General features: G+C 61.8%; 35 protein-coding genes and 2 pseudogenes (2 of these 37 cut by a window edge). 20 read left to right on the top strand and 17 right to left on the bottom strand.

From position 1 onward, the window contains the following. Positions 1-569, bottom strand: partial view of an NADP-dependent isocitrate dehydrogenase gene (locus ACFSNN_RS05160; protein WP_134460437.1) — the 5' end (the start) only. The gene continues 1,660 nt to the left of window position 1, outside the view; 569 of the gene's 2,229 nt are visible here — the first part of the coding sequence; the start codon lies at positions 567-569; the stop codon falls past the left edge of the window. A gap of 414 nt (positions 570-983) precedes the next feature. Here ACFSNN_RS05160 and ACFSNN_RS05155 point away from each other — a divergent pair, with 414 nt between their 5' ends. Further along, on the top strand, positions 984-3,167 hold the full coding sequence (locus ACFSNN_RS05155; RefSeq protein WP_134460440.1) for a TonB-dependent siderophore receptor: 2,184 nt from the start codon (positions 984-986) through the stop codon (positions 3,165-3,167). Here the strand turns inward: ACFSNN_RS05155 and ACFSNN_RS05150 are convergent. Next, positions 3,164-4,102: a LysR family transcriptional regulator gene (locus ACFSNN_RS05150; protein WP_134460443.1), complete on the bottom strand. Its 939-nt coding sequence runs from the start codon at positions 4,100-4,102 to the stop codon at positions 3,164-3,166. The two genes, ACFSNN_RS05155 and ACFSNN_RS05150, sit on opposite strands and share 4 nt — an antisense overlap. Positions 4,103-4,229: 127 nt before the next feature. Between ACFSNN_RS05150 and ACFSNN_RS05145 the strand changes: the two genes are divergently transcribed. Beyond that, complete coding sequence (locus ACFSNN_RS05145; RefSeq protein WP_377688949.1) at positions 4,230-5,948, top strand: MFS transporter; 1,719 nt, start codon at positions 4,230-4,232, stop codon at positions 5,946-5,948. A gap of 71 nt (positions 5,949-6,019) precedes the next feature. Here ACFSNN_RS05145 and ACFSNN_RS05140 read toward each other — a convergent pair whose 3' ends face one another. From ACFSNN_RS05140 to ACFSNN_RS05115, 6 genes and pseudogenes are all read right to left on the bottom strand, one after another. Beyond that, the gene (locus tag ACFSNN_RS05140; protein WP_134460446.1) at positions 6,020-6,862 is read right to left on the bottom strand and encodes a N(5)-hydroxyornithine transformylase PvdF; all 843 of its coding nucleotides are present in this window, start codon (positions 6,860-6,862) and stop codon (positions 6,020-6,022) included. A 34-nt stretch (positions 6,863-6,896) separates the two neighbouring features. Next, on the bottom strand, positions 6,897-9,134 hold the full coding sequence (locus ACFSNN_RS05135) for a TonB-dependent siderophore receptor (protein WP_134460449.1): 2,238 nt from the start codon (positions 9,132-9,134) through the stop codon (positions 6,897-6,899). A gap of 47 nt (positions 9,135-9,181) precedes the next feature. Then, entirely contained in the window at positions 9,182-10,552 is a 1,371-nt protein-coding gene (locus tag ACFSNN_RS05130; RefSeq protein WP_134460452.1) for a lysine N(6)-hydroxylase/L-ornithine N(5)-oxygenase family protein, read from the bottom strand. Between the two features lie 129 nt (positions 10,553-10,681). Further along, positions 10,682-15,706 carry a non-ribosomal peptide synthetase gene (locus tag ACFSNN_RS05125; protein ID WP_134460454.1) on the bottom strand — a complete coding sequence of 1,675 codons (5,025 nt, stop codon included), beginning with the start codon at positions 15,704-15,706 and terminating at the stop codon, positions 10,682-10,684. Between the two features lie 34 nt (positions 15,707-15,740). After that, a pseudogene (locus ACFSNN_RS05120) lies at positions 15,741-23,600 on the bottom strand (amino acid adenylation domain-containing protein); the annotation flags it as partial. Between the two features lie 66 nt (positions 23,601-23,666). Continuing rightward, positions 23,667-25,466, bottom strand: a pseudogene (locus ACFSNN_RS05115) (non-ribosomal peptide synthetase); the annotation flags it as partial. A gap of 290 nt (positions 25,467-25,756) precedes the next feature. Between ACFSNN_RS05115 and ACFSNN_RS05110 the strand changes: the two are divergent. Then, positions 25,757-27,523 (top strand): cyclic peptide export ABC transporter, encoded by a 1,767-nt coding sequence (locus tag ACFSNN_RS05110; protein ID WP_134460460.1) that lies wholly within the window; start codon positions 25,757-25,759, stop codon positions 27,521-27,523. 236 nt (positions 27,524-27,759) lie between these two features. Next, positions 27,760-28,200, top strand: coding sequence for a YciI family protein (locus ACFSNN_RS05105; protein ID WP_134460463.1), 441 nt, complete (start codon positions 27,760-27,762; stop codon positions 28,198-28,200). Positions 28,201-28,292: 92 nt separating this feature from the next. Here ACFSNN_RS05105 and ACFSNN_RS05100 read toward each other — a convergent pair whose 3' ends face one another. The 7 genes from ACFSNN_RS05100 to ACFSNN_RS05070 all read right to left on the bottom strand — a co-directional run bounded on the left by ACFSNN_RS05100 (position 28,293) and on the right by ACFSNN_RS05070 (position 35,349). Continuing rightward, complete coding sequence (locus tag ACFSNN_RS05100) at positions 28,293-29,327, bottom strand: ABC transporter substrate-binding protein (protein ID WP_134460466.1); 1,035 nt, start codon at positions 29,325-29,327, stop codon at positions 28,293-28,295. A gap of 77 nt (positions 29,328-29,404) precedes the next feature. Beyond that, entirely contained in the window at positions 29,405-30,220 is an 816-nt protein-coding gene (gene fhuF, locus ACFSNN_RS05095) for a siderophore-iron reductase FhuF (RefSeq protein WP_134460469.1), read from the bottom strand. Then, positions 30,220-32,328, bottom strand: coding sequence for a Fe(3+)-hydroxamate ABC transporter permease FhuB (gene fhuB / locus ACFSNN_RS05090; RefSeq protein ID WP_134460472.1), 2,109 nt, complete (start codon positions 32,326-32,328; stop codon positions 30,220-30,222). The genes fhuF and fhuB overlap by 1 nt, the downstream gene beginning before the upstream one ends. Continuing rightward, on the bottom strand, positions 32,325-33,191 hold the full coding sequence (locus ACFSNN_RS05085) for an ABC transporter ATP-binding protein (protein WP_134460475.1): 867 nt from the start codon (positions 33,189-33,191) through the stop codon (positions 32,325-32,327). Before ACFSNN_RS05085 ends, fhuB begins: the two co-directional genes overlap by 4 nt. Then, positions 33,188-34,222 carry a TauD/TfdA family dioxygenase gene (locus tag ACFSNN_RS05080; RefSeq protein WP_134460477.1) on the bottom strand — a complete coding sequence of 345 codons (1,035 nt, stop codon included), beginning with the start codon at positions 34,220-34,222 and terminating at the stop codon, positions 33,188-33,190. The genes ACFSNN_RS05085 and ACFSNN_RS05080 overlap by 4 nt, the downstream gene beginning before the upstream one ends. A gap of 87 nt (positions 34,223-34,309) precedes the next feature. Then, positions 34,310-34,549 carry an MbtH family protein gene (locus ACFSNN_RS05075; RefSeq protein WP_134460480.1) on the bottom strand — a complete coding sequence of 80 codons (240 nt, stop codon included), beginning with the start codon at positions 34,547-34,549 and terminating at the stop codon, positions 34,310-34,312. A 128-nt stretch (positions 34,550-34,677) separates the two neighbouring features. Continuing rightward, entirely contained in the window at positions 34,678-35,349 is a 672-nt protein-coding gene (locus tag ACFSNN_RS05070) for an RNA polymerase factor sigma-70 (protein WP_134460483.1), read from the bottom strand. 493 nt (positions 35,350-35,842) lie between these two features. Between ACFSNN_RS05070 and ACFSNN_RS05065 the strand changes: the two genes are divergently transcribed. The 15 genes from ACFSNN_RS05065 (at position 35,843) to ACFSNN_RS04995 (ending at position 55,876) form a co-directional block, all read left to right on the top strand. Continuing rightward, a complete protein-coding gene (locus ACFSNN_RS05065; RefSeq protein WP_134460486.1) occupies positions 35,843-36,151 on the top strand; it encodes a putative quinol monooxygenase in 309 nt (102 codons plus the stop codon). After that, positions 36,151-37,311, top strand: a complete 1,161-nt coding sequence (locus ACFSNN_RS05060; RefSeq protein ID WP_134465498.1) for an iron-containing alcohol dehydrogenase — start codon at positions 36,151-36,153, stop codon at positions 37,309-37,311. Before ACFSNN_RS05065 ends, ACFSNN_RS05060 begins: the two co-directional genes overlap by 1 nt. Positions 37,312-37,590: 279 nt before the next feature. Beyond that, the gene (locus tag ACFSNN_RS05055; RefSeq protein ID WP_134460488.1) at positions 37,591-39,264 is read left to right on the top strand and encodes a collagen-like triple helix repeat-containing protein; all 1,674 of its coding nucleotides are present in this window, start codon (positions 37,591-37,593) and stop codon (positions 39,262-39,264) included. An 80-nt stretch (positions 39,265-39,344) separates the two neighbouring features. Beyond that, a complete protein-coding gene (locus ACFSNN_RS05050) occupies positions 39,345-40,613 on the top strand; it encodes an isoprenylcysteine carboxylmethyltransferase family protein (RefSeq protein ID WP_134460491.1) in 1,269 nt (422 codons plus the stop codon). Between the two features lie 1,980 nt (positions 40,614-42,593). Next, positions 42,594-44,009: an undecaprenyl-phosphate glucose phosphotransferase gene (locus tag ACFSNN_RS05045; protein WP_134460496.1), complete on the top strand. Its 1,416-nt coding sequence runs from the start codon at positions 42,594-42,596 to the stop codon at positions 44,007-44,009. A 131-nt stretch (positions 44,010-44,140) separates the two neighbouring features. Beyond that, the gene (locus ACFSNN_RS05040; RefSeq protein ID WP_244322887.1) at positions 44,141-45,313 is read left to right on the top strand and encodes a polysaccharide biosynthesis/export family protein; all 1,173 of its coding nucleotides are present in this window, start codon (positions 44,141-44,143) and stop codon (positions 45,311-45,313) included. Further along, entirely contained in the window at positions 45,310-45,762 is a 453-nt protein-coding gene (locus ACFSNN_RS05035) for a low molecular weight protein-tyrosine-phosphatase (protein WP_134460499.1), read from the top strand. The genes ACFSNN_RS05040 and ACFSNN_RS05035 overlap by 4 nt, the downstream gene beginning before the upstream one ends. Before the next feature lie 57 nt (positions 45,763-45,819). Then, positions 45,820-48,042 carry a polysaccharide biosynthesis tyrosine autokinase gene (locus tag ACFSNN_RS05030; protein WP_134465500.1) on the top strand — a complete coding sequence of 741 codons (2,223 nt, stop codon included), beginning with the start codon at positions 45,820-45,822 and terminating at the stop codon, positions 48,040-48,042. Between the two features lie 168 nt (positions 48,043-48,210). After that, positions 48,211-49,449, top strand: coding sequence for a UDP-N-acetyl-D-mannosamine dehydrogenase (wecC, locus tag ACFSNN_RS05025; RefSeq protein ID WP_134460501.1), 1,239 nt, complete (start codon positions 48,211-48,213; stop codon positions 49,447-49,449). Beyond that, entirely contained in the window at positions 49,449-50,780 is a 1,332-nt protein-coding gene (locus ACFSNN_RS05020; RefSeq protein WP_134460504.1) for a hypothetical protein, read from the top strand. Before wecC ends, ACFSNN_RS05020 begins: the two co-directional genes overlap by 1 nt. Continuing rightward, on the top strand, positions 50,777-52,036 hold the full coding sequence (locus tag ACFSNN_RS05015; RefSeq protein ID WP_134460507.1) for a hypothetical protein: 1,260 nt from the start codon (positions 50,777-50,779) through the stop codon (positions 52,034-52,036). Before ACFSNN_RS05020 ends, ACFSNN_RS05015 begins: the two co-directional genes overlap by 4 nt. Beyond that, entirely contained in the window at positions 52,033-53,124 is a 1,092-nt protein-coding gene (locus ACFSNN_RS05010; protein WP_134460509.1) for a glycosyltransferase family 4 protein, read from the top strand. The genes ACFSNN_RS05015 and ACFSNN_RS05010 overlap by 4 nt, the downstream gene beginning before the upstream one ends. Next, the gene (locus tag ACFSNN_RS05005) at positions 53,121-53,918 is read left to right on the top strand and encodes a polysaccharide lyase (protein ID WP_134460512.1); all 798 of its coding nucleotides are present in this window, start codon (positions 53,121-53,123) and stop codon (positions 53,916-53,918) included. Before ACFSNN_RS05010 ends, ACFSNN_RS05005 begins: the two co-directional genes overlap by 4 nt. Further along, positions 53,915-55,081: a glycoside hydrolase family protein gene (locus ACFSNN_RS05000; protein ID WP_134460515.1), complete on the top strand. Its 1,167-nt coding sequence runs from the start codon at positions 53,915-53,917 to the stop codon at positions 55,079-55,081. The genes ACFSNN_RS05005 and ACFSNN_RS05000 overlap by 4 nt, the downstream gene beginning before the upstream one ends. A 66-nt stretch (positions 55,082-55,147) precedes the next feature. Next, the gene (locus ACFSNN_RS04995) at positions 55,148-55,876 is read left to right on the top strand and encodes a WecB/TagA/CpsF family glycosyltransferase (protein WP_134460518.1); all 729 of its coding nucleotides are present in this window, start codon (positions 55,148-55,150) and stop codon (positions 55,874-55,876) included. 195 nt (positions 55,877-56,071) lie between these two features. On the opposite strand, the gene ACFSNN_RS04990 is transcribed toward ACFSNN_RS04995, so the two are convergent. Next, the gene (locus ACFSNN_RS04990; RefSeq protein WP_134460521.1) at positions 56,072-56,950 is read right to left on the bottom strand and encodes an EAL domain-containing protein; all 879 of its coding nucleotides are present in this window, start codon (positions 56,948-56,950) and stop codon (positions 56,072-56,074) included. A 346-nt stretch (positions 56,951-57,296) separates the two neighbouring features. Between ACFSNN_RS04990 and ACFSNN_RS04985 the strand changes: the two genes are divergently transcribed. After that, complete coding sequence (locus tag ACFSNN_RS04985; protein ID WP_134460524.1) at positions 57,297-57,575, top strand: transposase; 279 nt, start codon at positions 57,297-57,299, stop codon at positions 57,573-57,575. A gap of 92 nt (positions 57,576-57,667) precedes the next feature. Here ACFSNN_RS04985 and ACFSNN_RS04980 read toward each other — a convergent pair whose 3' ends face one another. Further along, positions 57,668-57,671: the end of a histidine kinase gene (locus ACFSNN_RS04980; RefSeq protein ID WP_134460527.1), read on the bottom strand. Its footprint extends 416 nt past the window's final position; 4 of the gene's 420 nt are visible here — the last part of the coding sequence; its start codon lies beyond the right edge, outside the window — the gene reads right to left on this strand; its stop codon occupies positions 57,668-57,670.

Below are 57,671 nucleotides of genomic sequence, written 5' to 3'. Positions count from 1 at the left end.
AGCGCCGACTTTTCGCTGCCGTAGAAATCGCCGCCGCTCATGTGCGCGACGTGCGACTTCGAGTCCGCGCTCCACGCGCCCATCTTGTGCGGATGCTTGCGTGCGTAGTTCTTGACCGACAGCGGCGCGCGGCGGTCCGAATTGCCTTCGCGCAGCACCGGGTTGACCGCGCTGCCCTTGATCTTGTCGTAGCGCGCCTTGACGTCTTTTTCGGCGTCGGTGTTAGCAACGTCCGGATACGCCGGCAGCTTGTAGCCCTGATCGCGCAGTTCGGTGATCGCGGCCTTCAGTTGCGGCACCGACGCGCTGATGTTCGGCAGCTTGATGACATTCGCTTCCGGACGCGTGCTGAGTCCACCCAGTTCCGCCAGATCGTCGGGACCCTTCTGTTCCGCGCTCAGGTAATCGGGGAATGCAGCGATGATCCGGCCGGCAAGCGAAATATCGCGCGTTTCGACGATCACGTCGGACGAGCGCGTGAACGCCTTCACGATCGGCAGCAGCGAGTAAGTCGCCAGAGCAGGCGCTTCGTCGGTCAGGGTGTAGATGATCTTCGGCGGTGTGGACATGTTCGGTGCTTTGCTAGGTGAAGTGTTAGACAGAGCGTTGGGCGGTGCCGACCGGCGCGTTGCGGCAAAACAACATTGCGGCGCGACGCACGGCACTACTTTCTACGGCCAAGCCGTGAGTATATGCGTGTTTTCCTCTACTCGCTGCTAAACAAACATATCGCGGAAACGTCGCTCACAGGGTCGAGCCCCGCCAGATAAGGCTTTCAGCAGATTTAGCTGCGTCTTATGACAGATGTCTTATAGATGACTAACGACCCGCGACAAATATATTGTTAATGCGAATCAGATGCATTACCATTTGCACGCAGCCGCGTTCTTACGTTTCGATTACTCCAACCACTCGCTTCCGATGAAGCCTCTCCGCGCCGTTCCAGGTGCGCGACCGGCGTCATCCTGTCCAATTCGAACAACATGCAGAAATTCTTTGTCGCCGGCCGACCGGCGTTTGTGCGCGGCCAACGCCGCACTCCCTCGCTGCTGAGCGCGGGGCTTCTAGCCAGCGTCGGTTTGACGATTTCCACGCTGTCGACTTCGGGCTGGGCGCAGGTCGCGGCCAGCGACGCCGGCGCGACGCTGCCGGCCGTGAGCGTCTCGGCGGCAAAAGACACCACTGTGGCCCAGGCCGACACGGTCAGCGCGGGCGCGCTGGGTTCGCGCAAGCAGGTGGACACGCCGTTCTCGACCCACGTCGTGACGAGCGACGAGGCGCAGGACCTGTTCGCGACAACCGCCAACGATCTGTACAAGTACGATCCGGCGGTCTCGGTAATCAGCGATAACGGTGTCAGCGAAAATTCGATGTTCACCGTGCGCGGCATGCCGATCGACACGCTGAACAGCATCAAGGTGGACGGTCAGACTTTCCCGTCGTGGGATACCGACCTCTCGCTCGAACCGTTCGAGCAGGTCGAATTGCTCAAGGGCCTGTCGGGCTTCATGTACGGCTTCGGCTCGCCGGGCGGCATCGTGAACTACGTGTTGAAGCGCCCCACCGACACGCCGTACCGCAGCATCTCGGTCGGCTACAAGTCGGCCGGCGTGTTCAGCGAGGCGGTGGATCTGGGCGGCCGCTTCGGCAATGACGACCGTTTCGGCTATCGCCTGAACCTCGCCAACGAAAACGGCAACACCGCCGAAGATCACGGCCACGTGCGCCGCCAGGTCGCGTCGCTCGCGTTCGACTTCCGCATCACGCCGGACCTGACGTGGAGCGCCGACGCCTTCTATCAGAAGCGCAGAACCAACGGCACGCTGTTCGGCCTGATGTTCGGCGCCGACGCCGGCGGCATTCCCGACGCGAGCAAAGTCACCCACGCGCTCACGCAACCGCAGAACTACTACGAGACCGAGATGGCCTCGTTCGGCACGGGCCTGGATTACCGCATCTCCGAAAACTGGCATGCGAGCATCAAGTACCGCTTCGCCAAGGAGAACCGCACCAATTCGGATAGTTTCCTGTTCGTCTCCGACGCCGCGGGCAACTACTCGAACACGCTCTATGCGGCCATGACGCGCTACTTCTATCAGAACGTCGACGGCATGGTGCAAGGCCATTTCAACACGGGCAGCATCAAGCACGACGTGGTGGTAGGCGCGGGCTTTCTGACGCAAACCAGTGAGTACAGCAACAGCACGGGTTGGAACGAAGGCTATTTCCTCGGCAACGGCAATCTGTACGCCAGCACCTTGCTGACCAACGACGAAGTCAGCATCGGCTCGGACCTGTACCGTCAGCAGCGCACCACGCAAGCCTCCGTGTACGCGAGCGATACCGTGCAACTCACGTCGCGTCTGTCGGCGCTGGTCGGCGTGCGCTATACGCAATATCAGCAGCACGTGTACGACCCGAGCGGCGCGGTGTCGTCGCAATACCAGGCGGACCCGGTCACACCGACCTTCGCGCTGATGTTCAAGACCGATCCGTACTCCACGCTGTACGCGAGCTACGTGGAGTCGCTGGAACAGGGCGGCGCGGCGTCGAACACTAACCTCAACTACCCGGACACGTTCGGCCCGCTGCGCAGCAAGCAGTACGAAGTCGGCTTCAAAACCGATCACGCCAAGTGGGGCGCCAACCTCGCGCTGTTCCGCGTCGATCAGGGCTACAACTACACGAACGTCGACAACATCTTCGTGCAGGACGGCACCAAGCGTTATCAAGGCCTCGACGCGAGCGGCTGGCTCGCGCTCACGAGCGAGTGGCGCATGCTGGGCGGCGTGATGTGGCTCGACACGAAGGCCATGGACGTGAACGATCCGACCGTGGAAGGCAAGCGCATCTACGGCGCGCCGCGCTTCACCGTGACGGGCCGGATCGAATACAACCCGTCGTATCTGCGTCCGCTGACGCTGGCGTTCGGCGGCAAGTACGTCGGCAACCAGGCGGTCGACGCACAGAACACGCAGTTCGTGCCGGCTTACACCACGTTCGATTTGAGCGGCCGTTACGAGACGAAGATCGCCGGCAAGGACGTGACGTTCCGCGCGGGCATCAACAACCTGTTCAATCGCCGTTACTGGACGACGGCGTGGGGCTACTACGTGGCGCCGTCGGCGACGCGCACTGCAGTGGCCAGCGCAACGCTGCAGTTCTAAGCATCGCGTGAACGTGGGGCGCCCGCGACGGGCGTCCCGATCATGGCGGGAATCTCCGCGACCAGCGCATCGATCGCACAGCGCGTTTTCAGCGCCAGATAGCGACTCTTCGGCCACACCAGGTGAATCTCCTGAGCGGGCCGGAAACAATCCTCCATTACCGTCACCAGCTCGCCTGTTTTCTCATAACGGGCCAGTAGCCAACTCGGCAGCCACGCGAGGCCAAAGCCGGCGAGAGCGGCATCCACGATCCCCTTCATGTCGTCGAAACCGAGCTGCGGCTGAACCTGCGCGCGGCGGATTTGCCCGTCGACATCGACCACATCCCACGGCTGCGCCGACCCTGCTCGCAAGTAGGCGATCACAGCGTGGCCGCGTAACTCCTCCACGTTGCGTGGCGTGCCATGACGCGCCAGATACGCCGGCGCGGCGCCGATACTCGCGTGCTGCATGCCGAGCTTGCGCGCGGCGAGACTCACGCTGTCGGCGAGCGGGCCCACGCGCACCACGAGATCGAAACCCTCTTCGATCACGTCGACGAAACGGTCGGTAATCGAAATATCGATCTTCAATTGCGGATGCTTGCGCGCAAGTCCGAGCAGCACCGGCGCCACGCAGTAGTGACCGAATGCCTGCGGCACGCTCACGCGCAAACGGCCTTGGGGCTCGCGACGGCCGGAGTCGAGATCAGCCTCCGCGGCTTCGAGCTCGGCCAGTGCGCGCACACAGCGGTCGTAATAAGCCTGCCCGTCTTCGGTAAGGCTTTGGCTGCGCGTCGTCCGATTGAGCAGGCGAACGCCGAGGCGCTTCTCCAGCCGCACGATCACTTTGCCGACCGCCGAGCGCGTCAGGTTCATCCGCTCCGCCGCAAGCGCAAAACTGCCTGTTTCCACCACGCGCACGAACGTCGTCACACCATCGAGGATGTCGCTCATCTGTTTACCCTGTTGGTTCCCCTGGAGACGCATTTCCGGGATTCTTACGCGTCAATAGGGACCTGAATTCCCCCTATATTACACAGTCCATGGTGGGCGAGCCCATCGACTAACGAGGTGAAATTCCATGTCCCATGACCCGATCGCGCCGCCACGGCGTGAAGAACAGCCCAGCACAAACGCAGCAGTCGGGCGTCAACTGACTTCGCGCGAAGCGCATCGCGCACGAACGGTTACGAGCGACAAGACCCCGCAACCCGCCACTTTTCTCTCGCTCCGCAAAAACACTTTGGCGTTGGGCGCTGTGTGCCTCGCCTCGCTGATGTTCGGCCTCGAAATCTCCAGCGTGCCGGTGATCCTCCCGACGCTCGAACGCGTACTGCACGGCGACTTCAAAGGCATGCAGTGGATCATGAACGCCTACACGCTCGCAGTGACCACCGTATTGATGGCGACCGGCACGCTGGCGGACCGCTTCGGCCGCCGGCGCATCTTCGTTATCGGCATCGCGCTGTTCGGCATCACCTCGCTGATCTGCGGACTCGCGCAAAGCGTGCCGACGCTGATCGTCGCGCGCCTGTTGCAAGGCGCGAGCGGCGGCGCCATGCTGATCTGCCAGGTGGCCGTGCTATCGCATCAGTTCAACGAAGGCCCCGAACGCGCTCGCGCATTCAGCGCGTGGGGCATCATCTTCGGTATCGGACTCGGGTTTGGGCCGATCATCGGGGGGACCATCGTGGCATTGTCGAGTTGGCACTGGGTCTTCTGGGTGCACGCGCTGCTCGCTGTCGTCACCTTGACGCTCGTTTTCAGCGGCGTGCAGGAATCGCGCGACCCGCACGCGCATACGCTCGACGTTGCCGGCATCGTCACGTTGTCGTTGGCGGTGTTCGGGCTCGTGTATTTCATCACACAGGTTCCGGCGCTTGGATTCAGCAGTCCGCGTGCGCTCTTCATTATCGCGGCGACGTTGGTCGCCTTCATGGCTTTTCTGTCTGCCGAAAAACTCAATACGCGGCCGATGTTCGACTTTTCCGTGTTCAGGATTCCGCAGTTTTCCGGCGCACTCATGGGCTCAGCGGGCATGAACTTCAGCTTCTGGCCGTTCATGATCTATCTGCCGATCTATTTCCAGATCGGCCTCGGCTACGACAGCGTGAGCGCCGGACTGGCATTGCTCGCTTATACGCTGCCGACGCTGCTGTTTCCGCCGCTCGGCGAACGTCTCGCACTGCGTTACGGCTCGGGAATCGCCATACCTGCCGGCCTGTTTACGATCGGCCTCGGCTTCATGCTGATGCGTTACGGCAGCGGAGCCGCGCATGCCGACCTATGGACCCTGTTGCCGGGTTGCATGATCGCGGGCGCGGGCCTCGGCCTCACCAATACGCCCGTCACTAATACGACGACCGCCGCGGTTCCCGCGGAACGGGCGGGCATGGCGTCGGGCATCGATATGAGTGCGCGGATGATTACGCTCGCGATCAATATCGCGTTGATGGGTGCGATCCTGGTCGGCGGAATTCTTGCCAGTCTGAAGACGCGCTTGCCGACGACGCTCGACACCGCGCCGCTCGGCAGACTCGCGGAGAAGATTGCAGCGGGCGATGTCGAAGCGGTCAGAACGGGGATGCCCGCGCTGGCGCAAATAGACCCATCAGGAAGCGTCGTGCATGCCGCGTTGATGCAAGGGTTCGGCTGGGTGATGGTCTATGGCGGAGTCGGCGTGTGGGTGCTTGCCGCGCTCAGTTTCTTGATATCCGGCAATGCGTCGAGAAGGCTGAGCAGCGAGAAACGCGCGCCGACGCCACAGCAGCAACAATCAGCCCGATGCGACGCATGTTAAGTAGCGCTTCTCCGACGGCGCCGTGCACAAGCGGATAATTTCATAGCGGCGCCTGCGCGCCGCTCCACCGCTTACGCCTCGACTTGCACCTTTTGCCCCGCCATTATCGCGAGCCCTTCGTTCAACGCCGGGAAAAGACTGCGGTTGAAATTGTTCCAGCGCAGTTCAAGGATCGTATCGTCCTTATCGATTTCGGTATTCAGCACGTCGTGAATCACCTCGCCCGAATCGATTCCGTTGTCGACATAGTGAAACGATGCGCCCGTCAAATAAAGCGGTTCGACCGCCACGGTTTCCATCGTCTTCCAGTTGACCACCTTCTTGCCGCGCGCGCCGTAGAGCGCATCGAGCGTCGCATACGCGCCGCGCCGCTCGTACGGCGACTCGGCGCGCGTCACGCCCGGGTGAATGTTCACGATCTTGCGATAGAACGGCGCACCCGGCCGAACCAGTTCGTCGAGAATGATCAGCAAACCATCAAGCACGACGATATCGGCCTTCAACGCCACCAGCGTATCGAGCAGATGCTTTTCGAAAGCACTCTTGCCTGCCGGTCGTCCCGGCGCATCGAGCGGCTCACGCCGGTATGTCGATGGAATTGCGAGCAGCAGATCGTTGACTGGCTTGCCCTGCACACGCAGATTCGGCGGATAGAACCAGCGCTTGCCCGGCTCGTAAGCGAAGCCGTATTCCTTCAGTTTCTCGCGATCGACGCTGGAGCCGGCGTCATCGTCGTAGATGACTTTTTCGAGCGAGTACTGATCGCCCAGTTCGGTGTCGTTGAGCGCCTCGACGAGCGACTCCAGCACCGACTTCATGTAGCGCGTGCCGCTCTTGTATGCGACGTCCTGGCCGGCTTTGTCGGCGGCCGCGTTTCTCAGCGACCAGATATAAACGAGTTTTTTCTTCGACATGGTGGGTTCCTGTGTGTGTGTCATTGCCACATGCTTACCAGTCGTATCTGGCAGTCGCTATCACCGTGCGTGGATTCCCGTAAAAACAGGTATTCACGGACTGGCAACCGCTCACGAACCGGCGATTGAAAATATTCTGGCCGTTCACCGCGAAGCGCCAGTTGCGCGTTTCGTAGTGAACCGCCGCGTCGTACACGGTGTAGCTCGGCACGTATAGCGAGTTGTCGGCGGCGCCCGCCGCGCCGCTCTGGTAACGAATGCCCGCGCCAAACCCGAGACCTGCCAGCGGGCCGGCGTGCCATGTCCAGTCGCCCCACAGCGACGCCATCTGGCGCGGCCGCGGAATATCCACCGGCCACTTGCCCAACGTATCGTCGCCGGCCTTGATGTTCTTCACGTCCTGATACACATACGCGGCGATCACCGAAAAGTTGCGCGTGACATTGCCCACGCCGCTCAACTCGATTCCGCGCGAACGTACCTCGCCGGTCTGCACGCTCGTGCCGCCGGTCGGGTCGATGGCGAAATCCGGCGTGACGACGTTGGTCTGATTGATCTGATAAACCGCGGCGTTCAGCATCAGGTTCTTGCCGGCCGGCTGCCAGCGCAAACCGGCTTCGATCTGCTTGCCTTTGGTCGGCTCGGCAATGCCGCCGCCGGCGATCTTCACGCCGACCAGCGGGTTGAACGACGTCGAGTAGCTGATGTACGGCGACAATCCGTAGTCGCCGAGATACACGAGACCCACGCGCCCGGAGAATGCATGATCGTTCTGTTCGAGACGGCTGCCACCGGCGATATCGTTCTGCGTGGTGTTGCTCCAGTCCTGGCGTGCGCCGAGCGTCAGCACCCAGCGCTGCCACTTGATCTGGTCCTGCGCATACACGCCGAACGCATTCATGGTCGACTTCGTGTCGGTGCGCGGGAACGCGTCCGGTCCGCTGAAGATCGCGTTGGTGATCGGCGTATACACCGGGTTATACATGTTCAGACTCGGACCGGTCGCCATCGATTCGCTATCGGTGGTCGACTGCCGGTTGTATTCGAAGCCGAGCAGCACCGTATGATCGAGCGGACCGGTGCCGAAGCGAGCCAGCGCCTGATTGTCGACATCGAAGCGGCTGTAGTTCAACTGATACAAACCGACATAGCGCAGCAGCGACGCCTCGGTCGGATCGGCCGGATCGAGACCGCCGCCGAACACCTGCCCCTGATCGAGCGAGAGGTGCATCAAGCGCGTATTCTGCCGGAACGTCCACACCGGATCGAACTTGTATTCGAACTGATAACCCACCGACCATTGCTTCTTGCGATAGTGCGAGAACTCGGGGTCGCCCGTATACAGGTCCGGCGAAATCTTGCCGTTCGGATTCGGCAAGACCGTGCCCTGCGCGGGCAGGAAGTTATTCGACGCGTCGCCCCAATCCTGCAGATAGCTCGCCTCCACCGTCAGCGAAGTCTTTGCGTTCGGCTGCCATTTCACCGACGGCGCCAATGCCACGCGCTGCTCCGGATTGGGTCCGGTCTGCGAATTGCCATCGCGTCCCACGCCGAGGAAACGATAGGACAGCGTGCCGGCCTGATCGACCTTGTCGCCCACATCGAATGCGATCTGCTTGCGCGCGTAGTCGCCCAGCTGCATTTCCACTTCGCGAATACGCTCGCCGTTGGCAAGCTTGCTTTGCACGTCGATGATCGCACCCGGATCGCCCTGCCCGTACAGCACCGAGGTCGGGCCGCGCAGCACGGTGATGCTGTCGATCATGAACGGATCGACACGCCAGCTCGCGAGATTGAGTGTATTGGGCACCTGCAGGCCGTCGACGAACACCGTCGGCGTGAAGCCGCGCAATACGGAATACCAGTCGGAGCGCACGTCCGCGCCATAGGTCGAGAAGCCCGGAATGTAGCGCAGCGCCTCGTTGATGCTGGTTGCGCCGGTCTCTTCGATCTGCTGCGCCGTGACGACATTGATGGTCTGCGGAATTTCCTTCAGCGCGGTATCGGTCTTGGTGCCGGTGCTGCTACGGCGGGCAACCAGGCCCACCGTGCCGTCGTTGCCGGCCGAGCCGTTGACGCTGATCGATGGCAGCGTAGCGGCCTGCGTCGCAGCCGGCTGGCCGCTACGGGCTCCTTGCTGCGCATTGCCATCGGATTGCCCCGGCTGTTGCGCCGACTGTTGCGCCTGCGCGCTGGCGGCTGCCGCCGCATAAAACGCCACGCTCGCCGTAACGGCGGTCGCGCTCCGGCGCGTGCCTGTTGCCCACTCCATCTCTCGATGCTCCCAGGTTTTTATGCGGCCAAATAAGCCGCTTTCTGTTAAAGAGCGAAGGCCATGCGGCCCACGCTCGTCGCGTTTTCTTGTGCTTGTTGTGTCCGGCCGCCCGACCGATCCTGCGACGCGTGGTGTGCAAGCGATGTGGCAATTTCGTCGGAGCGCAGCGCGAGCACCGACAGCAGCGTGTCGGCGAGCCCATGACTGTCTTCGCAGCAGCCCTGCAGATAAACGCGCGGCTTGAAACTCGCCGGCGTGGCGAGCCGATAATCGCGTTCGACGTTGCCTTGTGCAAGCGCATCGCCGAGATGCGGCGCGAGCCCATCCAGCAGGTCGAAATGCGTGTCGCGGCGATAGCCCGTCGCGAGCACGAGCGCGTCGAACTGCTCGGCGCGCGCGTGGCCGCTCAGACGATCACGCAGCGTGAGTTCGATCTGCCCGCCCGCCGTTCGCACCGCCGTTTCGATGCCGGTGTTCGCCAGCAACCGGTGCCGTGGATCGGCGGACAGGTTCTGCAGATAAAGCATTTCGTAGATCTGCTCGATCAGCGGACGGTCGACCACCGCGTAGTTGGTGTCGCGAAAGCGCTCGATCAGCGAACGCCGGCCGTCGCGCGGCTGCGCGTAGACGATGTCGGTAAAGGCGGGGCTGAATATCTCGTTGACGAACGGGCTGTCGTCGGCAGGTTTCAGCGCGCTCGAGCGGATGATGAGGCTCGCATCGACGTGCGGAAAGCGGCGCGTCAAATCGACGAACACCTCGGCGGCGCTCTGTCCCGCGCCGATCACCGCCACGCGTTTTCGCGCGCGGTCCGCGGGTCCGACGGTACGGTCGATGGACGTCAGGTACTGCGACGAATGCACGATGTTGTGCGTGCCGAGCGCGGCAAATGCTTCCGGCACTTGCGGACCACCGCCGATGCCGACCGACAGCGCCCGTGTCACACGCTGCCACTCGCGGCCCTCGCTATCGCGCGAGAAAACCCGCAGCGCTTCGACGTCGCTCGTATTCGCCGTGCTCCTGACGGCTTCGATGCCGGTCACGGTTTGCCCGTAGTTCACGCGATCGTCGAACGACGCCGCGACCCAGCTCAGATAATCATGAAACTCCACGCGCGTCGGATAGAAGTTCTTCAGATTGACGAAATCCGCCAGACGTCCATGCTCGAACAGATAATTGATGAACGTGAAGCGGCTTTTCGGATCGCGCATTGTCACGAGATCCTTGAGGAAGGAAATCTGCATCCGGCAGTCGTCGAGCAGCATGCCGCGATGCCAGCCGAATTCCGGCTGACGTTCGATGAAGCAATGCGCGAGGTCCGACACGCCGGCCTCTTCGGCGAGGCGCACGGCAAGCGCGAGATTCGACGGTCCGAAGCCGATTCCGATCAGATCAAATACGGTGTCTCTGTGCATGTCGCAGGTCCTTATCGGTGGAAGCCGGCGCGCCGCATGCGCGGGCCGGTGAAAAATCTTTCGTGATTGATGCGGTTTTATTGACTGCGTTTTTGCCGGCTTTCTTCTTTGCCGGCGTTTTTACTGGCCTCATGCGCCGTCCCGTAACTCGACGACACTCGATCCCCGCGCAACCAGCCGTGCCCCAAGCTGGGCGAAGGTCGGCGCGACGAACACGTCGGCGATTTCCAGCGCATGGCCGGCGGCTCGCGCGGCATCGACGAAGCGGACCACGTCGAACGAACTCGCGCCCGCTTCGAACAGGTCGTCGTGATGCGCGGGCGTGTTGCCTTCAAAGAGATCGCTCCAGACGCGTTCAAGAACCTCGGCTCGCTGCGATGCTTCGTTGTGAGATGACGCGCTCGCCTGCGTGTCCGCCACAACACTCGCGGACTCCAATGCAAAGCGCGCGGCCGAAGCACCCAGTTGCTCATGCGGCGCATCGACGAACTGTTGCACCACGTCCAGATAGTCGGCGGTCAATACCTCGACGAAGCGGCTGTCCACCAGTTCGTTCGCATATGAGAAGGCGCCGGTCACGCGTCCGTCGGCATGCTCGACTACATCCAGTTCCAGTTCGAACACCACGCGGTGCCGCACGTCGTTGAAATCGTCGAGCGTGAGGCCGGCCCAGTCGCGTTCCGCGGTTCCCGCTGGGCGCAGGTAGTTGAACATCACCGAGAACAAAGGATTGCCGGCTTCGGCGCGAGGCGCGCGCAATGCCGCGACGACATCGGCGAACGGCGTGTCAGCGTGCGCATAAGCGGCGAGCGCCGCGTCGCGGACTTCGGCGAGCAGCGTCGCGGGCGTGTCGGTTTTCGCGAGCCGCGTGCGCACGACAACCGCATTGATGAAGAGTCCAAGCGCGCGGCGCGCCGCCTCGCCGGTTAGTTCGCGCGTCGAGGCGAGCACGCCGACCGGTTGATCGGTGGCGCCCGTCGCGCGATAGAAGGCCACGTTCAACGCGGCATGCAGCAGCATGGGCAAGGTGGCGTGAACTTCGAGCGCCATCGAGCGGGCGCGGCGCACGAGCGCCGGGCTGAATTCAAACGCGAGACGGCCGCAGCTCCAACTCGGCGACGCAGCACGGCCCGACGACGGCGACGGCAGCACGTGCGACGGCGCATCCGTCAATGCATCGCGCCAGAACGACAGGCGCGCTCGCGGCGCGGCGACCGGCAAGACCAGCTCCTGATGAGCAGCCGTTCCCAATACTGCAGCTCTCGGCGACGCGCCGCGCACGATTGCGACATACGTGGTGCGCACGTCGTCGAGCCATAGATCGATCGACTGACCGTCCGACACGATGTGATGCACGACCAGCGACAACACATGATCGCGCTCGGCAAGACGCAGTAAGCGCGCACGCCAGAGCGGCGAGTTGTCGAGCAGATGGAATGGGGTGAGCGCGTCTTCGTCGCTCAGCACAACAGCGGCGCTTTCGCGGGCGGTGGCCAAAGGATCGCCCGACAGATCGACAACGGGCAGATCGAACGGCGCCGGTTCGGCCACGCGTTGACCCGGCAACTGTCCAGCGCGTTCAACGAGCCGCACACGCAGCGCCGGATGTCGCGCGGCGGCTTGAGCAAACGCTTCGCGCAACGCATCGACATCGAGCGCGCCACGCAAACGCAGCGCGACCGGAATGTTGTACGCCGCGCTGTCCGGTTGCGAGCGCCACAGGAACCACAAGCTCAATTGCGCGGAAGAAAGCGGAAGAACGCCGTTCGCATCCGCTATCGGCTGTGAAGTCGAAACGCCACTCGATGCCTCATTGCCCGCATCGGCCAGCGCTTCGCTGTGTGCCGACGCCAGCACCCGTTGCGCGTATTGCGCGAGCGTCGGCGCTTCGAAGAGCGTGCGCACCGGCACATCGCGAGCGAGCCGCTCGGCCACGCGCGTCGCCACGCGAACCGCCGCGAGCGAATGCCCGCCGAGTTCGAAGAAATGATCGGCGCGCCCGACGCGCTCCACGCCCAGCACTTCGCGGAAAATCTGCGCAAGCGCGGATTCGAGCCCGGCTGCGGGCGCCTGATAGGCCCGTGCGACCCGCTGCGGTTCCGGCAGTGCCGCGCGGTCCACCTTGCTGTTGGCATTGCGCGGCAACGCGTCGAGCACGACGATATGAGCGGGCACCATGTAGTCCGGCAGCGTATGACGCAGATGCGCGTCGAGCTCGGCCGCATCCGCGCGTGTGCTGCGTTCACGCGCTTCGGCGCTCAATTCGACATACGCCACCAGCGCCGCTTGCGCACCCTTGCCATGCACGATCGCCACGGCTTCGCGCACGTCGTCGTGCGCGGCGAGTTGCGCTTCGATCTCACCGAGTTCGATCCGCAAGCCGCGCAGCTTCACCTGATGATCGACGCGGCCGATAAAATCGAACACGCCGTCCGCGCGCCGCTTCACGAGGTCGCCCGTACGATAGAGCCGTGCACCCGGCGCACCGAACGGATCAGGCACAAAGCGCTCGGCCGTGAGCGCCGGCCGGTCGAGATAGCCGCGCGCGACACCCACGCCCTCGCCGCCCAGATACAACTCGCCGATCACGCCGACCGGCAGCGGATTCAAGCGCGCATCGAGCACGTGCGCCGAACGTGCGCCAACCAGCGTGCCGATCGGCAAATAGGCGCTGTCCGCGAGCTTCGCGGTATCGTCGGTCGGATAGAACATCCACAGCATCGGCGTAATGACGGTTTCGGTCGGCCCGTAACCGTTGACGATGCGCGCGTTCGGAAACGCCCTGCGCATCAGCGCGAACGCTTCGCGCGAGGTGGCTTCACCGCCCACCGTCAGCGAACGCAAACTCGGCGGCGCACCGTGCGCGAGCGCCCATTCGGCGAGTTGGGTCGCGCAACCGGGCGGCACGTAGGTCATGGTCACGCCTTCGCGCACCATCATCCGGCAGGTTTGCGCGGGCGGCCATAGCGTGTCCGCCGTAATCGCCACGGCTGCGCCGGACATGTACTGTGAAAACCAGCCTTCATGCGCGCCGTCGAAATTCACCGACTGGAACAGCAGGAACACGTCACGTTCGCCCGCACCGTAGCGCTCGGCAATCGCCGCGCAATGCAGCGCAAACGACCCGTGATCGACCACCACGCCCTTCGGTTTGCCCGTCGAACCGGACGTATAAATCACATACGCCGCCTGATGCGGCGACACACGCGGCAACTCGACATGCGCTGCCGAGGGCTCGTCAGCCTGCGGTTCCTCGTCGATCAGCCACAGCCGCAAACGGTCCGACGCCGACAACGCAGCGAGACTCCCGCGTTCCGTGATCACGTGCGTAATGTGCGCATCGTCGAGAATTTGCGCGAGACGCTCACGCGGATGGCTCGGGTCGAGCGGGACGAACGCGCCGCCCGACTTCAACGCCGCGATCAGACCGACCAGCAGATCCACCGAGCGGCTCAGCGCGACGCCGACCCGCATCTCCGCACTCACGCCCGCCGCGACGAGGCGTTGGGCGAGACGCACGGCTCGCGCATCCACTTCGCCGCGCGTGAGCGAGCGGTTCATATCCGCGACGCCGCGAGCATCCGGGCGCGCGCTCGCGTGGTCGGCCACACGCTGATGCACCGGTCGGAATGCTGCTTCAGCAGGGAATGCCGTGCTATTCCATGCGTCGAGTTGTGCGCGTTCCGCTTCCGGCAGCCATTGCAAATCTCCCACCGCGGTCGCGGGCGCCGCCGTCGCATTCGACAGCAACTCGATGAATCGGGCGGCGAGGCGCTCTATCGCATCGGCATCGAACAGATCGAGTGCGTAAATAAAGTACGCATCGATCGAATCGTCGTCCCGTTCCTCGAAACTCAGCGTCAAATCGAACTTGGCGAACGGCGCACCTGAAGGCAGCTCCGTCATACGCACTTCTGCAAGCGACGGCAAACGGCGCCGCGCGCCATAAGCGGCCATCACCTGAAACAGCGGATGATGACTCGCGCTGCGCACCACGCCGAGCGCTTCGACCACCTGTTCGAACGGCACGTCCTGATGCGACTGGGCATCAATTAGCGTTTGCTGCGTCGCGCCGACCAACGCGGCGAATGGCTGCGCCGCGGGAACCGGCGTGGCAAGCGTGAGCGTGTTGACGAAGAAGCCGACGAGACCGGCCACTTCGCCGCGCTCGCGATTGGCCGCGGGCACGCCGATCTGAATCTGAGTTTCACCCGAAGAACGAGCGAGCAACGCACTCAATGCCGCCAGCAATACGGCGAACGGTGTCGCGCGCTGCGCATTGGCTAACGTCTTCACTTGCTGCACGAGCACGGCATCGAGGGCGAAGCGATGCCGTGCGCCACGCGCGCTACGCTGCGCCGGACGCGGTGCAGCGCCCGGCAACATCAGCACGTCGCGGTTCGCATCCAGCCGTTCGCGCCAGAACGACAACTGACGTTCGCGTTCGCCCGCGTCGAGCCAACGGCGCTGCCACAGCGCGAAGTCGGCGTACTGGATCGGCAACGGCGCGAGCGAAACAGCTTCGCTCTTTGCATACGCACGATAGAACGACGCCAGTTCCGCCAGTATCACGTCCGCGGACCAGCCGTCAGAGACGATGTGATGCGTCGTCAACGCGAGCCAGTGCGTGTTCGTATCGATACGGATCAGATGCGCGCGCATCAGCGGACCGAGCGATAGATCGAAGGACTTCGCTTCGTCGGCCCGCGCGATGTCGGCGGCACGCGCCTCGCGCTGATCGGCGGGCCACGCGCTCACGTCGCTCGCGTGCCACGGGCAGCGCGACGGCGCATGCACCGTCTGCAATACGCCATCGCCGCTTTCGGCGAAAGTCGTACGCAGCGCTTCGTGGCGCGCGATCAGCGCGTCACACGAAAGACGCAGCGCGTTCGCGTCGAGCGCGCCGTCCAGACGCAGCCGTTCGGTGATGTGATACGCGGCCGGCTCGTCGATCATCCGCGCATGCAGCCACAGACGCGTTTGCGCGAACGAAGCCGGCACGCTCACGGTACGCTCGGCGCGCGGCGGAATCGGCAGCACGCGAAAGTCGATGCCGGCGGCGTCGAGCTTCGTGAGAAAGGCCTTGCGCTGCGCATCCGGCAACAGCGCGAAGCGTGACGCGAGGGACAGCAGATCCGGTTTGGCAGTGGTCATGCTAAGTGGTCTCAGTACGGGTCGACGTGTTGGCTTATTGCAGTTCGAATTCGTCGAGCAGCGCGTCGATCGCGCTCGCGGTATCGCCTGCGCCGTGCGCGTCGCGCTCGGCGAGCGCGCGGTCGATCGCGGCGGCGCAGCGCTGCAAGGTTCGTTCGTCGAACAGGGTGCGTAGCGGCAGGATCAGCGTCCAGTGAAGATTCGCCTGCGCGTTGGCTTGCGTCGCGAGCAGCGAGTGGCCGCCCAGCGCGAAGAAGTCGTCGTCGCGGCCAATCGTGTCCACGCGCAGCACGCGCTTCCAGATCTCGGCAAGTTCACGCTCCGTCTCGGTGGCGGCCATGCAGATAGCGCCTTCTAACGCGGCGCCACGCACGGGAGCCGGCAGTGCGTGACGGTCGCATTTGCCGTTCGGCGTGACCGGCAGCGCATCCATCGCGATCAGGTACGACGGCACCATGTATGACGGCAGTTGCGCACGCAAATCGTCGAGCAGCGCCTGCGTATCGAGTGCGTCGTCCGCGCCGCGTGCCACGTAGCCGACCAATTGCTCGTCACGCACGATCACCACGGCATCGTGCACGCCCGGCGCCGCGCGCAGCAGCGCTTCGATTTCGCCGGGCTCGATCCGCTGGCCGCGCAATTTCACTTGCGTATCCATGCGGCCGAGATAGTCGAGCGCACCATCCGCGCGACGACGCGCAAGGTCGCCGGTTCGATACAGCCGCGCACCTGGCGAGAACGGATCGGGAACGAAGCGTTCCGCCGTCAACGCGGCGCGGCCGAGGTAGCCGCGCGCCAGTCCCGCGCCGCCCAGATACAGTTCGCCGATCGCGCCTTGCGGCAGCGGTTGCAAGGCCGCGTCCAATACGTGCAATTGCAGGTTTGCAATCGGGTGACCGATCGGCACGGACGCCGCGTCGGCATCGCGCGCATCGCACGTCCAATGCGAAACGTCGATGGCGGCTTCCGTCGGGCCGTAGAGGTTGCAGAGCCGCGCGCGCGGCAATAGTCTGGCAACGCGCGCCACCAGTTCCGGCGCGAGCGCTTCGCCGCTGGCGACGATTCGTTCGATGCTCTCGCAGCGCGCCGCCGCATGAAAGTCTTCCAGATGTGCGACGAAGGCCGCGAGCATCGACGGAACGAAATGCAGCGTTGTGACGCGATGTGTTTCGATGGTCGCGACCAGTCGCGCCGGATCGCGATGGTCGCCCGGCGCCGCGATCGCGAGCTTCGCGCCGATGGCGAGCGGCCACACGAACTCCCATACCGACACGTCGAAACCGAACGGCGTCTTGTGCAACACGACGTCGTCGGCGTCGAGGCGATACGCGTCCTGCATCCACGCAATGCGGTTCGCCAGCGCGCGATGCGTATTGCCCGCGCCTTTGGGCTTGCCTGTCGAACCGGACGTGTAGATCAGGTAGGCCAGTTGATCGGGCGCGACCGGCACGGGAGCGCTGAGCGTGAAGTCGGCACCGCGTAGTGCGTCGACGGTGAGGATCTTCACGCGTGTGCTGTCGACCGCTGCCATGACACGGTCCAGCAGATGCGGCTGCGTCAGCACAACTGTGGGTTTTGCGTCGTCGAGCAGATAGGCGATACGGTCCGCCGGATAATCCGGGTCGATTGGCAGATAAGCGGCGCCCGCTTTGAGCACGCCCATCAGCGCCACGACCATGTCGAACGAACGCTCGACGCACAGCGCCACTGCCGTGTCCGCGCACACGCCGGCTTGCATGAGCGAGGCGGCGACGCGATCGGCGTTCGCATCCAGTTCGCCGTAGCTCATCTGCTGCGTGCGCCCTTGCGCGTCGACAAATTCAAGCGCAATCGCATCGGGCGACGCCAGTGCCTTCTGTTCGAACTGACGATGCAGCGCCTGCTGCTGCGTGCCTGGCCACACTTGCTCGGTCGAGTTGAAACGCGCCAGCGCGGCCAGATCGTCGGCGGTGGAAATCGAAATTGCGCCGAGCGGTGCGTCCGCATTGGCGATCAACCCCGCGAGGCACGCAGCAAATGCGCGATGCAATGCGGCGACACGCGCTTCATCGAGTTGCGTGGCGTCGTAGCCGTAGTCGATCGTGAGCGTCGTGCGCGCTTCGATCACCAGCGTGAGCGCGAAGTCGGTCGCTTCGATATTGCGCAACTCACGCAGCTTGAGCGCGCGTTCGTCGCGGCCTTGCCATGCTTCGTCCACGGGATAGTTTTCGAACACGACCAGCGTATCGAACAGCGCGCCGCCGCCCTGTCCCGCCCATTGCTGGATTTCATAGAGCGGCGTATGCGCGTGTTCCGCAGCTGCGGCGTTGTCGCGCTGCAAATCGTGCAGCCATGCCGATGCACGACGTTGCGGCAACGGCGCCGTGATGACCGGCAGCGTGTTGATGAAAAGACCCAGCACGGTATCGACGTCCGGCAACGCATCTGGACGGCCGGCGACGGTCGCGCCGAACGCGACCACCGTGTGATGCGTCATCCGTTGCAGTGCGAGCGCCCACGCGCCCTGCACCATCGTGTTGACCGTGAGCTTCAGACGGCGCGCGGTTTCGGTGAGGCGCGCCGTGGTCGCTGCGTCGATCGTTTCGCGCCGCGTGAGATGCCGCGATTCGCGGCCGCTCGCGGAGTCGCGCTCGGCAACCAGCGTCGGTTCGTCGAGCAACGCGAGACGCTGCAGCCAGAAAGCGCGTTCGCTGTCGGGCTCGCGCGCGGCCAGCCACGCGATGAAGTCGCGATATCGTGTTTTCGCGGGCGCTGCGAACGGTTGCGGACGCGGCGGCTCGATATAGTCGCGCAGCACGTCGGCGAAGAAACGCGCCGTGCTCCAGCCGTCGAGCAGCAAATGGTGACGTGTCCAGACGAGACGCCAGGCGTCGTCCGTGATGCGGATCAGCGCGACGCGCATCAACGGCGGCGACGTTAGATCGAAACCGCGCGCACGATCGGCGCTGAGCCAGCCTTCGAATGCATCATTCGCGTGCGCGCCACGTTCGCGCCAATCGAGAATGTCGACCGGCATACGCGCCTGACGATGCACGATCTGCATCGGCGTCGCTTCGTCCGGCGTGAAGCTGGTGCGCAGAACGTCGTGGCGCGGCACGGCGGCTTCGAACGCAGTGCGCAGACGCTCCACGTCCGGCTCGATCAAGGTCGCGACCAATTGATTCACATAGGTGGATTGCTCGGGCGCGAACAGCGAGTGGAACAGAATGCCGTGCTGCATCGGCGAAAGCGGATAGATATCGTCGACGCTGCGCAAGTCGACCGGCACGCGCTCCAGCGCGGCCTGCGTCAGGCCGCCCGCTCGCGCGAGCGGATAGTCGCCAGGCGTCGCGCCGCCGCCGCGTTGCGCGAGACGCGCCGCGCATGCCGCCGTCAATGCCGCGAGCGCACTTTCAAAGCGCTGCGCGATGGCTTCCACGGTAGCGCGCTCGAACTGCGTCGCTCCGTAGACCCAATGAATTTTGAGCGTGCGCGTGGCGTCGCCGTCGATATACGCGTGAATCGCCAGCGCGTTGCCGATCGGTCCCGCCGGATCGCGTTCGCGGCCCGCGCCGCCGAAACGCGGCACGAGCGCCGCTTCGCGCGGTGCGTCGAACTGGCCGAGATAGTTGAAGGTCACATGCGGGCGCGGCACGGCGGCGAGCGCGGCGCGCGTCGCCGGGTCGCCGTAGTGACGCAGCACGCCGAAACCGAGACCCTTGTTCGGCACTGCGCGCAGCGTGTCCTTGACCGCGCCGAGCGTGGCCGCCGACGTGCTCTCAAGCGTGAACTGCACCGGGTAATGACTCGTGAGCCAGCCAGGCGTACGGATCACATCGACATCGTCGAACACAGCCTCGCGGCCGTGGCCTTCGAGTTCGATACGGCAAACAGGCATGTCGAGCGACTGCGCCAGCGCCGCGACCAGCAGTTCGATCATCTGCGTGCGGTACGCGGCGTTCGCTTCCGTCAATGCGGCGCGTGTCAGATCGGCGCCGATGGTCTGGATCACGGATTGCGCGTCGGCGTTAGTAGCCTTGGCTTGCGGGCGGTCGAGCGGCAGATCGTCGTAAGGCGCGGCGAGCGCGGCCCAGTACGGCAGTTCGCCGGCAAACGGCGAGTTCGTGATGTCGAGCGCCGCGCGTGCGAGCCGTGCCGCCCATTCCTGCGCACTCGTTCCCGTCGACGCGAGACGCACGCTGCGACGCTCGCAAGCGGCGCGATAGACGGCGTCGAGGTCGTCGAGCAACACACGCCACGTCACGCCGTCGACGATGATGTGGTGGATCGCCAGGTAGAGTTTCGTAGTACCGTCCGGCAGCAGCGCGGCCAGCGCGCAGACGAGCGGGCCGTGCGTCAGATCGAGCGTGCTCTGCAAGGCGTCGAATTGGGCTAGCGCGTCGGCTTCGTCGCGTGCGGAACTCGCGGCGAGCGGCAGTGTTTCGAATGCACGCTCGGCCAGTTCGAGACGCCATTCGCCCTGCGTACCGACAGGCGTGAAACGCTGGCGGAAAATCTCATGATGCGTCAGCAACGTCTCGAATGCGCGCGCGAAAGCGTCGAAGTCGAACGGTGCTTGCGTGTCGAGTTCGATAGATTGATTCCAGTGACCGCGCCGCGGAATATCCAGTGCGAAGAAACGCAGTTGTGCGGGTGTGAGCGTGGCGGAATGCCCGGCTTTGGCGGGTGCAGGCTGTGACTTCGATGCACCCGATGCGGCCTGCGCGGTGACGTCGACCGTCGTTGCGACACGCGCGAGTTGCGCGAGCGTGGGCGCATCGAACAGTTGCTTCGGTGTAAAGCGCACACCGCGCTTGCGTGAACGGGCGATCACCTGCAACACCAGAATCGAGTCGCCGCCCAGTTCGAAGAAGTTGTCATCGCGGCCCACGCGTTCGGCTTTGAGCACGTCTTTCCATACCACGGCGAGCGCTTCTTCCGTTGCGCCTTGCGGCGTGTCGCCCGCGGCCACCGATGGTGCCGGCGCCGCGGCTAGAGCCCGCAACGCCGCACGATCCACCTTGCCGTTGGCGGTCACCGGCATCGCAGCAACATGCTGCAACACGGCCGGCACCATGTAGTCCGGCAAACGCGCGCTCAACGTCGCGCGCAATGCGGCTTCGTGGAAGCGGGCACCACTCGTCAAGGCGACGAAGGATGCCAGACGCAAGCGCCCCTCGTGCTCCACGGCCAGCGTTTCGGCCTGAGCGATACCGTCGAGCGCGCGCAGTGCCGCGCTAACTTCGCCGGGTTCGACGCGGTAGCCGCGAATCTTGACCTGATCGTCGAGGCGGCCCAGAAAATCCAGCCGACGATCGGCGCGCAATCTCACACGGTCGCCCGTTCGATAGAGACGCTCGCCCGGCGCGAACGGATTCGGCACGAAGCGCTCAGCGGTCGCCGCCGCGCGATTCAGATAACCACGCGCCAAACCGGGGCTGCCGAGATACAACTCGCCGATCGCGCCCGGCGGTACGCTCGCGCCGTGGTTGTCGAGCACGCAAGCATATGCGTTCGGCAGCGGCAGACCAAGCGGCACCGCTTGTGCATTGCGCGTGCTCAGCGCGCTCAGCGCCCGCAGCGCGGCTTGCGCGGGCGCGGATGTGTCGCACGTCAGCGCGCCTACCGTTGCTTCGGTCGGGCCATAGTGATTGATCACGCGGCACGCCGGCTTGAGTGCCGCAATCCGCTCGACCAGCGACCACGGCAACGTTTCGCCGCCCATCACCAGCGCATGCGCGGGCAGCACGTCGGCCGGATGCTGCGCGTCGAGCAGTGCGTGCAAGTGGCTCGGCACGATCTTGAGAATGCCGACGTTGCGCGTGCGTATTTCGTGGGCGAATCGATCGGGATCGAATGCGCATTGCGCGGGCAATAGATGCAGCGCGCGGCCCGAACAGAGCGCGCCGAATAGCGTCGTGTGGCCGAGGTCGGCGGCAACGGTGGAGACCATTGCCATGGATACATCGGCGGCGAATGCGAGTTCGTCGAGCATGCCTTCGACGTAGTCGGCCAGTGCGCCGTGCGAGATGACAACGCCTTTCGGTGTGCCGGTCGAGCCGGAGGTGAAGATCAGGTAGGCGGCCTGGCTCGCCAAAGGTGGCGTAGGTGATGCGGTTGTGCGTTCGGCTTCGGTTGCGGTTGCCTCGTCCACACTCGTCGGCGATGAAGCTTGCGTGAGCGCATCAAAATCGAGCGTGCTTGCCTCACCTACCGCAGCCATAGCCGGCGTTTGATTCGCCGTCAAAATCCATCGCGCGCCACACGCTTCGACGGAAGCAGTCAGACGCTCATGCGGCGCGGCAGGATCGAGCGGCACGACGTACGCACCGGACTTCATCACGCCGATCAGCGCAACGGCAAAGCGCACCGACCGCTCGATACAGACGGCCACCGGATGCTCCGTGCCGACCCCACGTCGGCGCAAAGCAAATGCGATTCGGTCGGACGCCGCATCGACTTCGGCGTACGTGAGTTGCGTCTCGGCATCCGCGAGCGCCACGCGACCTGGCGTCTCACGTGCATGCCGCGCGAACAGCGCGAGCACGTTGTCAGCTACTGGCTGGAATTCTCGGCCACGCCGCGCGGCGCGATAGTCGGCGCTATCCGCGCAATCCAGTTCGGCAATCGCGCGCTGCGGATCGCGCACGGCATCGGCAACGAGCGCGGCATAGCTGTGCAGCCACGCGTGAGCGGTCGCGTCATCGATACCGTCGAGCGCATAAGCGACAACTAGTTCGATGCCGCGCGGATCGTCGGTGAAATCGAGTGCATAGTCGAAGCGGGCGGCAAGATCCAGACCCGGCGACATGCGCACCGAAGCGCCCGGCAATTCAGCCGACAGCTCCAGATCGAACTGCTGCGCGAACTTCACCTTGAGCCACGCATCGCCGCGCCGCGCCGGCGGCTTGACGGCGTCGAGCACCTGATCGAACGGCACATCCTGATGCGCGAACGCGTCGAATGCGGAACGGCGCACGCCGTCGAGCAACGCGGCGAACGATTGGTCCGGCGCGACACGCGCTCGCAGCGCAAGCGTGTTGAGGAAGAGACCCACCAACGGCGCGGTCTCCGCGCGTTGCCGATGCGCGATCGGCGCGGCCACGACTATGTCGGTCGTGCCGGTCAATCGGTAAAGCCAGGCGTCGAAGGCGGCGAGCAGTACGGTGAACGGCGATGCCTGCACGCGTCGCGCCGTTTCGCGCACGGCCTCGGAAAGCGCTACAGGCAAACGCAGCGCGACACGGCCGCCGCGATAGTCGTGTTCCGGCGAACGTGGGCGGTCGAGCGGCAAGGCTAGCGCTTCGGGTGCATCGCGCAGCGCGTCGCGCCAGTAGGCCAGTTGCCTGTCGGCTTCGCCGGCTGCGAGCCAGTCGCGTTGCCATTGCGCGTAGTCGGCATACTGGATGGTCAGCGGGGGCAATTGCGGCTCGCTTTCTACCGCGAAGGCGGCGTAAGCGGCGCGCAGTTCGTCGAAGGCGCAGCGCGAACTCCAGCCGTCGCTGATCGAGTGGTGCGTGGTCAACAGAAAGCGCTGCGTGTTGTCCGTGAGCGTGACGAGCGCGGCGCGCACGAGCGGACCTTTAGACAGATCGAAAGCCGCGCCGACTTGCTGCTCGGTCAACTCCACCAGTCGTGACGTGCGCTCGGCCGCATCGCAAGCGCGCAGATCGAATTGCGCGACCGGCACCGGCAAGCGTGCATGAATGCGCTGGATGACGATGCCGTCGTCGGACTCGACCAGCGTGGTTCGCCATGCCTGATGACGCGCGATCAGACAATCGAGCGCGCGTTGCAGCATGCCGATCTGTAGCGCGCCCTGCACGTCCCATTGCACGGCGACGTGATAGGCCGCGCCGGCATCCTGCGTGTGTGCGAGCACCCAGAAGCGCTGCTGCGCGAACGAGGCCGCACGGTCGACGAACGGCGCGTCGGTGGTCGGCACCACGGTGATCGCATGCGAACCCATCGACGTTTCGGTCTCGCTGTCATCGATCAAACGCGCTAATGCTTCCAGCGGTTGATCACGGAACAACGCGTCGAGCCGCAGATTCACGCGCCACTCGATACGGATCGCTGCCTGCAATTGCATCGCCGCGAGTGAATCGCCGCCGCGTGCGAAAAAGCGGTCGCCGCAACCGATCGGCGCCGGGTCGCTCAGCAAGGTTTGCCAGAGCGCGGCGAGGCGCGTTTCCGTGGCGGTTCGAGGCGCCACATGATTTTCATCGACAACCGCCGGCATCGCGGCAATGAAGTCGCGCAACGCGGCGCGATCGAGCTTGCCGTTCAGCGTGTACGGCAGGCGCTCGAAGCGCACCAAACGATGTGGAATCCACGCCTGCGGCAGATGCGCGGCGAGATGCGCTTGCAACGCGGCATCGTCGAGTGCGTCTTGCAGCACGACGCAGGCGATCAATTGGGTTCGGCCGCCGGCCGTTTCCGCCAGCACGCCCGCGTCCGCCACCGCCGGATGCGTCAGCAGACAAGCCGCGATTTCGCCCGGCTCGACGCGCACGCCGCGCACCTGAACCTGGTCGTCGATGCGGCCGAGATAGTCGAACGAACCGTCCGCGCGTTCACGCGCGAAGTCGCCGGTGCGGTAGATGCGCTCGCCCGGTTCGCCGCTCGCGTCCGGCAGAAAACGTTCAGCCGTGAGTGCAGCGCGGCCATGGTAGCCACGCGCGAGACACACGCCGCCTAGCAGCAGTTCACCGCTTTCACCCTGTCGCGCCGCGCCGTCGATGCGCGCCACGCGCCGCCCAATTGGCCAACCGATCGGCAGCGATGCAAAGCCATTGCCATCGTCGAGCGCCGGTGTCATGCCAGGATCGACGGGCCACAGCATCGGCGAAATCACCGCCTCGGTCGGTCCGTAGCCGTTGACCAGACGCACCGCAGGGAACACGCGGCGAATCTCGTCGAAGCTGTCTTGCGACATCGCTTCGCCGCCGAACAGCAGCGTGCGCAACGAAGGCGGCACGCCGAGACGCTCGCAAACGTTCGCGAACTCGCGCACATAAGCGGGCGGCAGTGTCGTATTGGTGATGCCTTCGCGCAGCATGAACGCATGCGTGGTTTCCGGCGCGAACGGCGGCGGGTCGCTGATCACCACGCTGCCGCCAACGGCTAGCGGTACTAACCATGCTTCGATTGAAACATCGAAATTGACCGATGCGAAATGCAGCACGCGGTCATTTGCACCGATCGGTAAAGAGTCGGCCAGCGCCTCACCGTGCGCGGCGAGCGGCCCGTGTTCGACGGCAACGGCTTTGGGCGTGCCCGTCGAACCCGACGTATAGATCATGTAGGCCGCCGCGCGCGGATGCACCGGCGTGTTTGCTTCATCGCCATCGAAACGCGGCGCTGCCGCATCTGTCGCGACAGCGCTTGCGACGTCGAAGCATTGCGCGAACCGCGCGCGCATCGCCGCATCGGCGGAACCGTCGACGATGCCGTGCGTGAGTCCCGCATCCAGCGCGACCCAATCGAGGCGTGCCGCCGGATGACGCGGATCGAGCGCGACGAATACGCCGCCCGCCTTCAATACAGCGAGCAACGCCACGAACAGATCGCACGACCGCGCGACGCAAACACCCACGCGTACTTCAGTCGTCACACCCGCCGCGCGCAATTGCGCGGCAAGGCGCGCCGCGCGGCTATCCAGTTCGCCGCGCGTCAGCCGCATGGTATGTGGCGTAAAGGACGCTAGCGCGGGCGCATCGGGATCGATGCGCGCCATCGCGTGGATCTGGTGGTGCAACGCAATCGGGAAGCTCGTCATGGGCATGAAATCCGTTAGAACTGGCCGCATAGGCCAAGTCGCAGGCCGCAATGGGCCGCTTCATTGGTGTGACGATCCGCAATCGCAAATCTTTACCGCGTGTGCTGTTTTTATTTGGACTGCATCTTTTTGACGTGGCAGATGAACGCGCGCGGTAAATCACGGTAAATGTTTGCTTCGCCCATTCGTCTATCAGGCGAGGGGCGTGTCTTTGCGCCCCGCTGAATGGCCGCGTGCCCGCATGCGCCGCCCTTCACCGATCCATTGCGACCCACTGCGACACATTGCCGATGACCGCTGCCAACGAGCGCTACGACGCGCCACCCTCGTCTGCTTCACCTCCCTCCAACTCCGCGGGTAAGCCCGCCATGCGCCTGATCGTCGCGCTGCTGAAACGCTCGCGCGGTTCCTTCGCGATCGCGCTGACCGCGTGCGTGCTGAACGGCATCGCCAGTGTGCTGCTCGTCGCGACCTTGAGCCGCGCCCTATCGCAAACAGGCGTTGCCGATATGTCGCTCGCCATGCGTTTCGCGGTGTGCGCGGTAGTCGCGCTCGTCACACGCGTGATCACCGGCGTGCTGTTCGCGCGCCTCTCGCAGGACACGATGGCGCAGTTGCGCGAACATGTCGCGCGACGTGTCGCCGAGGCCGAGTTGCGCGATGTCGAACGGATCGGCGCGGCGCCCGTGCAATCCGTGCTCACCGACGACGCCACCAACGTGTCGATGCTGTTCTTCGCACTGCCCAATCTGGTGATGCACGGCTCGATCGTGTTCGGCTGCCTCGGTTATCTCGCGTGGCTGTCGTGGCCGGTTTGCCTGCTTGCGGTCGCCGCGATCCTGGTCGGCTCGTTCGGCTATCACGCCGGCGACAAGCGCGCAATCGCCTCGCTCGAAGCCGCGGGCCGTTCGCAGGACAAACTGTTCGGCTACCTCGGCGCGCTCTTCACCGGCGCGAAGGAACTGAAGCTGCATCAGGCGCGTTCGCGCCAATTCGTGGACGGCCAGCTCGGCTCGGCCATCGACGAAGTGCGCGATCATCGGCGCCGCGCATTCAGCGCGTATGCGGTCGGGGTCGGCTGGATCGTGTTCCTGTTCTATGTGTTCCTGGGCGTCGCGGCATTCTGGCCGGCACTCGGCGTGCACGCCGATGCGCCGTCGGCATCGGGCTACGTGGTGGTGTTCCTGTTCATGCTGCTGCCGCTGGACGGCCTGCTCAACAACGTGCCGACATTGAATGCGGCGCGCGTCTCGCTCGATCGCATCGAGAAGGTGATGGGCGAATTCGGCGCGCTGCGCACCTCGCCGCCGTCTGACGAAAATGCTTCGCACGCGCCGTATCGCACGCTCACGCTCAGCAACGTCACGCACTCGTACTTTCATGAGCGCGACGAGCGGATGTTCCGGGTCGGGCCGGTCAATCTGACTTTCAGGCCCGGTGAGCTGGTGTTCATCGTCGGCGGCAACGGCAGCGGCAAGACGACGCTCGCGAAAGTGCTGACCGGTCTCTACGAACCCGAAGACGGCACGATCGAACTGGACGGCAAGCGGGTCGGCTTCGCTGAACGCGCTGCGTATCGGCAGCGCTTTACAGCTGTGTTCAACGATTTCCATCTGTTCGACGCGCTGCTTGGCATCGTCGATCCGAACGATGCCTCACGCGCGCAGGCGGATGCCCGCGCCAACGCGCTGGTTGCAAAGCTTGCGCTCGATCACAAGGTGCAGGTCGTGAACGGCGCGTTCTCCACGCGGGCGCTTTCCACCGGTCAGCGCAAACGCCTCGCGCTGGTGGTCGCGTATCTGGAAGACCGGCCGTTCTATCTGTTCGACGAATGGGCCGCCGATCAGGACCCGCAGTTCAAAGCGGTGTTCTACGAGCAACTGCTGCCGGAGTTGCGCTCGCGCGGCAAGACCGTGCTGGTGATCAGCCACGACGACCGCTACTTCCATCTCGCGGATCGGGTGTTGAAACTGGAGAATGGCAGTATCGTCAGTGAGACGCATGGCTCGGCACAGGCGGTGCAAAGCCCGGCGGTGGCCAACGGTACGGTGGGGTGATGAAGTGGGAATGGTTCGTTGGGCGTTGGTGGTTAGGCGCTCAGCGGGCTTTCCGGGATCGTGCGTAGCGAATAGGGATGCATCGCGGCCCTACGCGACTCGCTCGACAATTTTTTTTGACCTTCGAGCCAATCGCCTGTCGATTCCGTGCGCATTCGATCGTCGTAGTGTTGAAGTCACCGAATCAATGTCTTCCGACGAAACAGGTGGCCGACCTTTCTGACAGGAGAAACGAAATGCGCGTAATGGTCATGGTCAAGGCAACCCCCGAATCCGAAACGGGTCAGTTGCCCCGCAAGGAAGATTTCGCGGCGATGGGCCGATTCAACGAGGAACTGGCCAAGGCCGGCATCCTCGTCGACTGCGACGGACTGAAACCGAGTTCGAAGGGCGTGCGGGTCAAGTTCTCCGGCAAGGACCGAAGTGTCGTCGGCGGTCCGTTCGCCGAAGTCAAGGAACTGGTTGCCGGCTTCTGGATCTGGCAAGTGCAATCCATGGAAGAAGCGATCGAATGGGTGCGCCGCTGCCCGAACCCGATGCCGAGCGACTCGGAAATCGAAATTCGCCCCTTCTACGAGGCCGCGGACTTTGGAGAGGCGTTCACGCCGGAACTTCAGGAAAGCGAAGCGCGGCTGCGACAACAGATCGAAGCCAATCAAGGTAAAGAGCGCGACTGATAAAAGCGCCGGCCAAGCGGCAATAAACGACCATGTCGGAAGCTAACCGGATCGCCGAGCTCGCATTCTGCACGAACCGGCTCCTCGTCGAGTTAGCGTTCCTGCTTGTTCACTCCCGGCGCCGGCGCCGGCAACGACAGCAACGTGTCGGTCATCGTATCGGCAAGCCGCAGCGCCGACATCGGCCCACCAAAACCCCAGATATTCCGCTCGACAAGCCCGACGCGTCCGGCGCTGCGAGCCGGCACGAAACGCCAGATCGGTGAATCGAGTTTGGTGGCGAGCGGGACATGCTTTTCAGTCGCACTGACGAATAGCACGGTCAGCTTCGGCTTCTTCAATAGGTCTTCCGAGCTCACGTACGCGGTGCCTTCGCGTGTCGCCTCATCGGGCCACAGGTTCAGCCCGAGCGCATGCGCGACACCCGCTGCCGTGCTGTTGCCGGTGAACGCCCAGTAGCGGTCCGGCAAGCCCAACTCCTGTAGCCACGCTACCTGCTCGCCGCCACGGCCCACTTCGGCGAGACGCTGCGCGTCGCGGGCGAAACCTGCGTCGACTTTGGCCTCGACGGCGCGCGCCGCCTCCTCGCGTCCCGTCAGGCAACCGATGGTGCGCAGAATCTTGCGGCCCCAATCGAGTTGCGTGACGCGCGCGCCGTCTTCGGTAAAGTTCGGACCGTATTTGAACAGCACGGTCGGCGCGATGCGTTCCAACGCCGCGAAAATCGGCGCATGGCGCAATCCGACGCCGAGGATCAGATCAGGTTTGGCCGCCGCAATCGCTTCCAGACTCGGCTCCTGCCGCGTGCCGATATCGGGCACCGACGCAAGACGCACATTGTCGTAACCGATCCACACCGGGTAATACTCGGGATCCGCCATGCCGACCGGCGTGATGCCGACTGCCGCCAGATCTTCGGCGAACATGAATTCGAGGACGACGATGCGCTTCGGCTGCGCGGGCAACGACGGACTGGCTTGCGAGACGATTGGGTTGTCGGCGAGCGGCTTGCAGGTTTGCTGCTGCGCTTGTGCGGTGTTTGGGTGAGTCGGACTGGTTGCGCTGCCGCTGCCTTGTGCAAACGCATACGCGTTGGAAAGCAGCGTGATCGCCACCCCAGCATTCATGCAAAGCTGCCTGAAACGCGGGGGATTCTTCTCGCCGCGCGACCGTCGCGCCGAGGGTATCGTCAACGTCATCACTGTCAATGCGAAGCGGCCTGCAATGCGATTTCCGCATCGCTCATCGTCAATAGCAGGGGGCAGCGTCCACACAGTTGCGTCTCTCCAGGAATTTCATAACGTACGCAGCACACGCGCCGTGCGCTGAACGGATTCGGCAGACTCGCGGCGCGCGGTTTTGCCTGGCGCACAGGCAGACGCAGCGGATTGGTCTCGCCATCGGCGGCGACCGGGCCGAAGAGCCACGCGATGTCACCGGTCAGATCGACCTGCGGCGCGCATTGTTCGAACAGATAGTCCAGCAGATTGCCGGCGTTGCTCCACAACACGCGCGGCGCGATTTTTGTCATTGCGCACAGCGTCTCGATCACCGCATTCAGATGATCGACGAGCGGCGCGTAACGGCGTGACGGATCGCACTCAACCGGCTGCAATGCGTCGCGCGCGAAATACGCGGCGACGGGCAGACCGTCGCGCAGCACGACATGGGTTGTGTCCGGCGACATCGCGAGCGGCCGGCGCAGCAACGCCGCCGCAACGAATCCGGCCGTCGCCGCGAAACCGAAGTAGTACTTGGTCCATTGCGACAACAGCGCACGTGCATGCGTTTCGCGCTCGCCGCCGTACAGCGTGACCATGGCATCGAGCAATTCGGTGCGATACCTGGTCAACTCGCTGGCGCGAATCACGCTCAGCGACGTGGTTGCGTCACCAGCAAGCGCGGGTTCCTCGATCGTGTTCGGCGTGCCGAGCCACACGTGTTCGAGATAATGCGCGATCGACTCCGGCGCGAATTGCGCGAAGCACTGCGCGCGCTGTTCGTTGTCGAGTTGCCGCATCACCGTTTGCCCCGCTTCTCGCGCCGAGCCTCCACGATCAGCAGCGCAAGCAGATAAGGCGCGCCAATCAGCGCGGTCAGCACGCCGGCGGGAATTTCGCGTGGCGCCAGCAGCGTGCGCGCCGCGATATCCGCCACGACCAGCACCAACGCCCCGCACGCCGCCGCCAGCCACAAGCGCGTGCGATGAGCCCGCGCGCCGAGCATCGACGCGAGATGCGGCGCCATCAAACCGATAAAGCCCACCGGTCCCACCGCGGCCACAGCGGCGCACGCGGCGAGCGTCGCCACCGTCAGCACCAGCGGACGCAACACGCCGATCGGCAAGCCCAGCGAGGCCGCCTGGTCGTCGCCCAATGCAAGCAGATCGAGCGGCCGCGCGAGCAGCGCGAACACCGGCAAGGCCAGCACGCACCACGGCAGCAACGTCGTCACTTCGCCCCAGCTGCGCCCATACGTGCCGCCCACCAGCCACACGACGAAACGTGCGGGCTGCACGCTCTGCTGCGTGATGAGCCATTGCGACAGCGTCGTCCACAGCGTGCCGATGACGATGCCCGTCAGCGCGACCGCGAGCGGCGCATAGCGATGCCGGCGATTCAGCAGGAGCGTCAGGGCCAGCGTGATGCCGCCACCCGCGAGCGAAGCGGCGGCCAGCGTCGAGTGGGTCGCAAGCGGCCACATCACGAGCGCGGCGAGCGTCGCGAGGCCCGCGCCCTGCGTCACGCCCAGTACTTCAGGTCCGGCGAGCGGATTGCGCACGATGCTTTGCATCAGCACGCCGCTTGCCGCGAGCAGCGCGCCCGCGAGCAATGCGCAGATGAGGCGCGGCAAGCGCAGGTCGAGGAACATCCGCGCGAGTTCGTCGCGGTGATCGAACGCGGCGAGCCAGCGCTGCGCACCGATCGTCGTGGGACCGAACGACGCGCCCGCATACACGAGCACGACGCCGAGCAGCAACAACGCGCTGGCCGTCAGCGGCCACGGCCACGCATCGATCGCGTGCACGAAACGCGTGCCCGTTCGCGCGACGGCGCGCTCCTGGCCGGCATGCAACGCGCCCGACCACGCGGCGCCGCTGCGGATCATCGCGAGCATCAACGGGGTGCCGACGAAGGCAATCGCCACGCCGGTCGAAAGGGTCGCGTCGAGATCGAGCGCCTGCACGGCGCTATCGGTGACGAGCACCAGCGCGCCGCCGACCAGCGCGGACAAGGGCACGAGCGCGGCCAACCGCGAGGCTTTCGCGCCCCGCATCTGACGCAGCAGATTCGGCGCGATCAGGCCGACATACGAAAGCGGTCCCGCGACACTCACCGCGACGCTGGCGAAGCCCACCGCGACCACCATCGCCGCGAGGCGCGTGGCATCCACGCGCACGCCGGCTGCCGCCGCGGCGTCGTCGCCCAAGGCGAGCGGATCGAGCGGACGAATCACGAAGGGCAACGCGATCAGCGGCAACACGAGCCACGATGCGGCGATCTTCAAACCCGCCGCGCCGGGTTGATAAAGACTGCCGCTCGCCCACAACGACACGCCGACGATACTCTGCTCGAAGAACGCGAGAATCAGCGTGGTCAGCGCGGAGAACAGCAACATGCAGACGCTGCCGGCGAGCACGAGCCGCAACGGCGTCGCGCGCCAGCCGCCAGCCGCCGCGGCCACGCATGCGGCCGCGCCCAAACCGCACGCGAATAGCAGCGGCACGGACGCCACGCCCGCGAGCGACGGCACCAGCATCGCGGCAAGCAAGCCGAGTTGCGCGCCGCCGGTGATACCGAGCAGATCGGGCGAAGCCAAAGGGTTACGCGTCAGCGATTGAAACAAGGTGCCGGCCACTGCGAGGCAGCCGCCCGCCACGAGTGCCGCCAGAATGCGCGGCACGCTCAGGTCGAACAGCAGAATGTCGGCGAGCTGCGCGGCGTCGGTGCCCGCGGGCGCGGCGAGCCATGTGCGGAAACCGGGCGCGAGCCGCATCACCGCCACGATGACAATCAACGCAACCAGCGCGGCGCCGATCGTCGTGACGCGGCTTTTGACGGGCGCGCGATAGCTGTCCATCGCTTGCGAACTGCGGCGCAGGCGTTTGCGTGCGGCAAGCGTCGTCATGCGGCGACGTCCTTGCTTATCGCTTCCTCGCGGAGTAAAGCAGCGTCAGCGTTGCTGTCGGTGAAGTCGCCCTCATACGCCGGCACGCACATCGGTGCGCCCGTTTGCGGATGCGCGATCTTGAGCATCGGCACGCTGAACGTTTCGTTGAGATGACGCGGGTCGAGCATTGCATCGGGCGAGCCTTGCGCGACGATGCGGCCCGCGCGCATCAACACGATTTCGTCGCTGTAGGCCGCCGCCTGATTCAGGTCGTGCAGCACCCACACGATCGTCAGGCTGCGCTCGCGATTCAGGCGCCGCAACTCGCGCAGAATATCCAGTTGATGATGGATGTCGAGATACGTGGTCGGTTCGTCGAGCAGCACGATCGGCGCCTGTTGCGCGAGCGCCATGGCGATCCACGCGCGTTGACGTTCGCCGCCCGAGAGCGCGGCGACGTCGCGCGCGGCGTCGTCGGCGAGACCGCTGGTGACGAGCGCTTCGTCGATCGCCTCGTGATCGGCGCGCGAGAGTCCGCGCAGCCAGCCGCCATGTGCGTAACGGCCGTACGCGACCAACTCACGCACGGTGAGGCCGGACGGGATCTGGTTGAACTGCGCGAGCATGGTGAGCGTGCGTGCCAGCACGCGGCGCCGGTGCGAAGCGAGCGGCACACCGTTGACGTCGACGCTGCCGGACAGCGCCGGTTGCAAACCGGCAAGCGCGCGCAGCAGCGTGCTTTTGCCACAGCCGTTCGGTCCGCACAAGGCGGTGACGCGGCCGGCCGCGATGTTCAGATTCAGACCATGGAGCACGACGTGATCGCGATAGCCGACCGTCAGCGAATGCGCCGCAAGCGCCGCGCCCTGCGATTTCGTCATTGCGCGGCCGTCCGCTTCCTGCCTTCGCTTTCGCCTTCGGCTTCGCTGTAGCTTCGTGCCATCGCGACCACGACTTTGCGCGGGCCTTCGAACGGATCGCGTGCGTGCGCCGTCAGCATGTTGTCGAGCATCAGCACGTCGCCGGTCAGCCACGGGAACACGATCCGTTGCTGATCGAGCACGCCGCGAATTTCCGCGAGCGCCTCGGTTTCGAGCGGTTCGCCGTCGCCGTAATAGACATTGCGCGGTACGTTTTCGAGGCCGACGGAATCGATCAGCGCCTCCTGCATGTCTTCGTCGAGCGACGAAAGATGGAACAGATTCGCCTGATTGAACCAGACACGCTCGCCGGTGCGCGGATGGCGTGCCACTGCCTGGCAACGCTCGCGCGTGCGCAGCAGCAGTTCGCCGTCTTCGCTGTCGCGCCATTCGCATTCGATGCCGCGCGCGCGGCAAATCTGCTCGACCGCGCGTGGGTCGTCCGATCCGAACGCCTGCTCCCACGGCAAATCGAGCCCTTGCCCGAAGTTGCGCACATAAAGCAGTTCACGCTTCGTAAAGCGCTCGACCAGCGCCGGATCTAACGCGCGATAAATCGCGCGGCTGTCGGCGATCGGCGTCGCGCCGCCGCTGCGCGCGGCGAGCGCGCAATGAAACCAGATACGCAGCGGCCATTCGCGCGTGTACGACTGCTCGTTATGCAAAGGAATCGAGCGATGCGGCGGATACTCCGTCGACGTATAGACCGCGCCTTCCACCTGGCTGCGCGGCGTCGAAGCGAATTCATATCCGATCAGCGGATGCCCGAACGAGCCCGCGAAACTTTGAAACGCGTCCATCGAGGCCACGCGAAAACCCGTGAACAGTACGCCGCCCGCGCGTTCGAGCGTGTCGTCGACGATCGAACGTAGAAGCGGCGCCGCTTCCTCCAAAGAAATCTCCGCGCCCGCGCGCGGCGAGACGACAGTCGGCAAGCCCGGCTCGATCGATAAATCGCCGAGCGCGGGCATCGGCATGGAAAGCATGGTCATACTCTGAATCCTTTTGCTGAAGCGGCGCGGCCGGCACATGGCCGACCTGCTCGATTGCACTGCACGTGCTTTAAGCCGTGACGTTCTTCAGGCCGCCGCGTCCATCTGTCTGCGCAAGCTGGCTGGACGCATGTCGGTCCACACGGTCTCGATGTGCGCGAGGCATTCGGCCTTCTGGCCCCGCACGCCCACTTCGCGCCAGCCTGCCGGCACGTCGCGGAACGTCGGCCAGATCGAGTACTGCTCTTCGTCGTTGATGACGACGGTGTAGACGAGGTCGTCTGCCTCGCCGGCTGCCGCGCTGGAGGTCTGCTGTGCTTGCGTCATGATGAAAGGCTCAGTCGATGAAAGGTCAGGAAGCGCCCGGACAGCCCGCTGGCATGTCCCGGCACCGCGGCGCCGGCATTCGCTCGCGCACCGCTTCTATTCTGTTGACGTTTGATGCACGCGCTTTTTTACCGCCGGCGCGCGCGTCCGCTGCAAAACGCGGGGCCGGCCACGCCGCGATTGCACGCGTCGAGGCAATCGGCGCAATGCTTCTCGGCGTCGCGCACCATGAAATGCACCAGCGTCTGCGAGACGTCGAGCGCGCGCGCCGTGCTTTGCAGCGTTTCCTCGCGCAGGCGCACCATTTCGAAGGCGGCGCGGCTGCGCGGCGGCAGTTGCTCCAGCGCGTTGTAGACGTGCCTCAGCGTGTCGCGCACGAGCAGCGCCGCTTCCGGCGAAGGTTCCGGCGATGGCACGTGCAGGCCGTCGTCTTCGTCGGCGTGATAGGTGTTTTCGAGGCTCTGGCGGCGAAAGGCGTCGATCGACGCGTTGCGCACCATTCGCGTCACGTACGCGACCGGCTGACGCACCGCGTCCTGATCCGGGAAGTCGACCAGTTTGATGAAAACGTCGTGCACCACGTCTTCCGCGAGACTCGCGCAACCCACGAAGCCGCGCGCCAGATTGACGAGCATCGGCCGGTTGTCGATCAGCACGTCGAGCAGCGTGCCCTTCTCCCAATCGACCGCACGCGCGTGGTTGCGCGTGCGCCGCGAAACCGGTGGATGGGCGCCTGCGGCGTTGAGAACCGATATCGGCATCGCTGTTGAAGGCTCTCGCCGGACGAGCACCTCAGCCATAGATTCGCTCCGCTTTCTCAAAGGATGGAGCGCCAATCTAACGTAAACGCGAATCATTCTCAATCAAGATTTGGAATAACCTTACAATTTCCGATAGCTTTGTCTGATGATTCCAAATGCATATTGGTCGATTGCCGGTTTTTCGCCCTGGCTACTGGCCGTAAAATTATGTTAGGTATCCGCATCAATGGTGATGAAGTGGGTCGCTTGAGCCCGTCGCGCAAGAGCGGAAATCCGTGCGCTGATGCGAAGCAACCGCGTTCGGCTCTCTTGCGCTCCGACGCTTCACACTCTCGATATTTACCGGAAGTCTCCGCGAAGGAACGCTCCACATGGCCGCGTCACGTCGACGCACTGGAGCAAGGCGATGCGAATCTGGTACAACTGATGCCGTGCCCATGAGGGACGGCGCCGTCGCGGTCTCGACCGCGACAGCAAGTCGCGGAACCCGCATCCTGAACGTTGAAGTACCCACCCCGTTGGAGTGTGACTGATGGCCCATGCTTACCTGCAGGTGATCGCGCATTTTTTCGCCAAGCCCGGCAACGGCGACGCGATCGTGAAGCCCCTTACGGAACTCGCCGCGGCAACCCGCAAAGAGCCGAAAAACCTTTACTACGAATTCTTTCGCTCGCCGCTGGAACCAGACCACTTCGTGATTCTCGAGAACTACAGCGACGCCAACGGGCTCGCCGAACATCGCGAGACCGAGCATTTCCAGCGGCTCGGCTTCGGCACCATCATTCCGCTGCTCGACCGGCGCGAAGTCGAAAGCCATATGGTGTCCGGAGACGCGCCATGATGAACGCGTTCCGGTTTCAAACGGTGCCGACGCTCGTCGTCGAGTTCGGTGCGGCGCGCCGCCTCGGCGCTTTGTTGCGCGCGCAATTTCCGGCGCTGTCGCGTGTGTGCGTCGTCACCGATGGTTTTCTGCACAGGAGCGGGTTGTTGAACCCGGCGCTCGCCGAGCTTGCGACGCATGGCTGGACCGCCACCGTGATCGACGACGTGATCGCCGATCCGCCCGAACACATCGTGCTCGAAGCGACGTCGCGTGCCCGGTCTGCCGGCGCGGAAATCGTGCTGGGGCTCGGAGGCGGTTCGTCGATGGATGTGGCGAAGCTGATCGCCGTGCTCGCGCCGCAGCAACAGCAGGCGCTCAGCGACATGTACGGCGTCAACAAGATCACGGTGGCGCGTTTGCCGCTCGTGCAGATGCCGACCACCGCGGGCACCGGCTCCGAAGTCACGGCCGTTTCGATCGTGACGGTGGGCGAAGCAAAGAAGATGGGCGTGGTCGCCCCGCAACTGATCGCGGATCTGGCGATTCTCGACGCCGAGCTCACGCTTGGCCTGCCCGTTGCCGCGACCGCGGCGACCGGCGTCGATGCGATGGTGCATGCTATTGAGGCGTACACGTCCGCGCATCTGAAGAATCCGGTTTCCGACCTGCTTGCGGTGAAGGCGCTCGACCTGCTCTCGCGCAACCTGTTGCCCGCTTGCGAGAACGGCGGCAACCGCGAGGCGCGTGAGGCGATGCTGCTCGGCGCCACCTTCGCGGGCCAGGCGTTTGCCAATTCGCCGGTTGCGGCGGTTCATGCGCTTGCGTATCCGATCGGCGGCATTTATCACGTGCCGCATGGTCTTTCGAACGCGCTCGTGCTGCCGCATGTGCTGCGGTTCAATGCGGATGCGGCGGCGCCGTTGTACGCGGAACTTGCCGAGGTGGTCGTACCTGGCGTTACCGGCAGCGACGAGAGCAAGACGCAAGCGCTGATTGAACGGCTCGAACAGATGATTGCCGCGACGGCGATTCCCGCGCGTCTGCGCGACGTCGGTATCGAGCAAGGCGGCCTGGAGCGGATGGCGAGCGATGCGATGTTGCAAACGCGGTTGCTGGTGAATAATCCGCGGCCGGTGACCGAGGCCGATGCGCTGGCGATTTATACGGCGGCGTTTTGACGCGGGTTTGCGGCGGGTGCTTGCCGCTGCGATGCGGAGGTGCTGCGCGATGATTGCGGCGTGGTTTGCATCGTTACGGTACGCGCTCGTGTTACGTAGCACGCGGGCGGAACATGGGTTTGTCGTTGAGACGGGAATTGCGATTTTGGAGGGATAAATTCTCTTAATGGATGATTTTTTCGATATACCTGCGCTTTGAATGGATGACCACGCCATAACTGACATTTGGCGTGCAACTTGCAATAGTGTCCCCGCCAATAGTCGTTCAACGGGGACATCATGAAAAGATTTGCCGGTCGGGCAGCCATCGCTGTTGCGACGTCTACATTACTCGCGCTCTACGGATGCGGATCGACGCTTAACACCCCAAGTCCCGGACTCGGCGGTGGCGGTTTGGGTGGTACGTCGGGGTCGGGGACTTCGGGCACTTCAGGTACCTCGGGTACTTCGGGCACCTCGGGTACTTCGGGTACTTCGGGTACTTCGGGTACTTCGGGTACTTCGGGTACTTCGGGTACTTCGGGTACTTCAGGTACTTCGGGTACTTCAGGTACTTCGGGTACTTCGGGTACTTCAGGTACTTCGGGTACTTCAGGTACTTCGGGTACTTCAGGCACTTCGGGTACTTCAGGCACTTCGGGTACTTCAGGCACGTCCGGTACTTCAGGCACGTCCGGTACTTCAGGCACGTCCGGTACTTCAGGCACTTCCGGTACTTCAGGCACTTCCGGTACTTCAGGCACTTCGGGCACTTCAGGCACCTCCTCCACGCCCATCGGCAACATCATCACTCAGGCCAGCAATCTCATCACCGCAGTGGGCACGACCACCGCCGATACCGGCACCAAGATCACCGGCACCTCGGTTCCCGGCGTCAACGGCGCAACGACCTCGAACCTCGGCAACGCGATCACCGACCTCGGCAACGGCGTAAAAGTGCTGGGCAACGGCACCGCCGCGGGCCTCGGCACCGTCGGCAGCGCGGCCAATCCGCTCGGCCCGACGCTGACTTCGACTTCCGGCGTCGTCGCCAATACCGGTGCTGCAGTGACCGCGCTGGGCGGCGTGGTGAACAGTCTCGGCAGCGGCCCGCTGAAACCGCTTTCCCCGGTGACGTCGACGCTCGGCAGCCTCGTCGGCGGCGTGGGCAGCGGCGTTACGTCAGTGGGTTCGGGATTGAATACCGCGCTCACCAGCGCGCCAGTCCAGCAGATCGAAACACAGCTCAGTTCGGCGATCAACCCGATCACCACCACCGTCTCCAACGCGACGCAGACGCTCGGCAACGCGACTGGTCTTGGCGCACCGCTCAACAACCTGCTCGGCACGCTTGGCAGCGGACTCAATGCGGCAGGCCTCAAAGTGTCGGGCGCCACCGGCGATCAGGTCGGCAAGGACGCCGGCGGCGTCGCGAGCCAATTGGGCAAAACCGTGACAACCACGGGTGGCCTGTTCACCGGCGCGACCACCAATCCGCTCGCGCCAATCACGGGCTTGCTCGGGCCGCTCGGCGGCCTCAGCGGCCTCAGCAGCGCAGGTGGCCCGGGCGGCGCCTCGATCCCGCCGTTGACCGGCCTGATCGGCAACCTCGGATCGCTGGGCGGCGCAGCGGGCGGCACGGGTGGCGCCGGCGGCGCGGCTGGCCTGCTCGCGCCGCTTACCGGCCTTCTCGGCAAGGCCGGTTCGCCAGGCGGGACATCGGGCACGGGCGGTCCGCTGGCACCCGTCGCCAGCGTGCTCGGCTCGTTGACGGCCAACGTGACCGGCGGTGTCAGCGCCGGCGGTTCGTCGGGCGGCGCGCCCGCCAATCCCGTGACGGGTCTCATCAGCGGCTTGACCGGCGGCTCGGCCGGCGCCGCAGGCAGCAGCGGCTCGGGTAACAAGAATCCGCTCACGCCGGTGACCAACCTGGTCGGCGGACTGCTCGGCGGCGTCGCGTCGGCCGGCAAATAAGCGTTACGCAAGCACAGCGGCCGGGCACCAAAAAAATCGACAGCCCGGCCGCCTTCAATGTCATGACGACGAGAGATGACATGAACTCCACATTCGATACCGTCGCGCGCGTGCACGACCCGCGGCCGCGCTCGGCGACACCTTTCTCGATCGGCCTGCTCGGGATCGCCGTCGGATTGCTCACGCTCTGGTTGTTGCGCGACAGCAGCTCGTTCGATGGCGCGACGCGCAGCACCGTTGCCTGTCTGGCGATCATCGCGACAATCGCCGCTTACGAGCTGTTCGTCGCGCGCGTCTATTTGCGCCCGAGCGCCGGCCTCGCGAGCCGCGCGGCGCGGCCGCTGAGCATCGTGCGCGTCGAATTGCGCCTCGCAGCTTTGGCCTCCGTATACGCGGGTATCGGCGCGCTTTACTGGCTGCTGCCCGAATATCACGGCGCCTTCTATAACCCGTTCTGGTCGCTGCTCGGTACGCTCGCGCCTTATGTGCTCATCGCGGCGCCCTTTTACTTCGCGTGGATGGACCGGCATCAGCGCGAAACCGACGACGCGTACCTGCTATGGGCGCGCTTCCTATTCCGCGGCGAGCGTCCCGCGAACTGGCGCCCAGTGCGCGAGATGTTCGCGGGCTGGATGGTGAAGGCGTTCTTCCTTCCGCTGATGATCGTCTATCTGTCCACCAATGCGGATCACCTCAACGCGTCGTTCACGACCGCGCTGAACGCGCCGTTTTCGCTTGCGACATTCCGATTCATGTATGACCTGTCGTTCGCGATGGACTTGATGTTCGGCACCGTGGGTTACATCTGCACGTTGCGCATACTCGACAGTCACGTACGCAGCGCAGAGCCGACGACGTTGGGCTGGCTCGTCGCACTGATCTGCTATCAACCGTTCTGGTCGCTTATCTCGAACCAGTACATTCGCTACGAAGGCTCGGTGTTCTGGGACAACTGGCTTACTTCGATGCCGGTGGTGCGAGTTGTGTGGGGCGCGGTCATCGTCGCTTTGCTGCTGTGCTATGCGCTTGCGACTATCTCGTTCGGTTTGCGGTTTTCGAATTTGACGAATCGCGGGATCATTACTTCGGGGCCCTATCGGTTCACCAAGCATCCCGCTTATATCGCGAAGAATCTGTCTTACTGGATGGTGACGGTGCCGTTTATCGAGCCGCTGGGATGGCAAGCGGCGGTGACGCATTGCGCGGCGCTACTGGCTGTGAATATGCTTTATTTCTTGCGAGCGAAGACGGAAGAAAAGCATTTGATGAATGATCCGAAGTACCGGGAGTACGCAGCGTGGATCGCGCGCAATGGCGTCTTTGCGAGATTGTCGCGAGTGTTTGATTGAGTAACGAAGTCTGAGAAAGACTGCATTCGATACCCTTTCAGATCAAACAATGTCGACGCCTCACAAGGCCCGTTGACCACAACCGACTCAATCACGAGTTGCTCATGGCTAACGCTAATCGAGCAAGCAGCGCCATCGCACACTTTGCAAGACAACCGTAAGCGACTCGCCTTTTTTATGGACGCAGTTCACTGACACGATGCCCGTATTGGCCGGTTCCTGAGAAACAGCAGATCATGCAGCGCAGCAAGTGCATGTCGGATCGAACAACCGCATGACGGCTCAACGTGAGTGGGCTGTCCTCACATCATCGAACATTAGAAACCTTGACCGAAAGATTGCGGCTTTGTAGGATGATGGCCGCCGCAACCGGCTGCACACTGCAGAACAGATCCAGTCCACCCACAACATGAGAACAAGGCCACTACGAATGAATGGTGAGGTCATCGGGGTTATGGCATGACAATGGATGAAGATATCGCACACGTGGCGCGTGTGATGGTGCCGTCGCTGAGCGCGTTTCGCGGTGAGCCCGTTTTGCAGCCGGCTTATTGGCGCAGGCGGCTTCAGCGTATACAAAGCGAATTCCGGTTGACGGAAACGCAAGCTTCGCAGATCCAACGCTTGCTGAGGGACCTGGATAGGTTTGAGGCGGAAAGCAGTACCAGGAAAACGCCACTCGGTACTAAAATTCGCGCTCCTTGGATACCGCGGCAGTGTGGAGATGATGCGCAGGGATTGATGCGATATGGAAAGCAATTTCCTCATGTAGAGTGAATCCGCTCTGTGGCGGATTTAGCTCCGTGTTTCTTTCAACACAACCTGCGGCAGTTGGATGTGTCACGTTGATTAGATTCCAAATCGGCGACATCCGTCTTCACTCCAGTTAATCGGCATCAGCACAAAACTCCGGCACCCATTCAACAGCATTCCTGTGGGCGCAGGTTGGGTCCGATGATCTCTGTGCGTCACAAGCGAAAGCGATGCCCGACGCACATCGAGCTCAGCAGCATCAGCATCTGTTGGGACACAACAGGCAGCACCTTCCGTCTTCCGTGCCCGGCTTTGGCGAGCCGTTACGCACCACGTAACATGACGAGTCATTGCGAACGCCCAGGCCGAAGGCGCGCAACTGCTCAATACAATTTACGGCATTACTCTCTCACGGTACCTTGCTGGCGGCCGACGCGATTACAAGTGACGGGCAGCCGGCAGCGTCTCTAGCCGCGCCGGCTGTCTCCGTCAGCGCAGCTTCGCCTATTTCACGCAACGGCAACAGCGGCGCGACCGGTGGCACGCGCGGCGCAGATACAACCACGAAGCAGCGCGGCGGACGCCACAAGAAGGCGTCTCGCAACAACAGTCAGATCGCAGGTCGCCGGCAATACTGCCGGCTTCTTTAGCCGCTCTCGAGCCGACACAAAACCAGGACGTTACGGCGCGCTGTTACGTTACGCCGCCCCGAGATCCACGGCGCTGACCGCTACCGATCATGGCGCACGAACCCGGAACTGTCGCCAGGCTTGACTCCGCAGCAAGATAGCAAACCTTCCAAACCAAAATCAATGCCTGGCATGCTTGCTGCTTTAACCCTGTCGCTGCGCAAAAGACGCAAGCTAAAGAAAACGGGGAAAGCAAATGAGTGTCTCTTTCAATAGCTCGATCTGGCTCGGGGTGGGCCAGTTCTCTAGCAGTTCACGCCAGAGGAAAGTACCGAGCACGGCAACGCACTTTCGACCAACAAGCGACCGCATTTTGTGCGACCGCGCAAGGCATTGGCAGTGGCATACGAAAGTTTTTGCGTAGCCGATCAGCGAGCAGCCGAACCATCCCCCTCCGGATTCAGCAAGAACTCGATGTCGTGGGTAGGCTGATTTCCAAGAACACAGGAATACTAAAAACAGAATCCATCTTGTCACGAGACGGATTGTTTCTGGGGCACCACGTGCGCCGGGAAAGCGTATAGGACACGGGCATAGCATGAACGCCATCTCAACCGCACATGAGAGCAGGAAGTCAACAGGCTTTCAAGGATTGCTCGCACGAGTCCTCGACATCTCGTTGATTGTCGGAGGCGCAGTTGCAGCTTCACAGATTCGCTTTGCGGATCTGACAGGGAATCATGTTGATACCGGTTTCATCGCATTTGCCGCTGCTTTCGCTTTGGCGCTGTTTCCAGTGTTCGGCGTGTATCAATCGTGGCGGGGCCGCTCCATGCTCCGCCTCACCAGCCAGATCTCCCTCGCGTGGCTAGTCGTGCAAAGTTGTGGGCTGGTTTTAATGTTCTCCCTGCATCGGACGGATCTCATATCACGGCTTTGGTTCGCCTACTGGACGGGCATGACCGGTGCCGCACTCATCGTTTCCCGATCATTGACGTATGCACTGTTGCGCCGCGTGCGTGACGCGGGCCTGAATTTGCGCAGTGTCGCGGTGGTTGGGCGTGGCTCGCATTGTCAGCAGGTGGTGCGCAGCATCCAGACGGCACGGACAAGTGGCTTTCGCGTGTCAGCGGCGTTCGACCTGTTTCCATGTGCTGAGCGTTCTATCTCGAACACTCCGCTTTTCGATGAATTCACTGAGTTCTCCGACTTCGTTCGAACCGAAAATCTTCAGGAAATCTGGCTTGCACTCCCGCTGTCGGAAGAAAGCATGATTTCGCGCTGCTTGCAGGAATTCCGTGACGACCTGGTCAACATTCGCTTTCTTCCAGACGTGAGCAGCCTGGCCCTGTTCGACAGCAGCGTTATCGACCTGATCGGCGTGCCGGCTATCAATCTTGTTGCGTCGCCTTTGTCGTCACATGCGTTATTAAAGAAAGAGATTTTCGATCGGCTATTTGCTATCGCGGCGTTGTTCTGCGTGGCACCCCTTATGGTTTCCGTTGCGCTCGCAGTCAAGCTGTCTTCACCCGGCCCGGTCTTCTTCGCACAAAAGAGAAAAGGAGCCGACGGACAGGTCTTCAAGATCTATAAGTTTCGGACGATGCGAGTGCACGCCTCCGAGCCCGGCGTCGTCAAGCAGGCGTCACGCAACGATCCGCGGATCACACCAGTAGGGGCCTTCTTGCGGCGCACGAGTCTGGACGAATTGCCGCAATTCTTGAACGTGCTAAAGGGCGATATGTCGATAGTCGGGCCGCGCCCGCATGCCATTGAACACGACGAACTATATCGGACGATTGTAGATGGATACATCCACCGGTACCGGATCAAACCCGGGATCACCGGATGGGCACAAGTGAACGGCTATCGCGGAGAAACGGACCGCGTCGAAAAAATGCAAAAGCGGGTCGAGCATGACCTGTACTACCTGAGGAATTGGTCCTTCGGGCTGGACATGAAAATCGTTTTAGCAACCGTAGTACGTGGATTTACGCATAGGAACGCGTACTAGGTCAGCTTGAACAGATTCCGGTACAGCAATAACTAAAACAACGGCTAGGACGTCTCGCAAACGAGTCCAGTTAGTACATCGACGACTCCAGCCAGCTCGCCAAAAAATTTAACAATACGAGGATTCATTCTATGGGCCATACGAAGAGAACTTTTGAATACGGCGCATGGCGTCAATATCGTCTGCATTTACGCAGAGCTTTATGCGTCGCACTCTGTTACGGACTCGTGGCATGCGCAGTCGCGCCCGGCATGCGGATGCCCACATCAGCAAGCTTGCCAACGGGAAACAGCGATGCGCAAGGTCAGAAAGCGGATCTGCAGATTCCGATCGTCGACATCAACACGGCATTGATCAAAAAGCTGCGCGATGCCTCGGATCAGACGAGCACGGATCAAACCCGCGAGTTGTCGGGACAAACTGGCCCCTACACGCTCGGCGCGGGAGATGTACTGCAGATCACAGTCTGGGACCACCCGGAATTGGCCGCCGCATTGGGCAACCAGAATCAGAGCAATTCAAGACCGTTCGATCCGGCCCAAGGCTTTGTGATCGACAACGGCGGAAACATACAGTTTCCGTACGCAGGCTCAATCCACGTGGCTGGTCTTCGCGTCGAACAGGCTCAACAAGCGGTCTATGCGGAGCTATCGAAAATCTTCATCAAGCCGCAGCTCACCGTTCGAATCACATCATTTCGCGCCAAGCAGATTTATGTGGACGGCGAAGTCAGGACCCCTGGCGCTGTACCGGTCAACGACATTCCGTTGACACTCTATGAAGCGATCAACCGTGCCGGTGGCTTTAGTACGGCCGCTGATCAAAGCCGGATGATCCTGGTACGCAACAGCGTTTCATATCGTCTCAACCTCTCAAGGATGCTCGAAAGCGACCAAAACCCATCCGGGATCATGCTTAAAAACGGCGATCTGCTGAGAGTCGTATCGCGCGACGACAACGGCGTGTTCGTCATGGGCGAAGTGAATAAGCCCGTAACAGCTCTGCCGATGAAGAGCGGCAAGCTCACATTGAGCGATGCGCTCTCGCAGGCCGGCAGCCTGAATACCGCCAGCGCGGATGCGGCACAACTCTACGTGATACGTGGGTCGACAGATTCGCAGGCAGAGGTTTTCCATCTCGACGCGCACTCCCCGGTATCGATGATCCTGGCGAATCAATTCGAACTGCAACCGAAAGATGTGGTGTACGTCGACGGCAACGGCCTCGTGCGTTTTAGCCGCGTGCTGAGTCTGCTTCTCCCAGCCATCAATGCAGGCCTAACTACGGCGATTGTGACCAAATGATCGATACGGTACTCATAGTCTGCGAGGGTAACCTCTGTCGCAGTCCGATGGCGCAAGGACTTTTGCAGCGCGAACTGTCCGACATCGAAGTGACGTCAGCCGGTCTTTCCGCTGCCAAAGGCGCACCCATGGACCGCTTCGCGCGCGAGATGCTATCGGACCGGGGCATCGATATGTCGTCACACGTAGCCAGACGTCTCAACGAGCGAGTGTGTGGCGCAGCGGACCTGATTCTTGTAATGGAGTTGGCTCAGAAGCAGGCAATCGAAAAGTTCTATCCGACTGCCCGCGGCCGGGTCTATCGATTGGCAGATGCGGACCACGTCGATGTGCCAGATCCGTTTGGCCGATCAGCGCGCATCTACGATCAGGCCATGACCTTAATTGAACGCGGCGTGCTGGATTGGACAAGACGCATTGTGGATCTGTCCCGGGGCTTGCGTGCATAACAGGATGAGCCGGTGAATCGCGCCAACAAACCGCTGAAATACGAGCCTACACAAAAAATGAAAAATCAATTTTCCCGTGACGAGGACGAAATTGACATCCGTGCACTCATAGATGTCATTTTCAAGAATAAGAAGTTGATCATTGTGGTCACTATTGTGTGCACGCTGATCGGGGTCACGTACGCATTCCTGGCAACGCCGATTTACCGTGGCGATATCACGGTTCAGGTGGAAGACAACTCGGACCTTGCAGGCGCGGCAGCCGGCAACCTGATGAGCGGATTGACGTCCCTGTTCGACATCAAATCTACAGACGACGGCGAAATGCAGATCCTCGACTCGCGCCTTGTCACCGCAAACATGGTCGACGAGTTGCGCCTCTACATCGACGCCAGACCCAAATATTTTCCGTTGTTGGGAGCATTCATTGCGAAGCATCGGACTTCGTTGTCTCGACCGGGAATTCTCGGCATAGGCGGCTATGCGTGGGGCTCGGAAAGCATAGTGGTCGACCAATTCGACGTGCCTGGTGAGTTTGAAGAAGATAAGTTTTCCGTCACCACACTGGGCAACAATCGGTATCGGCTTTCGGGCAGCGATCTCGACGCCGATGTCATGGGCGTGGTCGGCGTGCCCTTGCTGGCGAACACCTCGTCCGGACCGATCAAGCTGCTGGTGTCGCAGTTGAGCAGCACGGAGAACGCACAGTTCGAGCTGAGGCGCTATTCCAGAATTCAAGTCCTCGAGCAGTTACGAAAGGATCTGGTAATCACAGAGATGGGCAAGGACCAATCCGGCGTCATCGGTGTGACTTATGACGACCAGGACCCAGCCCGCGCAGCGGCAGTATTGAACAGGATCGCAGCAAACTACGTCGCGCAAAATGCCGACCGCAAGGCGGCGGCGGCGGAAAAGTCCCTCGTTTTCCTTAAAAGCCAGCTTCCGGACGTAGAGCGCAGCCTGAGGCTCGCAGAAGACCGTCTCAATGCCTATCAGAACCGCCACAAAGTCGTTGATCTCAGCGAGCAGGCGAAGGCCGTGCTGGGCCAGGCGGTCGAGGCGCAGTCCAGTCTGTTCCAACTCGAGCAAAAACGTAAGGAACTCGCAACGATCTACAGCGCTCAATATCCCGCCGTGCTCGCACTGGATCAACAAATCGCCGCTGCGCGCGCGCACATCGACAACTTCAACGAGTCGATCCAGCGCCTTCCTGACGATCAGCAAAATATCGTCCGGCTGAATCGGGACGTGACTGTTCAAACAAGCCTGTATGTCGGATTGCTCAATAGCGTTCAACAACTGCAACTTGCTACGGCAAGCAAGATTGGAAACGTCCGCGTAATCGATCACGCACTGGTCGCCGACAAACCAACGAAACCGAAGAAAGCTCTCGTTATTGTTTTAGCAGCCGTCATCGGCTTGTTTGGCGGAATCGGCTTCGCCTTGGCACGCTCAACCCTGTTTGGCGGGTTGACTGACCCCATGGATATCGAACGCGATCTGTCTCTCGACGTCATCGCGACCATTCCGCTGAGCGATACCCAACGTCAATTGACGCGAGTCAGGGAACGAGGCGGCCGACGCGGTCCGTCGATTCTCGCACTGGCGCGACCGCAAGAACCGGCAGTCGAAGCGATTCGAAGCCTCTGCACCGCGCTGCAGTTCGCGCTGCTGGAGAACCCGAAGAATAACGTCATTCTAATGACTGGACCTTCGGTCGGTATCGGCAAGTCATTCACATCCGCAAACCTCGCGGCTCTGTTGGGAATGTCCAAGAAACGCGTGCTGTTGATGGACGTGGATCTTCGCCGCGGCCATCTGGCTGCCGAGTTCGATGTGTCCGGCAAAGTCGGTCTCTCTAACGTACTCCGGGATGACATGCCGGTGGAGGCGGCCATACTCAAAGACGTCTCTCCGAACGTGGACTTCCTCGCCACGGGTCCGTTGATGGCGCAGCCGGTCGAGTTACTGTCTTCGGGCGGCATCGCCAGAATTCTGGCAAACGTGTCCGGCCGATACGACATTGTCCTTCTGGATGCGCCGCCGGTGCTTCCGGTCACAGATGCGACGGTCTTCGCGCCTTTCGCCGGAATTGTTCTTCTGGCGGCACGTTCAGGCATGACCAGCAGCGGCGAGCTTCTCGAATCCGCCAAGCGAATCGAACGCGTCGGAGCAAAGATCACAGGCATCGTCTTCAACGGCTTCAAACCAAGCTTGCGCTCTGCACAGTATGGGGACTATGGCGGTTACGCGTACCTGAGTAACGCGTCGGACACATGAAATGAGCGACTGGTTCGCGATGGGCCGCGCTAGCAATCCTTGCCGTAACAGCACGACAAACAAGGGGCACGCTAACGTTTTATCCGTAACACCGGGCGTCGCGCAGACCGCGTAACAGCCCGCAGCTTTTCTCCATTAAAAAACTTATCAAGCGACGAGACCAACGCTATGTCATTCGATGTCGTTTCCATTATTGGACTGGGTTATATTGGTTTGCCCACCGCTGCGGCGTTTGCCGCGCGCCGAAAGAAGGTTATCGGCGTCGATGTATCGCAGCGCACGGTCGATACGATTAACAAAGGTGAGATTCATATCGTCGAACCAGAGTTGGACATGCTGGTTCACGCTGCGGTGACACAGGGATATTTGCGCGCGACACAGACGCCAGAACCGGCCGATGCATTTCTTATCGCCGTGCCAACGCCATTTGGTGACGGGAACAAACCCGACCTGAGTTACATAGAAGCAGCAAGTCGTTCAATCGCTCCCGCGCTCAAAAAGGGCGATATCGTCGTCCTCGAATCGACCTCACCTGTGGGAGCGACCGAGAAGATGTCGGCGTGGCTGGCCGAATGCCGTCCCGATCTGACCTTCCCTCAGCATTCCGGCGAGCAGTCCGACATACGCATAGCGCACTGTCCGGAACGCGTACTTCCAGGACACGTCATCCGCGAACTCGTACAGAACGACCGTGTGATCGGCGGCATGACCCGCAGATGCGGCGAGCTGGCTCGCGAGCTCTATCAAATCTTCGTTCAGGGCGACTGTATCCTGACGGACGCGCGTACTGCTGAAATGTGCAAGCTTTCCGAAAACGCGTTTCGTGACGTCAACATTGCGTACGCGAATGAATTGTCGATGATCTGCGATCGGCTCGATATCAACGTGTGGGAACTCATCCGCCTCGCCAATCGCCACCCTCGCGTAAGTATTCTCCAGCCTGGGCCGGGTGTCGGCGGGCATTGCATCGCTGTCGACCCATGGTTCATCGTCGATTCGGCGCCTGAAGAAGCCAAACTGATTCGGGCCGCCCGTGGCGTAAACGATGGCAAACCCCACTACGTTATCGATCAGACAAAGCGTTTGGCGGCGCGCTTCAAAACACCTGTAATTGCCTGTCTCGGACTCGCATTCAAGGCCAACATCGACGATTTGCGTGAGAGTCCCGCGATAGACATCGTTAGCCAACTCGCGGACGAGCATGTGGCGGACATCGTTGTCGTCGAACCCAACGTGTCAGTTCTTCCAGACGCGCTTCGCGGCAAGGTTGAGTTAACCAGCCTCGCGAGCGCAATTGAGGCGGCCGATATTGTTCTGCTGCTGGTCGATCACCGCGAATTCAAGGACATCAACCGGCGCCGCTTGCAGTCGAAGCTTCTTGTCGATACACGGGGAATCTTCGCGTGATGAAGCAAGGAAACGCGAGCGCGGTGCGCCGACGTCTCAGGTTCGACGCGCTGGCAGGCGCCGTGTCCGTTGAACGCATCGAAGCCCTGATCTGTACCGGATCGCCAGGACTGTACCGCGTGGTTGTTTTCTTCGCTGTTCAGCATGTCTATTCGCTTGCAGAACTCGGACGGACTGCGTCGAGCATGTCGATCGTGCAGATGGCTGCGTTCTTTACTGCAATCGGATGGGCAACATTAATACTGGTGCGTGTGCCAGCTGCCAGGAACGAGCAGGGCGCAATCGCAGCATTCTATCGAGTCGTGACGATGAGTCTTGCCACGACTGTCTTGTGCACCCTTCTCGCACTGACAATCGCTGTCTTCAAACCAGCGCAGTTTAATTTATACGCATTCGTCGCATTGCTATGGGGTTGGACGGCATACCAGATCGCGCGCCACTACTTTGTGGCTCTAAAACGCTTCCGCGTCGCGATTGCCTTCGATATCGCACTGATCGCCAGTTCGGGGGGCATGCTCGCCCTTTGCCATCGTGGCGGACTGTCGGCCGCCACCGCGCTGGCAATGGCACTTGGCGCAATTGCGATTGCGATGTTCGTGCGAATCGGTCGACCAGCGCTTGAAGTGCTGCCAAAGAGACTGGACACCGAGGGGCTTCAGTTCGGACTTACAAATTTCTTGTCTGGTGGGATTCCGTTGGTCTTCGTGCCGGCTGCGACAGTCATGTGTGGTACCGCGTTCGCCGGGATGCTATCGCTGCTTTCGTCCGTTACCGCGATTGGGATGCTATTGCCGCGCGCGATATCAATGACGCAGTTGGCAGATTTCGCCAGGCGTAAGGCGGCCTCGCTTTCTCTCGACGATTCGCTTCGTACGATGAGCCGCAATATTGGTTGGTGTAACGGAGCGATGCTGGTTTTCAACGTCATTCTGGTTCTGCTGCTAGCCGCGAGGCCGGTACACGGCGCCACGCATCAGTCCGGCGTCATCGTTGCCGGCGTGTTGCTTGCGATCCAATGCGCAGTCGGCATGATGGGTATCGCAAACAGCAGCATCTTGATGGTGTTCGAGCGAGGCGGGTCGGCGGCGAAAATAAATGTCTTCACGACGTCGGCGTTCGCATTGCTCGCTGTTCCTTGCTATGCATACGGTGGCCAAAGCGGCCTCGTGATGATTCTTTGTGCGGCGATAGCGGTCACAGTCTGGCGCAATTGGCTGATCAGAAGTTGCGCTCGCCAGATTCATAGCCAATACGTCAATCTCTGCGGATCGCCCGCTGTTTCCGACGTGAAATGCCAGGTACAACCGCTAGCCTGTGGAGCGTCCCGATGAACGCCAGCATTGCGTCTGTACCGTCCTATCGCGAATCGCAACTGACCGGATGGCATTCCGTGGGTGCGTGGGCGATATCCTTCTCCTATCTGCTGTTTTGCATCAGCGATACGCTTCTATCACTCGAAATGGACGGGTCCCAGCTCGTGAAGCTCGGTGCGTTTGTCTTGCTCGCCGTCGCGATTTTGCTTCGCCCGAGATTTCACAAGCTCATCGCGTTGATCGTCCCTTTGATGTTGACGCTCTACATAGCCATGTGGCGAGCATTCAACGTCAATGCCGGTGGGGAAGAGTTTTTGCGGTTTCTCGCACCCATGGGGATCACCGTCGCGGTGTTCGCGTACAGAAGCAAGCTTGCGCCGGTCGTTTTCATGTTCTTTGCCGTCGTATTGAGCAACGATTTATTTCAATGTTACTTTTATCTTGCTTATGGATTGAAACTTCCGCTGTTTTTACCGGTTAAGTTTGATTCTGGCCTGTATCTGAGGGCACAAGGATGGATCGGATTCTTCTCGGAATTCAGTTTCATCAATTTCTGCGCGTTTCTTTTGTGCCGTCACTACCAGCCGACCCAGCGATCACAGCGAGCGGCATTTATTTTTCTGACGTTTTCCCTCCTGGGTGTCTCGTTCAAAATCTTCGCAACAATCACGGTGTATTTCATCGCCGCGCGAAAACTGACCGTACGCTCCTTCATCGCGGCGTTATCCGCGATTGGCGTCGTGCTGTTCGCGCTGATGGCGGGACTGCTTGATCCGTTAATCAAGATCGCAATGGCCAAGATCTCCTTCTACGTCGTAGCAGGAAATTCGGCGCGCGCTGAATCGTATCGCGTCATGTTCCAGTCGCTGATGAAAGGGAACTTTTTCGGTGAAGGACTTGGCGCCTTTGGTGGACCAGCCTCCGTCAAGTACCACTCACCGCTTTACAGCATCTATCACTTCAACTGGTATGGGCTCGGAAATACCCTGACGACTACCGACACGTTCTATCCGCACCTTTTCGTTGAACTTGGTGTATTGGGCGCGATCTTGTGGCTCGCATTTATGCTCCTGTATGGACAGGTCAGCAAGGGTCGACATGCCTGGCTATTTGTGGTCGGTGCGTTCTGCTTCGACAACATCTTCTCAATGTCATTCGTTTCAGCCTCCTATGTCTTTTCAGCGCTCATGCTCATGTATCTGTTTTCAGACAATGGATCGCTGATCTCGCGGTCCTCTTTGACTGCGGGGAAACGTGACGGAGCCAGGCGATGAGCATTCGAGTATTGCAGGTAGGGCCGGGGCGTGGGCAAAAAGGAGGCATCGCGTCGGTACTTTCTCAGTTAGCCATGCGTCGGGAGCAGTTCGGGCGGGCGGGCGTTTCCGTTTCGTTCTTTGAAACGCGTGGATTTCGGAATCTGGGTGGTTTGCTAGCGTTTGGCTTGATCGATATGCCGTCCTTTGTGCGGGCCACCATCCGGGCTGACGTTGTGCATTTCCACGTCTCAGAACGCGGATCCTTCTATCGGAAGTTTGCGCTCTTCGCTGTCGCGAGACTCCTCGGAAAACGCACCATATTTCAGCTACATTCCGGGAATTTCGAACGCTTCATCCAAGATGCGGACTGGGTGACGCGCCTACTATCGGGATTGTTCCTTGATAAGGCCGACTGCGTTATCGCCGTTTCAACGCCTATAGCAAAGTGGCTTGAACATTGGCGTCGAACCGATGCAGTCCAGGTCGTTGGGAATATGGCGCTCGATGCAGAGCACGGCGCGCCAACGGCTACTCCACTTGCTTGTTCGAGACCGTACATTGCGTTTGCCGGACGCTTGAGCGAAGCGAAGGGACTCGATGAACTATTTCAAGCAGTCGCCGATCTGGTCCGCAGAGGGCGGGATATCGAAGTCCGGGTGGCGGGAACCGGTGACATGCTGCGCTGGCAGCGCATTGCTGCGGCGCACGGAGTCGATGAGCGGGTAGTCTTCGAAGGATGGCTCGATGGCAATGCAAAGTTGGCGTTTTATCGCGGAGCACGCCTATTCTGTATGCCAAGCCATTTCGAATCGTTCGGCATTGCCACACTCGAAGCAATGTTCTGTGGTCTCCCGGTCGTGGGCACACGTCTTGGCGGGTTTCTCGATCTCGTTGAAGACAGTGTCAGCGGATATCTGGTCGACCGGCACGATTCGCGGGGGCTAGCGGAGGCGATATGCAAACTGGTCGACGATCCGGAACATGCAATGCGTATGGGTTCTGCAGGACTGATTCGCGCTCAAACCTGCTTTCGGGCCGCATCGATCGTTGATCGATATGTTGATTGCTATAGGCGGGTCGATACACGTGGGAGGAGCGAACGATGAATCCAAAACGCTACGTCACAGCCGTCACTCTATCGTTCTTTGCAGCCTGCTCAATCGCTCAAACGGTTGATGATCCAGTGCGACAGCTTGCCGGCTTTCAAACGCTGTTTGCTACGACTTGGGCCCACGGTTTCGATCCTGCGGTTGACATTCAAAGTCCCGATGCTCGTGACCTCACGGTAGTTAAAGATCCGCTATCTCCAGATCGACATGCAGTCAAAGTCAGCATCCGACGCAGCGAGGATTACTCTCATGTCGCCAATGGCACGCCACGCGGCGAATTGGTGTTCGCACGAGCCGCGAAAGTCGCTTCTGGGCACGAGTACCGCATTGAATGGTCGACGTTGCTGCCAGCAGATTTTGTATTCGACGATGAACAGATGCAAATCATAATGCAGATTCACCAGACGGACACGTGGGTCGGTTCCCCACCGCTCATGTTGCAGCTGCAAGGGGGCGACTACCTGTTCTCAGAACGCGGTGGGGCCGACACCAGGCACGGTCATGACATTCTTCTGCCTGGCGCGAGCGCGGATCGCGGGAAATGGGTTCATTGGATTCTGCGTTATCAACCCGACTCGACTGGCGAGCGTGCAGTGACGGATTTATGGAAGAACGGCGTGCACGTATTCGCTTCCCGCGGTTTCCCGAATGCGTATCCTCACGAACGCCACGCCTATTTGAAGCTTGGAGTCTACAAGCCAAGCTGGCAAAATTTTCAAGCGCGGACTAGCGAGACTGGATTGTTTTATGGACCTGTCTCTATCTCGGAGCGCGCGGAGGCGAGCGAATGACTATCCATCTCGACGCCGGCACGCTCGCCGATGCGCTGGTTATGCAATGCCGTGCGACCGGCTACGCCGGCTATGACCCTTTCGACGGCCTCAACAGCGTATTGTTCGAGAACCTAGGACTTGGCTCTCTGCCGTTTGCAAAGATCGCATGGCTGCAGTTTCACAAACGCAGCCTCGCGAACTTGCGCCCGTTTGTCGGCGTCGCGCGCCGCCGCAACCCCAAAGGCATTGCATTGATCATCCTTGGACTTCTGGAACGTGAACGAAGGGTTGGCGACGGATGGTCAATTGAAGAAGCCGTTGGGCTCGCAGATTGGCTGCTGGACCAGCGTTGCGATCGGGAGAAATGGACGCACAGTGCTTGGGGCTACCACTTTGACTGGGCCGCGCGCGCTTTCTTCGTGCCTCGCGGCACGCCCAATGCAATCACGACATGTTATATAGCCCGGGCACTTGCCGCACTTGGAGATGAAACCGGTGAGCGGCGATTTATCGATGCGGCAACCGACGCCGGCTTTTTTATCGATTCACTCTACCGGGAGGAGGATGGCTATTATGCATACATCCCCGGTGAAGCCGCATTCGTACACAACGCAAACTTGTGGGCGGCTGCGGTTGTCGGCGAAACCGCGAGTCGCGTGGGTAACGGTGCGCTGATGCAGCGCGCGCTCGGCGCTGCCCGCCGCTCAATAGCAATGCAACGCGAGGACGGTGCCTGGTGCTACGGCACTCGCGGCCATCATTCGTTCGTGGATGGCTTTCATACCGGCTACAACCTGGAAGCATTGTCGGCACTACAACGATCGGCGGGAACTGAGGAGTTTAGCGACGCCATCGGCCGAGGAATGGCCTACTACCGACAGAATTTCTTCTTGCCAGATGGCACCGTTAAATACTACGACAACGCTATCTGGCCGCTCGATACGCATTCGGTAGCTCAGGCATTGCTTACGCTGCTTAACGTTGGCGCGTCCGACGAAGATCACCGGTTATCGGATAGAGTTTTCAAGCGAGCGCTCAACACCCTCTACATGCCGCGTGAGAGCCGTTTCATGTACCAGAGAGGAAGACTGACGAAGAATCGAATCAACTATTTACGCTGGACGCAGGCGTGGGCTTTCTACGCCATAGGGACATACGCAAACAGCGCTCGATTCAAGTGAGAGTAAGAAAAGATCGAATATTCCTAGGGGAAGACAGTGAAACGAATCGAGCTATTTGGATGCCCGATGGACATTGCCACCATGCAGGAGACCGTGAACATCATTGGCGATCGTATTGAGGCCCGGCAGTTTACTCAACACGTTGTGGTTAATGTAGCGAAGCTCGTCAACATGCAGACAGACAGCGTGCTTCATTCATCGGTCCGTGCTTGCGACATTGTAAACATCGACGGCATGGGTGTAGTTTGGGGCGCACGCCTGTTGGGTCACGCCGTGCCGGAGCGAGTAGCGGGAGTTGATCTGTTCGACCGTCTCTTGCAGATGGCGGCGGCACGCGAGTTGCCCGTATTTCTCCTCGGCGCGGCTGATGAGGTGGTGGCTCGGACTGCGGCGGTCGTAACGCTGCGACACCCAGAGCTGAGAATCGCTGGTTACCATCACGGATACTTCTGGGATGACGAAGAGGGCATGGTCGAGACGATTCGGAAATCTGGCGCCAAACTCCTCTTCGTCGCGATCACATCGCCAAAGAAGGAAAGCTTTATCAATCGATGGCAAGATCGTCTCGGCGTCGATTTCGTAATGGGTGTCGGCGGGACTTTCGACGTCGTCGCGGGCAAAGTACGTCGAGCTCCGCAATGGATGCAACGCCACGGTCTGGAATGGGCTTACCGGGTCATTCAGGAACCGAGGCGTATGTGGAAGCGCTATTTCATCACTAACAACAGGTTCGCGGTGATGTTGTTGAGGGCACGACTTTCTTCCGCGTTCAAGCGGATGGCAGGCGAACACTGAGACTCACCATGGAACGTGGCCGCAGCGCTCCCAGTTAGCGCTGTTTTAAACAACCAGGCAGATCGGCGGATTAGCAGGCCGATCTCTTCGAAGCGAAACTGAGGAATGGTGCCGCCGCACAACTACTTGTTTTGCAGACGCCACGGCGCCTACCTTCTGTGCAACTTGAATCGGCTCGTACCGTAACTCGGTGTGTCACGCCTTCCACCGTAGCGCCAACGCCCTCGCCAACCCTGCGTGCGGACGCTCGAACAACAAGCCCTGCACCAGCGCCTCCGGCCATCGGCTCAGCCACTGAAACTGTTCTTGCGTATCGACGCCGCTCACCACCACTCGCACATCGAGTGCGTGCAGCAGATCCATGATCGCGGTCATCACCGCCGCGCCACGCTTGTCGCCCGGAACAGCGGCCATCAACTCGCGCGCGACAATGACGGTGTCGACATCAAGCGACCCGAGCGATGCCATCGACGAAGCGCCATTACCCCACTTGCCTATTGAAAGACCAACACCGGCTTCACGAAGACCCTCGGTCAACGTACGCAAAGACAGTAGCTTTGCTGCTTCTACGCCATCGGTAACTTCAATTTCAAGCAAAGACGCCGGCACGCCATACGAAGCGGCCACTCGGACAAGTTCTTCTGCGAACGAATTGAGCAACGCCACTTGAGCGGGCACCGTAATCGCAATGGGCTGCAACGGCAACTTCGCGGCGAGAGCGTCGCGCAATTCACGGCACACGCTGTTCACGACGAATGAAACCATCTCGCGCGCAACTATCGGCTGGTCTAGCGGCATCATAAAAATGCCCGGCAACAGCAAGCCGTAATCCGGATGCATCCATCGAACTTGCGCTTCAAGGCGTGCCACTACACCACTTGCTGCGCGATAAGTGCCTTGAAACACGAGATGGAATTCGCCCGCATGCAGTCCGTCGCAAACACGGCGTTCGAATTCGCTTAGGCCCAAGGAAGCATCGCCGGAAGTGTCCGCGTCATTCTGCGCGACAAAGTCGATGTGTGAGTCCAACGTGTTTGCAAGCGATTCGGGTGGTGCATAGTCGAGCGTGTACATGGCGCAAACGTGAGATTCAACCCCGCTAACGTATGCACATGTCGTGCCAAGTACACCGGCTTAATGCGTAAAGACAGCGGAATGAAGATGAGAAAGCCACGCTGCACGGGCATTCTCGAGGAAAAGAAAACATCCCCCGGCGGAGCGATTTGCGTTGCCAAACGTTTGCGCGGATGCGTGCGTAACGTAGCATCTCACGTGACGTTACGCTGCTTCGCTCGCCACGTGATTGCACGCGAAGACGTTCAGCAGGGAAATTTGACCGAGCGGAATAGATTGACTAGTATCAACGCCAACCGTAGCACGTAAAGAATACCAACTCCCACACAGTACTCAGACCAATTCGATGCTAGAAATCCCGCTTTCAGACGCCGATTGGGCCCGCGTCCAAAGTCTTTTCCCCGTGCTTTCGTCAACACGTGGACGGCCTCGCCGCAGCGATCGCGATATCCTCAACGCGATACTCTGGTTGCAGCAACGAAAGGAAAAATGGCACAGACTTCCAGCGACTTTCCCGCCGCAACAGACTTGCTATCTTCGGTACATGGCGTGGAAGAAGACGGGCGTGCTGGAACAGGTGCATGAACGCCTTCCTCTGCACGGCCCGGAGATTTCGAACGTTTGATTAATACGGTTTAATTCGTTCGACTCCCGTAACGACAGGCAAGTGCCGCGCTTTCTAACGGCCCGGCTCCACAATCGCGCAGCGCTTCCGCATCAA

Source organism: Paraburkholderia dipogonis (genome assembly GCF_042680985.1).
GTDB classification, from domain to species: Bacteria; Pseudomonadota; Gammaproteobacteria; order Burkholderiales; family Burkholderiaceae; genus Paraburkholderia; species Paraburkholderia phytofirmans.
Note: the sequence above shows the minus strand (reverse complement) of the source record. Positions and strands in the feature narration are given on the sequence as shown.

Coding starts and splice junctions, on each gene's coding strand:
- ACFSNN_RS05155 (WP_134460440.1), top strand. CDS start 984: ATGCAGAAATTCTTTGTCGCCGGCCGACCGGCGTTTGTGCGCGGCCAA.
- ACFSNN_RS05030 (WP_134465500.1), top strand. CDS start 45,820: ATGAAAAATCAATTTTCCCGTGACGAGGACGAAATTGACATCCGTGCA.
- ACFSNN_RS05040 (WP_244322887.1), top strand. CDS start 44,141: ATGGGCCATACGAAGAGAACTTTTGAATACGGCGCATGGCGTCAATAT.
- ACFSNN_RS05075 (WP_134460480.1), bottom strand. CDS start 34,549: ATGACGCAAGCACAGCAGACCTCCAGCGCGGCAGCCGGCGAGGCAGAC.
- ACFSNN_RS05070 (WP_134460483.1), bottom strand. CDS start 35,349: ATGGCTGAGGTGCTCGTCCGGCGAGAGCCTTCAACAGCGATGCCGATA.
- ACFSNN_RS05145 (WP_377688949.1), top strand. CDS start 4,230: ATGTCCCATGACCCGATCGCGCCGCCACGGCGTGAAGAACAGCCCAGC.
- ACFSNN_RS05010 (WP_134460509.1), top strand. CDS start 52,033: ATGAGCATTCGAGTATTGCAGGTAGGGCCGGGGCGTGGGCAAAAAGGA.
- ACFSNN_RS05125 (WP_134460454.1), bottom strand. CDS start 15,706: ATGACCACTGCCAAACCGGATCTGCTGTCCCTCGCGTCACGCTTCGCG.
- ACFSNN_RS05020 (WP_134460504.1), top strand. CDS start 49,449: ATGAAGCAAGGAAACGCGAGCGCGGTGCGCCGACGTCTCAGGTTCGAC.
- ACFSNN_RS05055 (WP_134460488.1), top strand. CDS start 37,591: ATGAAAAGATTTGCCGGTCGGGCAGCCATCGCTGTTGCGACGTCTACA.
- ACFSNN_RS05050 (WP_134460491.1), top strand. CDS start 39,345: ATGAACTCCACATTCGATACCGTCGCGCGCGTGCACGACCCGCGGCCG.
- ACFSNN_RS05135 (WP_134460449.1), bottom strand. CDS start 9,134: ATGGAGTGGGCAACAGGCACGCGCCGGAGCGCGACCGCCGTTACGGCG.
- ACFSNN_RS04995 (WP_134460518.1), top strand. CDS start 55,148: ATGGACATTGCCACCATGCAGGAGACCGTGAACATCATTGGCGATCGT.
- ACFSNN_RS05045 (WP_134460496.1), top strand. CDS start 42,594: ATGAACGCCATCTCAACCGCACATGAGAGCAGGAAGTCAACAGGCTTT.
- ACFSNN_RS04990 (WP_134460521.1), bottom strand. CDS start 56,950: ATGTACACGCTCGACTATGCACCACCCGAATCGCTTGCAAACACGTTG.
- ACFSNN_RS05000 (WP_134460515.1), top strand. CDS start 53,915: ATGACTATCCATCTCGACGCCGGCACGCTCGCCGATGCGCTGGTTATG.
- ACFSNN_RS05080 (WP_134460477.1), bottom strand. CDS start 34,222: ATGACCATGCTTTCCATGCCGATGCCCGCGCTCGGCGATTTATCGATC.
- ACFSNN_RS05085 (WP_134460475.1), bottom strand. CDS start 33,191: ATGACGAAATCGCAGGGCGCGGCGCTTGCGGCGCATTCGCTGACGGTC.
- ACFSNN_RS05140 (WP_134460446.1), bottom strand. CDS start 6,862: ATGTCGAAGAAAAAACTCGTTTATATCTGGTCGCTGAGAAACGCGGCC.
- ACFSNN_RS05100 (WP_134460466.1), bottom strand. CDS start 29,327: ATGAATGCTGGGGTGGCGATCACGCTGCTTTCCAACGCGTATGCGTTT.
- ACFSNN_RS05060 (WP_134465498.1), top strand. CDS start 36,151: ATGAACGCGTTCCGGTTTCAAACGGTGCCGACGCTCGTCGTCGAGTTC.
- ACFSNN_RS05150 (WP_134460443.1), bottom strand. CDS start 4,102: ATGAGCGACATCCTCGATGGTGTGACGACGTTCGTGCGCGTGGTGGAA.
- ACFSNN_RS05035 (WP_134460499.1), top strand. CDS start 45,310: ATGATCGATACGGTACTCATAGTCTGCGAGGGTAACCTCTGTCGCAGT.
- ACFSNN_RS05015 (WP_134460507.1), top strand. CDS start 50,777: ATGAACGCCAGCATTGCGTCTGTACCGTCCTATCGCGAATCGCAACTG.
- ACFSNN_RS05005 (WP_134460512.1), top strand. CDS start 53,121: ATGAATCCAAAACGCTACGTCACAGCCGTCACTCTATCGTTCTTTGCA.
- wecC (WP_134460501.1), top strand. CDS start 48,211: ATGTCATTCGATGTCGTTTCCATTATTGGACTGGGTTATATTGGTTTG.
- fhuF (WP_134460469.1), bottom strand. CDS start 30,220: ATGCGGCAACTCGACAACGAACAGCGCGCGCAGTGCTTCGCGCAATTC.
- ACFSNN_RS05065 (WP_134460486.1), top strand. CDS start 35,843: ATGGCCCATGCTTACCTGCAGGTGATCGCGCATTTTTTCGCCAAGCCC.
- ACFSNN_RS04985 (WP_134460524.1), top strand. CDS start 57,297: ATGCTAGAAATCCCGCTTTCAGACGCCGATTGGGCCCGCGTCCAAAGT.
- fhuB (WP_134460472.1), bottom strand. CDS start 32,328: ATGACGACGCTTGCCGCACGCAAACGCCTGCGCCGCAGTTCGCAAGCG.
- ACFSNN_RS05130 (WP_134460452.1), bottom strand. CDS start 10,552: ATGCACAGAGACACCGTATTTGATCTGATCGGAATCGGCTTCGGACCG.
- ACFSNN_RS05110 (WP_134460460.1), top strand. CDS start 25,757: ATGACCGCTGCCAACGAGCGCTACGACGCGCCACCCTCGTCTGCTTCA.
- ACFSNN_RS05105 (WP_134460463.1), top strand. CDS start 27,760: ATGCGCGTAATGGTCATGGTCAAGGCAACCCCCGAATCCGAAACGGGT.